Source organism: Gammaproteobacteria bacterium, assembly GCA_040183005.1.
Classification (GTDB): domain Bacteria; phylum Pseudomonadota; class Gammaproteobacteria.
In genome coordinates this window covers 1-56,249 of record JAMPIW010000004.1, presented here as the reverse complement: position 1 = coordinate 56,249, position 56,249 = coordinate 1, and the positions used below count along the sequence as shown (strand labels likewise).

Here is a 56,249-nt window from a genome sequence, read left to right as displayed (position 1 = left end):
AGCTGCCACGGGCCAAGCAGAAGTTTGTTTTGTAATGGAGATGCTAGCAGCCTGTCGGACTTAGGGGATCGTAGCGGGAGAGCGAGGACAATTTTCCGCTATTTTGAGGAAAATAGCTGGCACTATTCGACAAAAAATGGCGGAAAAGTGGGCCGCTCTCCCACTTTCGCAGTAGATTCGACCTAAGTCCGACAGGCTGCTGGATACCGTGATTCAACAAGCGTCGTGAGGAGAGATCATCATGCAAACCGTTAAACAGATCATCCAGGACGTCGTCGATCACCTGCCCGAGCAGGCCACTTTTGACGATGCTATGCACGCCCTCTATGTGCGCCAGAAGCTGGAGCGTTCGCTCCAGGCGGCTGAAGAGGGCAAGATCACCTCGCAGGAGGAGATGGAAAAGCGATACTTGAACCATGCGCGTTGAGTGGTCTGAATAACGCGCGCGACGATCTCGATGACATCGTGCATTACATCAGCCGCGACTCGGCGTTTTATGCTCAGCGTTTCGGTGAAAAGGTCGTGCTCGCTACCCGGCGGCTCGGGGACTTCTCGGAAAGCGGGCGCATGATTCCAGAGGCCGAGGACAAAACTCTGCGGGAAATTATCGTGCAAGGCTATCGCGTGATGTACCGTCTGGAGCCGAACCGCGTATTGATCCTCGCCGTCATGCACGGCAGCCGCGATGTCGCGGGGCGGGAGAAGAAGCCGTGGGAGGATGGATAGAAGTGCGGTGGATGGGTAAAGCGTAAGGAATTGATCGAATGGATGATCATCAAGTATGAATCGTGGCGCCGGAACAAGGCCGCCGTTTAACGCACAGAGGTAAGCTATGGAACAGATCGTTAATTTACATATTGAACACTTGCCGGAAGGCGTCTACCTGGCGACATCCGATGACATTCCGGGCTTGGTGGCTCAAGGGCGCACCGTGACCGAGACCTTGGAAATCGCCCGCGATGTGGCCAAGAAACTTCTGGAAGCGCAAGCCGAGCGCCAAGGCGCCGTCCACCTCAAAGAAACCGAGGACTCTTTCGATTACCCGCTGGTGGTGAGCGGCTAATGGGACGACTGGCAGGCTTTCGTTACCGCGAGATCGTCAAGCGGTTAAAACAGTTGGGGTTTGAGTTCGACCGCCAGGCGGCGGGTAGCCATGAAATCTGGTTCAACCCACACACCAACTGCTACACGACCATTCCCAATCATCCCGGCGATATGCCGGAAGGGACGCTCCGGGCCATTCTCAAGCAGGCGGGGGTTGAGACGGAGGAGTTTTTGAGCAAGTAGCCCGGATGAAGCAGAGCGCAATCCGGGGAACAACCACCCAACATCAGCATCCAATCCAATAGCCGTATTGCCCCGACGCGAGGTTCCCCGGTACCTCGCTCAGATCACACCCGCCTCCGAGCGCATCCTTTCGAAATAGATCTTGTCTTCCTCGCTTAAAGTTAACCTCTGAAATCCGGGCCACTTGAATTTTTCCCCAAGCGCCCGTTCCCATACCACTCTGAAGTAGTTTGGATCGAGTTCGTGTGTCGAAAAACTTAATCCACGATGTATGAATGACCGTGCAATCCAAAGGTCGCATAAAATTTCATAACCTGCCGGAGTGAGGCCATCAGCACGTTCGTCATCCCACACAAGACAATTCTTTATGTGATCATACGACGGCTTTAGACTTGGCTTATAAGTGAGCAATTCGATTAACCGCAAATCTTCGCCCACAAATAATGATTCAGAACTCATAGTGCTCTATTTCGTATCGATAACAAGATTTAGTTTTCCTCGAACAACCTCAAACCTGTATCCGGTCGGAGTGATCCCAAGGGACTCCAACGCTCTGGTTCCAGCGGGGTTCCCCGGATTGTCATCCGGGCTACCTCGCTACCTCGCTCGTCGATGCGTTCGATCAACAACCGCGATGCACGATCCAACAACGTCACCGTGAAAAAATAACTCCCTCCAGGAATGAAGTTGCGACCATACAGTGGCAATCCAAATTCATGGGGACAATTCGAACCCATTATCCCGTGTTTCGCAAAAACGCTCAACCCAGGCTACTTGCTACTTGCTACTTCAAAAACTCCTTATTCTTGATGGCCCCGTTGCTCGGATCGATCTCACATCGGTAAGACGAGAATGAGTTTGCGATTAGCGGCATGGCAGAACTAAGTCGGTAGTAATAATCAGAAGTCTCCGGCATCTCTGCCTCCCATAACGTTGCACCTGTCTTCGTAACGGCGATAAGATTTCTAATGGCTGGCGCTCCTTGCCTCCGCATTATTTTGTAGTTTGGATCCAAAAGATACGAGTCTGGATCAAGCAATACAAAAACCTTATCTCCTTGCTCAATTGCATCAAGCACAGACCAGGGCATTTGAACTGATTGGGCATCAATCAGTAACGTCTTACCTTGAAAAGACACGCTCATGGTAGAGGCCTCCCCGGCCCAAAGTTCTGACGCGGAATTTCATCAAGCAACTTGAACTGCTCAGCACCTCCGCGCATCCGACCCCATTCAGGCATCGGAATGGCGCGTGATCGTTCCAAGAGCGTCCCATTAGGAACGAGCACCTCTTGAATCATCGTAGCCTTATTGCCTGGTGGTAAAGCAAGAGCAAGTAGCCCGGATGAAGCAGAGCGCAATCCGGGGAACAACCACCCAACATCAGCATCCAATCCAATAGCCGTATTGCCCCGACGCGGGGTTCCCCGGATTGTCATCCGGGCTACCTCGCTCGTCAATGCATTCGATCAACAACCGCGATGCACGATCCAGCAGCGTCACCGTGAAAAAATAACTTCCTCCAGGAATGAAGTTGCGGCGATAGGCGACCATTACAGTGGCAATCCAAATTCATGGGGACAATTCGAAACCATTATCCCCGGGTTTCGCAAAAACGCTCAACCCAGGCTACTTGCTCAAACCCCATTGGACAATGCTTACGCTGGCTACTCGCTATGTGGGCCAGTTAAAATAACAAGTAAAGCTAGCCGCCATATAACGACTATAGCCACTACTTTTATCAAAAAAAATGCGAATACAATTAAAAATTCGGCTTCCTTTACCTCAAAACGAATGTATTGACTAAACCAGAATGCAATTGGTATTTCTATGACACCAATTAAAATATCAATATAGATTTTATTACGCGGCGCGCTCAAAAACCAAGTGCAACATTTTTAGGGGATAATGTTGCATGGGAAAAAACTACGATCAATTGAGTATTGAAGAGCGGGCAATGATACAAACGCAACTGGAGATGGGGGTCAAACCTGCCGCAATTGCCAAGTCCATAACCCGGTCAGCCTCTACCGTCTCACGTGAACTTCGGCGCAATGGCTGGAGCCGCCCGAAAACGCCTCGCGGCCCTGGACGACCGGCTGTGGCGGGAGGCTATCGTGCCGAGGCAGCCCACAAACGTGCGCATGGCTGCACGATCAAGCCGCGTGTTGAGGGTCGCCTGCGACTGGGAACCACGCTGTGGGATTCAGTCATGCGCCACCTGAAAGCAGGCTACTCACCGGAGCAGATTGCTGGCACACTGGCGCTTGTGCATCCAGATACCCCTACCTTGCAGGTTTCCCATGAGACCATCTACACCGCCATCTACGCCATGCCGCGTGGCGAACTGCACACGGAAGTGATTGGCTGGTTGCGTTTCGGCCATGCCAAGCGCCGTCCCCGTGCGCGTGGCGAAGACCGGCGCGGACGGATTCCTGACATGGTCAGCATTCATGACCGTCCGCCTGAGATTGAAGAGCGGTTGATCCCGGGCCACTGGGAGGGTGACTTCATCAAGGGCGCGCATAATCGCTCATCTGTCGGTACGCTGGTGGAACGGACCACGCTGTTCACGGTACTGGCAAAAATGGAAAATGCCACTGCTGAGGCGACGTTGACCGGCTTCAGTCATGTGCTCAACCGCATTGATGCGCAAAAGCGCCTCTCGTTGACGTACGATCAAGGCAGGGAAATGGCGGCACACCAACGGCTGACAGAAACCACAGGGGTGAAAGTATATTTTGCCGATCCACACAGCCCCTGGCAGCGCGGCATCAACGAGAATACCAATGGTCTGTTGCGGCAGTACCTGCCCAAGGGGAGTGACTTGAGTGGTTTCACGCAGGAGGAGCTGGATGCGATTGCCTGGCAACTCAATACCCGACCACGCAAGTCACTGGGCTTCAAATGCCCAGCCGAGTTGTTTACACCAGACTCTTTCGATTTCAGGCAGCATCACGCTGCGCTTTTTGCACTTGGTCATTGAAACCGCCCGCTTATAGTAATGAAAAATCTTAAAAACAAAAAAGATAGTAAGCCAAGAAATGATTATCCCTGGAAAAAAAATCACTACAATCATGCCGACGGCTTCTTGTTCAAGAATGCCGAATAAACCAAACAGCAAAACAATAAAAAAATAAAGCGCGGACGCTATCAACAACCCATTAGCATATGGAACCCTCATGGCTTAAAAGCCGGAAAATATTTCGCCGGAACCGGGTTATTAATTTCCGGGAAATATATATTATATTTCTCAAGAGGCGGCGGAGACCACTCGAAACCCGCAACTCGCGGTATAGCGGAAAGAAAGGAGTTAGAGTTCCATCCGCTTAGACCAAGAGATGAAGGGGTGAATCGTATAAAATCATAAGGCGCACGCTCATTATAAGATTCATACGCGGCGATAAATCTCTTTGCGGCTTCTGTGTCAGTCACATTTTTTGGGGGAATAAAGACGTCATAAATTGCATTTTTACTTGGGGTATCCGTATCTCGAAATAGACCGCTCCTCAACACATTAAATCCAGAAAATTCTGGCCCAGCACTTATAACCAGATAGCAAGTAGCCCGGATGAAGCAGAGCGCAATCCGGGGAACAACCACCCAACATCAGCATCCAATCCAATAGCCGTATTGCCCCGACGCGGGGTTCCCCGGATTGTCATCCGGGCTACCTCGCTCGTCAATGCATTCGATCAACAACCGCGATGCACGATCCAGCAGCGTCACCGTGAAAAAATAACTTCCTCCAGGAATGAAGTTGCGGCGATAGGCGACCATTACAGTGGCAATCCAAATTCATGGGGACAATTCGAAACCATTATCCCCGGGTTTCGCAAAAACGCTCAACCCAGGCTACTTGCTACTTGCTGGATCATACACCCGCGCGTTCATGTGGATCAAACCCAGGCCGTCGAGGTGTTCGTGCCCGGTATAGCCGTGGTGGGTGGTTGCGCCTGTAATGGGCGCTGTGGCGTCGAGCCAGTTGCCTTGGCGGCGTTTGCCCCAGGCGTCGTAGCTGAGGCGCTCCACTAACGCGCCGGTTTCGTTGGTGATGGCATCCACCGAGCCGAGGTGGTCTTTGTGCAGGTATCTTGTGCTGCTGGTGTTGTCGCTCCGCGTGGTGTAGAGGGCGATGGGGGTGTTGCCGGCGTAGAGGTAATGGCGGTGTTCGATGAGGCCGCTGGCTTTGGTAGTCTTCTCAAAGTGGATGCCGTCGTCCCAGCGCGGGTTGAGGTAGACGGTGGTTTCGCCGCCTGCCACCTGGGTGGCGCGGGCGTGGTCGGCGTCGTAGGTGAAGGTGGACGTCGCTGTGCCTTGGGTGATGGCGCTGGGGAGGTTGAAGGAGGTGTAGGCGAAGCTACGGCCGCCGCCGGTACGCAGGTTGCCGTTGGCGTCGTAACTGTAGCTGCCGATCAACGCACCGGCTTTTTTGATACTGGTGACGGCGTGGGGACCGGCGGGGGTGGTTTCGCCGTAGAGATATTGATCCCCCATGTCGGATTTGGCGGTGATGTTGCCGTCCGCCGAATAGGCATAGCTCTTGGACGCGGGGCCGGTGACGCTGGTGAGGCGGTTGAGTTCGTCGTAACCGAAGCTTTCGGTGAGGCTCTGGACGTTGTCCTTGCGCGAGGTGAGGTTGCCGGTGGCGTCGTAGGCATAGCAAGTAGCCCGGATGAAGCAGAGCGCAATCCGGGGAACAACCACCCAACATCAGCATCCAATCCAATAGCCGTATTACCCCGACGCGGGGTTCCCCGGATTGTCATCCGGGCTACCTCGCTTCGCAAGCTCAGCGCCAACCTACCAGCCCAACTTACCGCGTTAACGATAACCCTTCCAGTCAATGGGAACATCTTGCCAAACCGTGCCTGTGAGAATATCTCGCAACTTTTGGTCGCAGATCTCCATGAAATCATGGCAGAACCGCTCGATGAATAGGCTTTCGGAGAGTCCGGGATTATTGAGTGTTGAGAATTCAATCGCATTAGCCTTTCCATTAACAGCCAACCAATCCTCAACAGAAAATCGCTTACCACTGTTGGCGACTATAAAGACAACTATCGCAGCTGGGCGGCCACGCTGAGCGCGGAGGTAGGAGACTTCAACCTGTCTTCCGGCCGTTTCAGAATCGTACGTTAATAATAAACTGTCGCCAGCCAGCTTTGAGGTTTCCATACAAACTTGTGGCCCTTTGAAACCTAGGCCTTGCATGAAATGAAGGCCTACATCGAACACAGTAAGGGCGTTTGAGTAATCCATCGCTATTTCCCACCCGAGAAAATAGTTTGCTTCTCCATTGTGTAAAACGGACTGAAGCTATACATGCTTGGGTATCCAAGATCAATAACCGTGTATCCTTCGGTTTTGATCTTTGCCGCCCACAGTTTGTTTTCTTGATACATTTGAGTTTGAAACAACTCTTGATTTGTGAGCCGCCTGCCTCCGGCGGTTAGCTGAGCAAACTCACGCTGAGCCGCATCTGAGACTAAACTACCGTCAAAAATATCAACATTGTAACCCTGATTTCGCAGTGCTTCGGCATAGCCACGAACCCCCTTGGTCTCGGCATTGCCCATTGTCCTGCCAATCACTGCCACTTTGTCGTTGGCACCAGACAGAACTCGCTCTGCTTTGATTCCATAGGCCTCAAAGGCTGCGAGTTCGGATGCTCCCCTTGCAACACCGCTCGCAAATGTTCCCGCCCTAATCGGCATCAGGAGCCAAAGCTCCGGCGTTAAGCGCTCTATCGATCTATCAAATTGCGGCCCGCAGCATCCAATTGATACGCGATTTACGTTTGATCCTGTAAAGAAGTCGATTATCGATGCAACTACGCTGAAACTTGTCTGTGGTGTGGCGCAAGTACCTCGCTGTGAACAGTTGGAAACATATCCGGTTTCCTGGCCGGAAAGATCAACCATTGAGGTTGGATTGCCGTCCGCATACCCATAAAGATTCAATCCCCCCTCAAACCCAATCGGATCCGCCTGGAGGAAGCGTCCAATAGCCGGATCATACACCCGCGCATTCATGTGGATCAAACCCAGGCCGTCGAGGTGTTCGTGGCCGGTGTAGCCGTGGTGGGTGGTTGCGGCTGCGATGGGCGCGGTGGCGTAGAGGTAATGGCGGTGTTCGATGAGGCCGCTGGCTTTGGTGGTTTTTTCGTAATGAATGCCGTCGCCCCAGCGCGGGTTGAGGTAGACGGTGGTTTCGCCGCCTGCCACCTAGGTAGCACAGGCGGTTTCATCGGCGCAGCGGCATCACAGCGCCCATAAAACCTCAGGGCACGCGGTTACATCACGGTAAATGGCATCAAGCTGGGCGCGGCTGGTGGCCTGGATGGTGACGGTGACGGAGAGGTATTTGCCGCTTTTGCTGGTGCGGCTGTATACGGCGCTCTCGCCAAGATCCGGCGCGTGACGCCGGATAATCTCAATCACCGACGCTTCAAATACAGGGCTTGCAAGCCCCATTGCCTTGATGGGGAATTCGGTTGGAAACGTGAGCGGGGATTCTTGCTCGCTGTTCATGTGGGAAATATCTCGTTTTAAGTATGGTTTCAGAAGTGTCCGGCAATTTCGCAAAGACGGCTATATAACATGATGATGTTGAATAGGAAAGTGTGTGTTTAGGGGTGTCACCGACTTGAACGTGAATTTTTTGGGAAACTGGGGCTTTCCCCCCAGGAGTTTCCGTCATGTATTCAGGCCAGTTGGTGTTCGCACAACTCATGGAGCATTTGCCCCTTCACACATTCCGTCGCTGCGTGCAGCGCTACCCTTCCAAATATCCCACCAAGACTTTTTCGCATCTCGATCAATTTCTCTGCATGGCGTTCGCGCAGCTGACTTACCGCGAAAGCCTGCGCGACATCGAAACCTGTCTGCGCGCCCACCAAGCCAAGCTCTATCACTTGGGCATACGAGGCAACATCGCCAAGAGCACGCTGGCCGATGCCAACGAGCAACGCGACTGTCGCATCTACGCGGATTTCGCGATGAGCTTAATCCAGACCGCCAGAAAGCTTTACGCCAGCGACAGCTTTGCGGTCGAACTGGAACAGACGGTCTACGCACTCGATACCACGACCATCGACCTGTGCTTGAGCGTCTTTCCGTGGGCACGCTTCCGCTCCACCAAAGCTGCCGTCAAGATGCATACGCTGCTCGACCTGCGCGGCAACATTCCAACCTTCATCCACATCAGCGATGGCAAGATGCACGAGGTCAATGTGCTCGATATCCTGATACCCGAAGCCGGCAGCTTTTACATCATGGATCGTGGCTTCACCGACTTCGCTCGCTGGTTCACCCTGCATCAAGCACAGGCGTTCTTTGTCATCCGTGGCAAATCCAATCTGCTCTTTCGTCGCGTCTACTCTCGCACCGTGGACAAGTCCACTGGACTGCGCTGCGACCAGACCATTGCATTGACTGCTCGCAAGGCCAGCAAGGATTACCCGCAGCACCTGCGACGCATCAAGTTCTACGATGCCGAACACGACAGGTTTCTGGTCTTTCTGACCAACAACTTCGACCTGCCTGCGCTGACCATCGCTCAGCTTTATCGTTGCCGCTGGCAGGTCGAGCTATTCTTCAAGTGGATCAAACAGCATCTTCGAATCAAGCGGTTCTATGGCACCACCGAGAATGCAGTCAAGACGCAAATATGGATCGCCATCGCGGTTTACGTCGTGGTCGCCATCGTGAAAAAGCGGCTCAATACCGAGGCTTCGCTTTACACAATCCTACAGATTTTGAGCCTGACTCTTTTCGAGAAAACGCCACTCGATCAATTACTTAAAAATGCGGAGACGCAAATGAGCATGCAGAAAGACAATAACCAATTGAATCTATTCAATTAAATTACCGGACACTTCTGGTATGGTTTGTTGGGTTACGGCTTCGCCTAACCCAACCTACACATCTTCTTTAAACCTAAAAACGGCGATTCACCGCGGAGCGCACAGAGAACGCAGAGGAAAAACAAGATCTTGGCAAGGTGTACCGAGTCACCCGCTGGGTGGGTGTTCTTGTTACGCTAACCCCCCTGAATTTCTTTGCGTCCTCTGCGTTCTCCGCGGTTCAATAGCTTTTTTAGGTTAAAAAGAGGGGGCTTCTTACGCTCCGCCTGCGCGCACGGCCCGTTTATAGTCCTGATACAGCGCGTACATTTTATGAAACAGCGGCCCAGGCTTGCCGTTGCCCACCGGTTTGCCGTCGAGCGTGGTGATGGGTACGACCTCGCGGGTGGAGGAGGTCTGCCACAGCTCCTGGGCGGTGCGCACTTCGTGCTCGGTGATTTCGCGCACCTGGTGGGGGATGCCATGCGCGGCAGCGAGTTCCAGGATCACGTCGTAGGTGATGCCGGGCAGCATGAGGTGGGTTTTGGGTGGTGCGAGCAGGGTGTTGTTGGCCACCACGAAGATGTTGCTGGCCGCCCCCTCGGTGAGAAACCCGTCGCGCAGCAGAAGCGTTTCCGCTGCTCCGGCGTCGATGGCCAGTTGGCGCAGCAGCACGTTGGGCAGCAGCGCAATGGCCTTGATGTCGCAGCGCAGCCAGCGGTTGTCCAGTGCGCTGACTGCCGCGACGCCAGTGGCACGCAGCGCTTCAGGCGGGGTGGCCAGCGGGCTACTCATCATGAAGATGGTAGGGGGCACATTCACCGGAAAAGCATGGTCGCGCTTGGCTACGCCGCGTGTGATCTGCAGGTAAAGGTACTGGTCTTCGCCCTCACTGCGTGCGATCAGCTGTTCAAACAAATCCGCCCATGCTGCATCGGTGTGCGGATTTATCAGGCGGATGCCGTCGAGGCTGTGCTGCAAGCGCCGCAGGTGTTCCGGGAGCCGGAACGGGCGGCGCGAGTAGACGGGGATCACCTCATAAACCCCATCGCCGAAGATGAAACCACGATCCAGCACCGGCACGTAGGCTTGCTCGATGGGCATGAACTTGCCGTTGAGATAAACGGTTTGGATTTGATCAGTCATGATGCAGTCCCGATTATTTAACGAGGAGTAAAATCCAGTCGACAAAACGCCGCCACACCCCACCTTCCTCGATGCCCTGCAGGGCAACCAGTGGTTGCTTGCTGATCACCTTGCCATCAAGGGCGATAGAAACTGTGCCATAGGGCTGGCCCTTTTTAACCGGCGCAGTGATCAACGGCGTGACACTCATTGAGGCGGTCAGTTTTTTGTACTGGCCACGCGGGATGGTGAGATAGAGATCCTTGTTTAATCCCAATGGCAGGTTTTCGGTCGCGCCTTTCCAGGCACGCACCGTGGTGAGCGGTTTGTTTGCTGCGTAAACGCGGTGGGTTTCATAGAAGCGGAAACCGTAATTGAGCAGGGTCTGGCTTTCACGGGCGCGGGCGTTTTCGCTCTCTGTGCCCAGCACCACGGAGATCAGGCGCATATTGTCACGCAATGCGGAGGATACCAGACAGAATCCAGCGCTCTCGGTATGGCCAGTCTTCATGCCATCCACCGTGGGGTCGCGGTACAACAACAGGTTGCGGTTGTGCTGGGTGATGCCGTTGAAGGTGAATTCACGTAGCGAGTACCACTTGTAATATTCCGGGAAGTCACGGATCACAACGCGCGCCAGTGTCGCCAGATCGCGCGCCGTGGTGTAGTGCTGCGGATCGGGCAGGCCGGTGCTATTCACGAAGTGGGTATTGGTCATGCCCAGTTTTTGCGCGCGCTGGTTCATCATCGCGGCGAACACCGGCTCGGTGCCCGCCACCTGCTCGGCAAGCGCCACCGTGGCGTCATTGCCGGACTGCACGATCATGCCCTTGATCAGGTTCTCCACAGCGATTTGCGTGCCCACCTGGGCGAAGGTGCGCGACCCTTCGGTGCGCCATGCCGCTTCGCTGATGGTAACCATATCGCTGAGCTTGATCTTGCCGGAACGCAGCTCATCGAACACCAGGTAGGCGGTCATTAGCTTGGTGAGACTGGCCGGTTCCATGCGCAGATCGGCGTTCAACGCCGCCAGCACGCTGCCGCTCTGGAAGTCCTGCAGGATATAGCCGCGCGCGGCGATCTGGGGAGCGGGCGGAACCTGCGCCTGTGCGGTGATCCCGATGGCACTAAGCGTCAACAGCAGGGCGGCTATTAACAGGCGGCCACGCGATAGTGGAAGGTGAAGCAGTTGCCCGGATGCGGAGAGACGGGAAAGACGGAGATGAAACATATTATTCACAGCGGGTACTTCCTCTAGGGCTTGCGTCGATGAAAAAGATGGAACAGCGGTACGGCATGGGCTACATGGAGATGGTGTGCGTATTGTAGCGCTTAACGGCTGCCTGAAAAACCCCATCCCCTTGGCAGCGCATGTATGAAATAATACTTTATTGGCATTCCCGTTGTTATCTGACCAAGCACAGAAAATCATGAGCCTAAAAATTATCGCGCCTGTGGCCCTGCACTTGATGGCCTGCGCTGCCGCTGCCAGCGCCGCTGAGCCCACTCCCTCCGAGATCGTGCAGCATTGTTATTACAAATACGCTGGCGATGACCAGCGCTCGCAGCTGCGCATCACCCTCAACGATCCCGTCGGCAAAAAGATCAGCAACGAGTTCACGCGCCTGTGGAAAGACTACAAGGGGCAGAATGGCCTCGTTGACAAGACGATTCTCTATATGACTTACCCACCTGACAGCCGCGGCCTCAATTTCATGCGCTGGTCTTACGTCTCGGAAAGCAAGGTGCCGGATCAGTGGGTCTACCTGCCCGAGCTCAGAATGGCGCGGCGTATCTCCCAGCGCGACCCCGAGAACATGGATTGGGGCTATACCGACGAGGACCTGCGTATTCGGACTCTGGATGAAGACGCCCACCGCTACCTGGGCACCATCAGCCAGGAAAGCCAGCAATACTACTTGGTGGAGAGCACCCCCAAAGGCAACTCCTCATACAGCAGACGCGTTAGCTGGTTCAGCAAGACACTGGATTGGGAAGATTGCGTGGAAAGCCGCGTCGACTACTACGACAAACAGAACACCCTGATCAAGAAGCAGACTGTGCGGTGGCAGAAGATCAAAGGCGCCTGGGCGTGGAAAACCGCCGTGGCACAGAACATGCTAAGCAAGGCCACGGTTGTTTACGACATGGAGCAGGTGGAGGTCAACGTCGGCCTGAAAGACGACGACTTTAATCAGCGGGCGCTCAGGCAAGAGGGCGCGCGGTGACGATCAACCGCGCGCCATTTTGAAGCCTGTTGAATTTATTTAACCTTTGCCAGATACCCACCGAAAATTTCCGCGCCCATCGCCATTTTTTTGGAAATGTCATCGGCAGCCTTCTTGGCGGCCTCAAGATTGACGGGCTTGCCAACCTGGATTACGCCCACCATGCCGATCATTTTATGCAGGTCGCACTCGTATAAATAAACCCCTTCTTTATTCAGGGTCACAGAGAGACCCGTGCTGACCTTGCCTTTCCAGCTATTGGCGCCCTCCGGAACGTGAAGGGAAATAACATTATGACCTGGATCTTTTGCTACAAATGTGACCGTATCTCCAACATTTACTTTGATATAGCCCGGCTCGAACAACATCACGCCATCGTCACCACCGTTTGACATCTGAACCTTGTGTTCTTCAGCAAAAGCGGCTGACGATACAGACAAACCCATAATCAATACCAATTTTCCTATACTGCTACGCATCATGTTTTCTCCTGATGATTAATCGCTAACAACCTGACTTTCCCGAATCCCCAGATCAACGAGTTTGGCTGCCATCTGGTCGGTCTCTTCCACGCTGGCCAGTGGGCCGATGCGCACGCGATAGATGGTGTTTTGCGCTTTTTTGCTGGGGGAAATTTTTATATTGCCGGATACTTGCTCCTGCAGGCGCGAACGCAGTTGTTCGGCCTTGCCGCGCTCAGCAAATGCACCGGCTTGCAGGTAGAGTTTTGTGTCCCGCGCGCCTGTGGGAGATGGCTCACTGCTGAGTTGGTCGGCCATTTGCGCGGAGGGTGGTGAGCCGGGTGTAATGGCGCGGATTTCGACGGCCCCGGTGCTGGTAATGCCAAGCTTTTGCGCGGCGGCGTAGGACAGGTCGATGATGCGGCCTTCGTGAAACGGCCCACGGTCATTCACCTTTACGACCAGTTTACGGCCGTTCTTGATGTTGGTGACCTCGACATAGGTGGGCAGGGGCAAGGTCTTGTGGGCGGCGGTCATGCTGTACATGTCATACGGTTCGCCGCTGGAGGTGCGGCGACCGTGGAACTTGGTGCCATACCACGAGGCAAGGCCGCGTTCCACATGGCCTTCGCTGCTGGCCATGGGGCGGTAACTTGTGCCGGCCACCGTGTAAATTGCCGGGTTGCCGAACTTGCTGCGCGGCTCCTCGCGCGGCACGATATCGGGGATGGACGCGATGTCCACCGCACCGCGCGGCGGCGCGCCATCTTTGTCTGGCGTCGGTATCACGCCGCCTCTCGGTCCGCTTGCCCGGTCAGGCACGGTGCCGCAGGCGCTCAAGAAAACCGATATTGCAAGAGGCAACAGCAGTGGGCGGATATTCATGCCGGTCAATCCTTGGCGTTGACTGTCAGAAGCGACACACTATTGTCACTCACCCGCCGTGCATTGCGCAATGCACGGATTTCCTGGCTGAGCTGATATACCGCCATTGCATACAAGGGGCTGCGGTTGTAACGGGTGATGGCATAAAAATTCTGCAGGCCGACCCAGTACTCCGGTCCGTTCTCTGTCTGGAATTCCAGCAGGGCGCCAGGTTGATCATCGGGGAGGGTATCTGCAATGGTGACGCCGTTTTCCTTGAGCTTGCTCAGGCTGGCACTGGGTTTCATATTCCCGGTCAGCAGCGCCTTGAAATTCTCGCCATCGACCTTCGCCCGGCTCGCTACGGGCTGATCAGGCTGCCAGCCGTTGGCGAAAAAATAATATCCAACACTGCCGATCACGTCTGCCACATTGTTCCACAGGTCACGCGAACCATCGGCGTCAAAGTCCACCGCAAACCTGCGAAAGCTGCTGGGCATGAATTGCGGCATGCCCATTGCGCCGGCATAGGAGCCTTGGGGAACGAGAGGGTCAAGCTTCTCTTCGCGCGCCATCAGCAGAAAATTTTCCAGTTCGCCAAGAAAGAATTTGCTGCGCGGCGGATAATCGAACCCTAGCGTACTGAGCGCATCCAGCACGCGGTAGGAGCCGGTACGCTTACCATAGCCTGTCTCCACGCCAATGATAGCGGTGATGATTTCGGGTGGTACGCCGTAGGCGGTCTGCGCACGCGCCAGAAGGTCGGCGTGTTTGTCCCAGAACTCCACGCCGCCCCGGATGCGCGCTTCGTTGAGGAATATTTGCCGGTATTGAAACCATGGCTTGGCCTCGGCGGGCTTGGTAATGGCGGCGATGATCTCTGGGCGTGTTTCGGCCTGGCTGAGCAGCACGGTCAGTTCGTCGCGGTTGAATTGGTTGCGGATGACCATGTCGTCAACAAACTGGCGCACTTCGGGACGCAATGCAATGCCATCGGCCAGGGCGGGCTGAATGGGCACGAACAGCAGTGCTGCCAAGAACGCAAGAGACCGTACCTTTGCGTGCGTGAAACTGATGTTGTTGATCATGTTGGTACCAGTTTGCGATGAGTGTGGATGGACATCAGGATACCGAACCCGGCCATCACCGTCACCATTGATGTTCCGCCATAGCTGATCAGCGGCAGGGGAACGCCCACCACCGGCAGCAGTGCGGTGACCATGCCGATGTTGACGAAGATATATACGGAGAACGTCAGGATCAGGCTACCCGCGAGCAGGCGAGTGAAGGTGTCGTGCGCCTGGGAGGCGATATACAGTCCGCGCATGACGATGAACAGATAGATCGCCAGTACCACCAGAATACCGATCAGGCCGAACTCCTCGCTCAGCACGGCGAAGATGAAGTCGGTGGAGCGCTCGGGAATAAAGTCGAGGTAGGACTGCGTGCCGTTCAGCCAGCCCTTGCCGTACAGGCCGCCGGAGCCGATGGCGATTTTCGACTGAATGATGTGATAGCCGGTGCCCAGCGGGTCGCTCTCCGGGTCAAGGAAGGTGAGCACGCGCTGCCGCTGATAGTCGTGCATCAGCGACCAGGCGATGGGGATGAATGCCGCCACCAGCGCCCCGACCGCGATGATATAACGCCAGCGCACGCCGCCCAGAAAAATCACAAACACCCCCGAGCAGGCAATCAGCAACGACGTACCCAAATCAGGCTGTTTGGCGATGAGCAGCGTGGGCGTTATCGCCAGCACACCGGCGATAATCAGCTTTAGCGGGCGAGGGGGTAGCGGGCTGTTCGCCAGATACCAGGCGACCATCGCGGGTACGGCGATACGCATCATTTCGGAGGGTTGAAAGCGGAATGCGCCAAGCTCCAGCCAGCGCCGCGCACCCTTGCCGATGTCGCCCACCAATAATACCGCCACCAGCAGCAGGATTCCCGCACCGAACAACCATGGCGCCCAGCGCTGCAAGTGCTGCGGGTGAACCTGGGCAAGCACCAGCATCACGGTAAAGGCAAGCGCGAGCCGCATCACCTGGCGCGTCAGCACCTCCAGGCTTTGTCCGCCCGCGCTGTACAGCACCACCAACCCCGCTGCCGAGAGCAGCAGCAGGCCACACAGCAGCGGTATATCAACATGGATACGCTGCAATAAGCGGAACAAAAAACCCTGTTCCTTGGGCCGTGCATAGACGGGGATGGCTTTTTGGTTCATAGGCGTCGGGGGTCAGGCATAGTAAGCGAGCTCCACGTCCAAGCTGTAAGTTCCTGTGTGGGCATTCCAACTTCACTCATCTTGAGTAATCCCCTGAGAGGCCTCCGGTGCGGCGGGAGAAGACGTTGGTCCGATCTTTTTTGCCCCATCAACGGGAGCAACACCACCAGGCTTGGTCTCGGCCTCTGGAGCCTTGGCTGCCGATTCCATGCCGAGCAAATCCTTCAGGTAATAGTCCATCGCTATGCGTGCCACCGGCGCTGCCGTGCTGCTGCCGTGCCCACCGTTTTCCACGATCACGCCCATGGCGATCTGCGGGGCTTCGGCGGGGGCGAAGGCCACGAACAGTGCGTGGTCGCGCAATCGCTCCGGGGTTTGGCTTTCGTTGTATTTTGCGCCCTGTTTAATCCCTGCCACCTGTGCCGTACCCGTTTTGCCGGCAATTTTATAGGTGGCGGTACGCCCTATACTGGCATAAGCCGTGCCGCGTGCTCCATGCACAACGCTCACCATGGCGTTGACGGCGGTGCGCCAGTTTTCCTCGTTGACCACAGGCACCCGCACGTTCATCTGCGGCTTTTGCTCGGTGATGGTGGCACTGCCGGGTTCTTGAATCGCATGCAGCATATGCGGCTTCATTTGCACGCCCTGATTGGCCATCGTGGCGGTGATTGTTGCCAGTTGCAAGGGGGTGGTCAGCACATAACCCTGTCCGATACCCGCAATCAGGGTTTCACCGCCATACCAAGGCTGATTATATCTTTTGCGCTTCCAGGCCGACGAAGGCATTGCACCCGCCATCTCGCCGGGGAGGTCGATGCCGGTTTTGTGGCCCAGGCCAAAACGTGTCATGAACTCGGCCATATTGTCTATGCCCAGCTTGAGTGCCAGCGTATAGAAATACACGTCGCAGGACTGCTCGACGGCATGTTCGAGATTGATAACGCCATGCCCCTCTTTTTTCCAGTCGCGGTATTGGTGGGCGACGCCCGGAAGCTGAAAATGGCCGCGACAAGTAACCGTGTCATCGGCCGACACCTTATTGTATTCCAGGCCCGCCAAGGCATAAAAAGGCTTGACCGTGGAGCCGGGTGGATATTGGCCCTGCAGGGCGCGGTTGATCATGGGCTTGTCCAGCGAGGTTTGCAGGGCCTTGTAATCCTCCGAGGAAATGCCGTTGACGAACAGGTTGGGGTCATAGCCCGGCGTACTGGCAAAGGCCAGCACCTCGCCGGTTTTGGGTTCGATCGCCACCACAGCGCCGCGCCGGTCGCCAAGTACGCCCTCAATCGCCGCCTGGAGCCTGATATCTATCGTCAAATAAAGATTCTTGCCCGCGGTGGGTGGGGTGCGCCCCAGCACACGCAGGGCGCGCCCCCGTGCGGTGGTCTCGACCTGCTCAACGCCGACGGTGCCGTGCAGTATATCCTCGTAGGTCTTTTCAACACCCAGCTTGCCCATGTGCGTGGTGCCGCTGTAATTGGTGTCGAGATTTTTCAGTTCAGCCTCGTTGATGCGCCCCACATAGCCGATGGCATGCACGGCAAGACTGCCCAGCGGGTACTCGCGCGTCATACGCGCCACCACCTCCACGCCCGGAAAGCGGTAACGGTTGACGGCCAGGCGCGCCATTTCTTCCTCGGTCAGATTAAAGCGCAACGGGGCGGCCTCGAAACGGCGTTTCTGGGCGATCTCCCGGCGAAAGCGCTTGAGGTCGCGTTCGCTGAGTGCGACCAGCTCACCCAATTCGCGCAGCGTGGTCTCCATATCGCCAGCTTCGTCCGGGGTGATTTCCAGGCTGAAGGAGGGTGAGTTTTGTGCCAGCACAATGCCGTTGCGATCATAGATGATGCCGCGCGGCGGAGGGATAGGCACAAGAGTGACGCGGTTCTCCTGCGATAGCGTGGTGTAATGCGCGTGATTTATGATCTGGAGAAAAACCAGCCGCGCGATGACCACCCCCGTCAACACCAGAATGACAACGATAGCCACGATCACGCGAGTATTGAACATCTCGCTTTCGTGGAAATAATCTTTAAGGTGGGTCTTGGTCATATGAAAATCATGCAGGGAAGGCGCCCCTGCATTTCTACGATGTCTCGCTGCGGCTGCGCAGGATGGAGGACAGCAAGGGCCACAACAGCATGCTGCTCAATGCCGACGACCAGTACAGCCAGGTGTCTGGCGACCGCCCGAGGATGCCCATAATCCACAGCGTCAGTAATTTGTATAGGACAATCAGCATCAGCACGATCAGGAGTTGCTGCCAGAGTGGGTAGGCACGTATGCGTTGATGGAATTTGACAACGAAATAGGCAATAAGTGTCATGCCCAGCGCATGCTGGCCGAGCAGCACCCCCTGCACGGCATCGAGCATCATTCCCAGCAACCAGGCCACACCCACGCCGACGCGCTGGGGTTGCGCCAAACACCAATAAGTGACCGCCAGCGCCACCCATTCGGGACGAAACGCCTCGATTTCTGTCGGCAAGGGAATGATGGTCAGGGCAAAGGCGGCGAACAGGGTCATTAAAATGAACCAGCCGTTGACGGGGGATTGTGTTCGATCCATGGTGCCGATCACTCAATGATGTCCGAGGGCGATTGCGGGGATACGGGTGCCGCTGGTTTTGGGAGCGGCGCTGTTGGTGCAGGCGCCACCGCCGCAGGAGGTGAAACAGCAGGAGCAGGTTTAATAATTGCCCCTGCCGGCGTCTCCGGTTTGGCTGGCGTGATTTGCGCCGCAGAGGGTGTGGGCGTGGCTTGGGGCTGTTTTTCCTGTTCAGCGCCCACCGGTTTCTGAACAACCGCCCCCCCTGGCGTCTGCCCCCCGGCCTGTGGCCACACCAGCAATACCTCCCGGTTATGTTCGAGACGCGCGCTGGGCATGGCCCTCACCTGGATAAAATACTGTCCCTGCTGTTGTTTCACGAGTGTGACCGTCGCGACCGGATAATTGGGCGGGAAACGCCCATCCAGGCCAGAGGTAACAAGTAAATCGCCCCGCTTGATATCGGTATTGCTGGGCAGATTCTGCAAATCGAGCAACCCTGCCGCACCCATACCGGCTGCTATGGTGCGCAGGCCGGTACGCGTAACCATCACCGGCAGGGCGTGGGTGGTGTCGGTAATCAGCATAGCGGTGCTGGACAGCGGGCCAACTTTAATGACCTGCCCCATCACGCCACGGGCGTCTATCAACGGCTGCCCCTCATAGACACCATCGCGGCTACCCTTGTCGATCACAACCTTGCGTGCGTATGGGTCAATATCCACCGCCAGCAACTCCGCTGCCAGCACATGTTCGCTCACCTTGGGGGAGGCGCCCAGCAGTTCGCGAAGGCGCATGTTTTCCATCTCCAGCGCCGCCATCTTCTGCACCTGCGCCTTGAGCAGGAGGTCTTGTGCGTGCAGGCGGGTATTTTCCGCCATCAGGGATTTGCGCGTGGTAAAGTTGTCCTGCAACCATCCCCCCGCAGACACCGGTAGGTTGACGACATAGTAGAGCGGATAAATCACCGCCGACAATGCCGTCCGCACACTTTCCAGATAATTCTGGCGGTGATCCACCGTCATCATGATCAGCGAGGCAAACACAAACACAACCAGACGGGTGGCTAGAGAGGGGCCTCGTAAAAATAAGGGTTTTATGGCGTGCCTCTTGTCAGGTAATGGCTCGCAGGGAAGCCCCCTGTGTGGATGCCCTGTCCGGGCAACTCCGGGGACAACCCCTACGCCTTATTGTTCCGATGCAAACACATCCATGCCGCCACCTTCGTCGATCATCTCCAGCGCGCGTCCGCCGCCACGTGCGACGCAGGTCAGCGGATCTTCGGCAATCACCACCGGCAGGCCGGTTTCTTCCATCAACAGACGATCCAGATCACGCAGCAGCGCCCCGCCGCCGGTGAGCACCATGCCGCGCTCGGCAATGTCTGAGCCCAGATCCGGCGGTGTCTGCTCCAGCGCGGTACGCACTGCGCCGACGATACCCGCCAACGGCTCCTGCAATGCTTCCAGGATCTCGTTGCTGTTGAGCGTAAAGCTGCGCGGCACACCTTCGGAAAGATTGCGCCCCTTGACCTCTATCTCGCGGATCTCCTTACCTGGATAGGCGGAACCGATCTCGATCTTGATGCGCTCCGCGGTGGATTCGCCGATCAAAGTACCGTAGTTGCGGCGCACGTAGTTGATAATCGCGTCATCCAGCCGGTCGCCGCCGATGCGCACCGAGGCCGCATAGACAATGCCGTTGAGAGATATGATGGCCACCTCGGTGGTGCCGCCGCCGATATCCAGCACCATCGAACCGCTCGCCTCACCCACCGGCATGCCCGCACCAATCGCGGCCGCCATCGGCTCTTCGATGAGATAAACCTCGCGCGCACCCGCACCGGCGGCGGATTCCTTGATGGCGCGCCGCTCCACCTGGGTCGAGCCGCACGGCACGCAGATCAGCACGCGCGGGCTAGGACGGAAGAAGCGGGCCTCATGCACCTTGTGGATAAAATGCTGCAACATCTTTTCAGTCACCGTGAAGTCGGCGATCACACCGTCCTTCAAAGGGCGAATGGCGGTAATGTTGCCCGGCGTGCGGCCAATCATCAATTTGGCCTCGGCGCCGACCGCAGCGATAGTCTTGGGGCTGCCCGGCCCGCGATCCTGACGAATCGCAACCACTGAAGGCTCGTTTAATACGATTCCCTGGCCGCGCACATAAATGAGAGTGTTAGCGGTTCCAAGGTCTATCGAAAGGTCGCTGGAGAACAGTCCGCGTAGGCGCTTAAACATAGGTATGGTTCATTCCATGATGGAGTTGAAGAGAGGCTGGCGAGATACATGCAACAATAACGCCATAATTTATCAACCGGGAGGGTTTTGAGCAAGCCGGTAAGTGTGGTAAGTTTCGCACTTACACTGTAGAACCGCAATGCGGAGAAAGTTTTTATGGCCCTGAACAAATCCGACGTAGAAAAAATCGCGCACTTGGCGCGGCTGGAAATCAACGAGGCGGACATCCCACACTACGCCAATAATTTGACGAACATCCTCAGCTTCGTTGAGCAAATGAGCGCCATAGACACCGCCGGCGTCGAACCCATGGCGCACCCGCTGGCCGCCAGCCAGCGCCTGCGCCCCGACATCGTCACCGAAACCAACCAGCGCGAACTGTTCCAGTCCATCGCGCCACAGGTCGAAGCGGGGCTGTATCTGGTGCCTAAGGTGATTGAATAACAAATGGTTACAGGTCATAGCCGTAATCCGCCACCCTGAATTGGAAAGTTATGTTGCACAATAAAACCATCGCCGAATTATCCGCCGACCTGCATGCAGGTAAATATTCCAGTGAAGATCTGACGCGCGCCTTTCTTGCGCGCATCGAGCAGTTCAACCCACAGCTTAACGCCCTCGTCACCGTGACCGCCGAACAGGCCCTTGCCGAGGCGCGTGTCGCCGACGCACGACTGAAGGCCGGTACTGCCGGGCCGCTCACCGGCATTCCGCTCGTGCAGAAGGACATCTTCTGTACCAAGGGTGTCAAGACCAGTTGTGGTTCCAGGATGCTGGACAACTTCATTGCCCCCTACGACGCTACCACCGTTATCAAGCTGAAAGACGCGGGCATGGTGATGGTGGGTAAGGCCAATATGGATGAGTTCGCCATGGGATCAAGCAACGAGACGAGCTTCTACGGTCCAGTGAAGAATCCGTGGGATACCGCCGCTGTGCCCGGTGGCTCCAGCGGTGGCTCTGCCGCAGCGGTCGCGGCGCGCCTGGCGCCGGTAGCCACTGGCACCGACACCGGTGGCTCGATCCGTCAGCCCGCCGCGCTGTGCGGCATCACCGGAATCAAGCCCACCTATGGGCGGGTGTCGCGTTACGGCATGATCGCATTTGCCTCCAGTCTCGATCAGGGCGGGCCGATGGCGCGCACCGCCGAGGATTGCGCGCTGGTGCTCGAGGCAATGGCCGGATTCGACGAGCGTGATTCCACCAGCGTGGACATGCCGGTGCCGGACTATCGCGCCACGCTCAATGACTCGATACAGGGCTTGAAAATCGGCCTGCCCAAAGAGTATTTCGGCGAAGGTCTTGATGCTCAGGTCGCGCAAGTGATTGACAACGCCATCAAGCAATACCGCGCGCTGGGCGCGGAGGTGGTGGAGATCAGCCTGCCCAATACCCAGCTTGCCGTGCCTACCTATTATGTGGTCGCGCCCGCCGAATGCTCGTCTAATCTGTCGCGTTTCGACGGCGTGCGCTTCGGCTACCGTTGCGAAAATCCGCATGACCTGCTCGATCTCTACAAACGCTCGCGTGGCGAAGGCTTTGGCCCCGAGGTCAAACGCCGCATCATGATCGGCACCTACGCGCTATCCGCCGGTTACTACGATGCTTACTACATCAAAGCCCAGCAGTTGCGGCGCCTGATCAGCGATGACTTCATACAGGCCTTCAAGCAGGTGGACGTGATCATGGGCCCCACCTCGCCGACGGTGGCGTTTAATATCGGCGAAAAGGTCGCCGATCCGGTCACCATGTATCTGTCAGACATCTATACCATCGCCGTCAACCTCGCCGGCCTACCCGGCATGTCCATCCCGGCGGGATTTGTCGGCAAGCGCCCGGTGGGCTTGCAGCTCATCGGCAATTATTTCGCCGAGGCACGCCTGCTCAACGTCGCGCATAAATATCAGCAGGCGACGGACTGGCACGGTCGCGTGCCACAGGGGTTTGAATAAAAATATGAAGGTTGGGCTGAGGCATGAAGCCCAACGCTGTTTCGTAAAATGCTGGACTTCGCAATCGCTCAGTCCAGCCTGTGCTGAGATTACATTGAGGAATGAGAATGGAATGGGAAGTAGTCATCGGTCTTGAGATCCACGCCCAGCTTGCCACCAAGACCAAGATTTTCTCCGGCGCCGCCACCGCCTATGGCGCGGCGCCCAATACGCAGGCCTGCGCGGTGGATTTGGGCTTGCCCGGCGTGCTGCCGGTGTTGAACGGTGAAGTGACGCGCATGGCGGTCAAATTCGGTCTGGCGACCGGCGCCAAAATAGCGCCGCGCTCGGTGTTCGCACGCAAGAATTATTTCTATCCCGACCTGCCCAAGGGCTATCAAATCAGTCAATACGAGCTGCCTATCGTCGGCCAGGGCTCGATTCAAATTGAACTCGACGATGGCGTCACCAAAACCATCGGCATCACCCGCGCCCACCTGGAAGAAGACGCCGGCAAGTCGCTGCACGAAGACTTTCACGGCCTGACCGGCATTGACCTCAACCGCGCCGGCACACCACTGCTGGAGATTGTCTCCGAGCCGGATATGCGTTCGGCCAAAGAGGCCGTGGCCTACATGAAAAAGATCCACTCGCTGGTACGCTACCTGGAAATCTGCGACGGCAATATGCAGGAAGGCTCGTTCCGCTGTGACGCCAACGTGTCGGTGCGTCCCAAGGGGCGTGAAAAATTCGGCACCCGCGCCGAGATCAAGAACATCAACTCCTTCCGATTCGTGGAAAAGGCCATCAATTACGAAGTGGAGCGGCAGATCGAGCTGCTCGAAAGCGGCGGCACAGTAGTTCAGGAGACCCGCCTGTACGATGCCGACAAGGACGAAACCCGCTCCATGCGCAGCAAGGAAGAGGCCTTCGATTACCGCTATTTTCCCGATCCCGACCTGCTGCCTCTGGATGTGGATGATGCATTCATCGCAGAGGTGCGCCGTACCTTGCCCGAGCTGCCGGACGAAAAGCGTGAACGTTTCGTTTATGAATACGGGCTGACGCCCTATGACGCCAGCGTCCTCACAGCCAGCCGCGAACTGGCGGATTTTTTCGAGGCGGTCGAGAAAGCCTCTGATGGCGAGGCCAAGCAATCCGCCAATTGGGTAATGGGCGACCTCTCCGCCTCCCTCAACAAGGCAAATCTGGAAATCGCCAACAGCCCCGTCACCGCGCAAATGCTAGGCGGCATGATCCAGCGTATCGCCGACGACACCATCTCCGGCAAAATCGCCAAGGAAGTGTTCGAAGCGATGTGGAATGGCGAGGGCGATGCCGATGCCATCATCGAGAAGAAGGGACTCAAGCAGGTCACCGACACCGGCGCCATCGAGCAGGCCATCGACGCGGTGATCGCGGGCAATCCCAAGCAGCTTGAACAATACCGCAGCGGCCAGGAAAAGCTGTTTGGCTTCTTCGTCGGCCAGGTAATGAAAGCCACCCAAGGCAAGGCCAACCCGGCGCTACTTAATGATCTGCTAAAGAAAAAGCTTTCTTCCTGAGCAAGCACCGCGTGCCGGTAAGCGTCGGCACGCGGTCATCCTTTTCCATCAGGGGCACTCAAGACCCTGCCAGCAACTTCTCTACCGCCGTGACAGCCGCGCGCCGTATCGGGCGCCCATCGGTTGGGCTGCGCGGTGCCTGGCGAATGCCGTCCACGGGGAACACCACCAGCTCAATCGCTACATCCTGGGCCACAAAACGGTAGATGGGATAACTGGCCGGGCTGCCATCCATCAAGGTCAGGTGCTTGTCCGCCAGCTCATGGGGGATGTGTTTGTGGCCCAGAAATAATCCCACTTCCTCGGGGACATCCGTGAACACATGCAGATTGACGCCGCTATGTTCGGCGGCGGTACCGTGCAACACCGGGCCGACGAGGCGCGGATTGAATTGCTCCACAAAGCGCATCGCCTGCACAGCGGTTTGGCGCAACTGCTTGAGTTTGGCGGGCTGCGTATCGGACTTGAATAGACGCAAGTACTCCTCCAGCGCCTGCTCGATCTCGTCATTGCGCGGCAGGTTACGCGTGTCGGCGGCGCCGAGGCGGGTGGCCGCCTTGCGCTTGGCCGCGCCGTAATCGTCGACACCTTCTTCGGCCATGATGCGCGCGGCTTCCATGGCGAGACGCTGGCGCATGCGCTTATCGGTGGCGCTGCTGGCGCGAGAAATCATCAGAACAATTGCTCAGGCGCGGCTGCGCCGCCTTCCGCACCGCCATCAAGTACCGCAGGTTGGGCTTCACCCTCGGCGGGCACAGCATTTTCAGGGAAAGTCTCAAAAATCGCGTTCGGATCGTTCGCGCCGGCAAGCAATCCCGTGGCGGGATTGATGCGCACCGACACCAGGCCGGGAGGCTGTTCGATAGGACGTTCCGGCACACCATTAAGCGCCACCGTCATGAAGCTCATCCACATCGGCAACGCGGCAGAGCCACCTGTTTCTTGTGCGCCCATCGGCGTGGGGGTATCGAATCCCAACCAGCTAACCGCCACGATGCCGGGATTATATCCGGCGAACCACGTATCGCGTTGTTCGTTGGTAGTGCCGGTCTTGCCCGCCAGATCCTGACGGCCAAGCTGCATCGCGCGCTTGGCGGTGCCGCGACGGATCACGTCTTGCATCATAGAGGTCATGAGGTAGACATTCTGCGCTGAAATGACACGTGGCGCGGCAGTGGCATCCGTGCAGGTGGGACACACCCTGGCGGGCTTGGCCTGCATCAATACCGCGCCATTTATGTCCTCGATGCGTTCGATGTAGTATGGCTGCACGCGGTAACCGCCATTGGCAAATACGGTGTAGGCACGGGCCAGGTCGAGCGGCGTGACGCTCATGCTGCCCAGCGCCAGCGACAGGTTGCGCGGCCAGTTCTGGGTCTGAAAGCCGAAACGGGAAACATGATTGAGCGCGGTTTCAAGGCCCACCGCCTGTAGCAAGCGTATCGAGACCAGGTTGCGTGAGAGCACCAGCGCCTCGCGCAAGCGCATGGGGCCGAGAAATTCCTCGTTATAGTTTTGCGGGCGCCAGGCATTGGGATCAGTGGCATCACCAAACATCAGCGGGGCGTCATTGATCAGGCTGGCGGGGGTGTAGCCATGCTCCAGCGCGGCAGAGTAGAGGAACGGTTTAAAGCTGGAGCCGGGCTGACGAGAGGCTTGCGTGACGCGGTTGAATTTGCTTCGGGCGAAATCAAAGCCACCCGCCAGAGAGACTATCGCGCCATCATCCGGCTTGATCGCAACCATCGCCCCTTCAACCTTGGGGAGCTGCGCCAACCGCCATTGACCGCCCTGCACGGATTGCAGGCGCACCACATCACCTGTACGGAACATCGCCGCGCTGCCGGCTGACGCTGCCACAGCCCGGGGCGAAGCACGGTAACCCTGCGCCCAAGACAAACCAGCCCAAGGTATCTGAACCTTGCTGCCATCGGCCAGTGCGACCGAAATAGCTTGCGGTTGCACGCCGATCACCACGCCTGGCGGCAAGCCACCCATGGTCGACAAACCCTCCAGCGCCTTGCGCCACTCCTGCGGCCCCGCCGATGCACTTAAATTAACGTGGCGCTCTGGCCCACGATAACCATGCCGCCCATCATAGGCCAGCACGGCGCTGCGCAACGCCGTAGTCGCAGCACGCTGAAGGCGGGAGTCCAGCGTGGTGTAAACCCTCATGCCGGAGGTGTATGCTGCCTCGCCATAGCGTTCAACCACCACAGCACGCGCCATTTCAGCGATATCCGGCGCCTCAACTTCAGGTATCAACGCGTGCAAAAACGACCGGTCCGGCTCGGCGAGAGATGCTTGAAATACGTCATCAGTAATGTTGCCCAACTCGTGCAAGCGCCGTAGCACGTAGTTCCTCCGCTCCAAAGCACGAGCCGGGGCGATGATAGGATTGAATCGAGAAGGCGCCTTGGGCAAGCCGGCGAGCATCGCCATCTGCGCCACGCTGAGGTGCTTGAGATCCGTGCCGTAATAGACCTGCGCGGCGGCGCCAAGGCCGTAGGCACGATTGCCCAGATAGATTTTGTTCAGATAAAGCTCAAGAATTTCTTCCTTGGTCAGCTCACGGTCAATCTTCATCGCCAGCATTATTTCACTGATTTTGCGCGAATAGGTCTTTTCCGAGCTTAGGAAGAAGTTGCGCGCCACCTGCATGGTGATGGTACTGCCGCCCTGCCCTTTTTCACCGGTGGTGAGCAGATACCACGAGGCACGCAGCAGCCCCTGGTAATCAACACCGTGGTGCTGGAAGTAGCGGTCATCCTCCGCCGCCAGCACGGCCTTGACCATGAGGTCAGGCACCTCGGCATATTTCAGCGGGATACGTTTCATCTCGCCAAACTCGCCGATCAGTTTGCCGTCATGGGTATACACCCGCAGTGGCACTTGCAGGCGCACATCCTTGAGGTGCTCGGTGGAGGGGAGCTTGGGCGCAAGGTAGGAGTAGATTCCTCCGGCAGCCAGACCGCTCACGGCAAACAGGCCCAACAACACCAGTAACACGATACGCAATTTTTTAAAGAAATCGTTCATTGAACTCAAGGAAGGGAAATCGGGTGCCGATAAGGCATGTAAGAGGATGAGGCGTAATTATAAAGCCTTTAACGGTGTTAGACCAACACCCCTTGTAACTTTACTCGTAATTTCAGGGATTAAACACGGAAATGCTGAAATTTCCCGGAAGAAAATCGCCAACCCTACTCGGGCTCGATATCAGCTCTACATCGGTCAAGGTACTGGAGTTAAGCCAAAGTGGCACGCGCTATCGCGTCGAAAGCTACGCGGTTGTACCCTTGCCACCCAATGCCGTAGTTGAAAAAAGCGTTGCCGATGTCGAAGCTGTCGGCGCCGCCATCAGTCGCGTGGTCAAACGCGCGGGAGTCCGCTGCAAAAACGTGGCTATCGCGGTTGCCGGTTCGGCGGTGATCACAAAAATCATCTCCATGCCCGCCTCCCTCTCGGAGGACGAGATTGCCAGCCAAATCGAGGTGGAGGCCGACCAGTACATCCCCTACCCGCTGGAAGAGGTCAATCTCGACTTCGTAGTGCTGGGTCCCTCGGAGAAAAAACCCGACACCGTGGATGTGTTGCTTGCCGCATCGCGCAGCGAAAATGTTGAAGTGCGCGTGACGGCAGCCGAACTGGGTGGGCTTACAACCAAGGTGGTGGATATAGAATCCTACGCCCTGGAAGCAGCGATTGCCCTGCTCGGACAACAGCTTCCCGATGCCGGGATTGGCAAAACCATTGCCGTGGTTGACGTGGGCGCCACCATGACCACCCTTACCGTGCTATACAACGCCAGAATTATCTATACACGGGAGCAGGTGTTCGGCGGCAAACAACTGACTGACGAGATTCAGCAACGTTACGGCCTGTCCTACGAAGAAGCCGGCCTTGCGAAGAAGCAGGGCGGATTGCCTGACGACTATATTCCCGATGTTCTGACGCCATTCAAGGAAGCCATGGTGCAACAGGTCAGCCGTTCCTTGCAGTTCTTCTTTTCTTCCAGCCATTACAACAGCGTGGATCACGTGGTGCTCGCTGGCGGCTGCGCGGCGATACCCGGATTGGATGAGATGATCGAGGACAAGATAGGCACCACTACCTCCGTCGCCAATCCATTCATAAACATGACATTAGCCTCAAAGGTCAATGCTCAGGCGCTCAGCAGTGACGCACCGGCGCTGATGATCGCCTGCGGTCTTGCAATGAGGAGCTTTGACCAATGACCCGCATAAATCTACTGCCTTGGCGCGAAATGGCGCGCAAGGAAAGCAAACGGCAATTCATCTCGATTGGAATTGGCGCAGTACTGCTGATGGGGCTGGTGATTTTTTACGCCCACATACATATGTCCGGCATGATTGACAATCAAAACTCCAGGAACACATTCCTGGAGGAAGAAACGGTGCGTATCGACAATCAGATCAAAGAAATAAAAAATCTGGAGACAGAAAAAAACAATCTTCTTGCTCGCATGAATGTCATTCAACAATTACAAGCCCGGCGCTCTCAAATTGTCCACATCTTTGATGAAATCGAAAAGACGTTGCCTGCGGGAGTTTATTTGACAGGTATGAAACAGGAGAAAGGAGATCTCGTTTTAAATGGCGTGGCGGAATCAAACGGCGACGTCTCTTCCTTTATGCGCAACCTTGAGGCATCCGACTGGTTTGAGTCCCCTTGGCTGGAAGTCATCCAATCCATCAACAAGTCACCTGACAAGACCGCCGAAAAAACCAAAGAAACGCGCTACAACAATCAGTTCACTCTTCACGTCAAGCAGACCGGCAGTAATGAGGGTGACAAAGAAGAAAAGGACAAAAAAGACAAGGAGAACAAAAAGAAATGAAAATCTCCGACTTGAGTCAACTGGACTTCAACAATGTTGGCAAGTGGCCCCTGCCCACCAAGGTGGCGGCGATAGCGATTGTGTGCGTCGTCGTGCTTGCCGCTGGCTTTTGGTTTGATACGCAGGAACAGATCAAAGTGCTGGGACAAGCCGAGGAAAAAGAAAAGGAATTAAAAAGTGTCTTCGAGCAAAAACAAAACAAGGCCGCCAATCTTGATGTTTACCGGAAGCAACTGGTGGACATCAAAAAATCCTTCGGCACCATGCTGCGCCAGTTGCCCGGAAAAACAGAGGTGGAAGGTCTGATAGACGACGTATCACAGAAAGGGATCAATAGCGGACTGCAATTTGATCTTTTCAAGCCAGAACAGGAATCCCCCGTTGAGTTTTATGCGGAATTGCCGATAAAAATCAGGGTAGCGGGAAACTACAATGAATTTGGCGATTTCGTGAGCGGGGTCGCCGCCTTGCCTCGTATCGTCACGCTGCACGACATATCCATAACTCCCTTATCGGGAAACAAAGACAGCAAAGACAAAAAAGATCTGAAGGGCTCATTGGTTATGGAAGCAACCGCAAAAACCTATCGCTACCTCGAGGAGGAATCGAAGTGAGCTACGCAAGGCTGCGCAACCGCACGGCTGCATTAACAATGACCGCCTTTTTGTTGGCGGCATGCAGCACCGATCATGTCGAGGATTTGCGCCAATATGTTGCGCAGGTCAAGGCCAAGCACAAAGGCCCCATAGAAAAGATGCCCAAAATCGAGCCATTCGTTCCCTATGAGTACCAGGCAAACGACCGGCGCGACCCCTTTGGCCCAACATCGGCAAAAGCTGTCCCAGGAGCCGCCTCCAGCGCTCCCGCCGTCGAGCTTGATAGCACACGCCGCAAAGAGCCGCTTGAAGGATTTCCGCTAGACGCGCTGAAAATGACGGGGACACTGGAGCGTGGCGGCGAAAGATGGGTGATCATCAAGGCTTCCGACGGGAATGTTTATTGGGTAAAGCGCGGCAACTATATTGGCCAGAATAACGGGAAAATCACCCAGATCACCGATACCAAAACCGAGTTCATTGAAGTAGTGCCTGACGGGATGGGGGGTTGGCAGGAAAATTCAACATCTCTGGTAATGGCCGAATAACCCCCTACAGGGAGTAACAGAAATGATTCAGGAATCAAAAATGGTTAATACCTTCAAAACACCCATCGGCGCACCGAGGCACACCAGGATATCTATCCGCACCGCCGGAATGAATATCCTCATGGGTCTTTTCTTGATCCATGGCGCCGCCACTGCCGCCGACACACGTCCGGCACCGTCCACTTCGATGAACGCAGTGAGCTTTTCATCGCTACCGGGAAATCAGGTGCAGATCAAATTCGCACTTTCCTCTCCCGTCACGCAACCGCTTAGCTTTAGCACAGATAATCCGGCGCGCATAGCTTTTGATTTTCCTGACACTGCCAACAAGATCAGTCCAAAAAATCAGCCTGTCGGACTGGGCATGGTCAAAAGCATCAACACCGTTGAAGTCAATGGACGTACCCGTGCGGTACTTAACCTTGTCAAGATGGCGCCTTATGAAACCCGCACTGAGGGCAGCAACTTCTATGTAACATTAAAAGAAGACAACGCAAATCCGGCAATGGCAAACGCCGCCCAGGGCGCCACTGGAGCGACCTCCTCAGCACCAGCTCATGACATAAGCAAGATTGATTTCCAGCGCGGCCCCAAAGGCGAAGGCCGCGTAATAGCGAACCTGTCTGACCCTGCCACCGTAGTAGACGTGCGTAAAGAGGGCGGAAAAATCATCGTCGATTTTTCGAATACGCGTTTACCGCCAAATCTTGAACAACGCCTTGATGTAACGGATTTCGCCACGCCTGTGCAAAATATCGAAACTTCGGCGCAGGGCAGAAACGTGCGGATGGTTATCTCCGCAGCGGGAAATTATGATCACATTGCCTATCAAGCCGATACACGATTCACCATCGAGGTAAAAGGCATCTCCAAAGAAGAGCAAGACATCAAGGAAAAGCAACAGCCTACCTACAAAGGTGAAAGACTCTCGCTCAACTTCCAGAACATTGAGGTGCGCGCAGTCCTGCAAATTATCGCCGACTTTACCAAGCTGAATATGGTCACCAGCGATACTGTCACCGGCAATCTGACATTGCGGCTGCAAAACGTACCTTGGGACCAGGCGTTGGATATCGTACTCAAAAGCAAGGGCCTGGCAATGCGTCAAACGGGCAATGTGATTCTCGTAGCGCCCAGCGAGGAAGTTTCGGCGCGTGAAAAACAGGAGCTGGAATCCAAGAAACAGATAGAGGAGCTGGAACCCCTGCGTTCCGAACTGATTCAGATCAATTACGCCAAGGCGGCAGACCTTGCGAATATCCTGAAATCAAAAGAAAATTCACTTCTTACCAAAGATCGCGGCAACGTTACCATCGACGAACGCACCAACGCCTTGTTGGTGCAGGATGTCGCCGACAAGCTGGCGGAAATCCGCAGGCTTCTTGTCAAGCTGGATGTGCCAATACGCCAAGTGCTGATTGAGGCACGGGTTGTCATCGCCAACGACACCTTCAGCAAGGATCTGGGCGTACGCTTCGGGGCCAGCGGGGTGAAAGCCAATGGCAATAACGGCGTCATCACCACCTCGGGAAGCGCTGCCGGTACGGACACTGTTGTGTCGAGTGCCTTGGGAAACCTGCAGTCGAGCGGCCAGCCCTTCCCCGTAGGTATGCCGTCTCTGCCAAACCGGTTAAACGTAAATTTCCCGGTACTCAATCCCTCGGCAGGCAGGCTGGCGCTCGCCATCCTGGGATCCGATTATCTGCTTGATCTGGAGTTGTCTGCCATGCAAGCCGAAGGGCGCGGCGAGGTTGTATCTAGCCCGCGAGTCATTACCGCCGACCGCAAAGAGGCGACCATCAAGCAGGGTACCCAAATCGCATACATTCGCCCGGGCGGCATAGGTGGTACATCGACCGTGGAGTTCAAGGATGCGCTGCTTAGCCTCAAGGTAAAGCCGCAAATCACCCCGGATAATCATATCATTATGGACCTGCTGGTCACCAAAGACACGGTGGGGCAAATACTCAATGGCGTGCCCAGTATCGACAAAAAGGAAGTCAGTACCCAAGTTCTGATTGCCAATGGCGAAACCGTGGTGCTGGGCGGGGTTTACGAGACAGTGCGCAGCAAGAAAGTCACCGGAATTCCCTTCCTCAGCGAGCTGCCCGGTATTGGCTACTTGTTCAGAAATACCGGAAACGTGGACGACAAGGTCGAGCTGTTGATCTTTGTCACGCCAAAGGTTGTGAATGATGCTGTGAGCGTGCGTTGATCATAGGCTGACCCATATAGAACATGCCAGGGAATAATTGGCGCAACATATTTTATGTGTATTTAAATGAGGATCATGAGGCCACATCTCACGCTTCACGCGTTGAGGATATCGCAGCGACGGGTACGCGTCGAGATCGAAGCCTCGTGACGACCTCATCGCACGCCTTTGCTGATGAACAGCGCAGCACTGCTGAGCAGCGCCAAAGCCATTGCGCTGATGCTCGATGAGAAAACACCATAACCACCTTTGCCAAAGAAGCAGAAATGGCCAAGCACGAGATATGACCCGAATACTACTCTCGATATAGCGCTGATTCATACGCTATTCAGATTACGCCGAAACTCCCCAGGCAGAACGCCCAGTTCGCACCTAAGCGCCTTATTAAATACAACTTCAGACATGTAACCTACCCGCGTGTTGAAATCCTCACCGCAACCGCTGAAAACATGATCAGAATCACCATGCTTCGGCTGGTACTGGGCAAATTACGGTGAAATTATTGTGCGACGGCTTCTAAGCTCTTATCCTTATGTCGCAATCGCGGCATATGCCGGTTCAATCAGCACGCTGGATGATCCCAAGCCCGCGACTTATACTGCCATCAGTCTCTCGGCATTTTTTTGGCTGTCGTGGATAGTTTTTCTTTGGTTCAGGCGGCGTCGCCCGCGTCTTTCTCGAAGCCGCCGCAAAGGGCTGCATCATGATGCATCTAGAGGTGCGCGCCGACTTTGCTGGCTATACGTAAATTTCACAAGGAGTTCCCCATGCTTATCGGCCTTCCCAAAGAGATCAAAGACGACGAAAACCGGGTTGGGATGACGCCCGGCGTGGTGCAAACACTCTCCCGCCGCGGTCACCGCGTTTTAGTGCAAAGAGGCGCGGGTTTGGGGAGCGGCATCATGGATGGCGAATATCATGCCGCGGGTGGCGAAATTGTGCCCAACGCTGCGGCGGCGTGGTCAGCGCAGATGGTTGTGAAGGTGAAGGAGCCGATTGCGTCCGAATACGCCTTTTTGCGCCAGGATCTCACGCTTTTCACCTGCCTGCACCTGGCCGCCAATCGCACGCTGACCGAGCGCATGCTGGCGTCAGGCGTTACCGGCATTGCCTATGAAACCGTGACGACCTCCAACGGTCATCTTCCCCTGCTTGCGCCGATGAGCGAAGTGGCTGGACGCATGGCTACTCAGGTGGGTGCAATCTGCCTTGAGAAGCATATGGGCGGACGTGGTGTACTGCTAGGCGGAGTGCCGGGGGTATCGCCGGGGCAGGTGGCGATTCTGGGCGGTGGCGTGGTGGGCCTCAACGCGGCCAGAATCGCCGTGGGCATGGGTGCGCAGGTAACCATCCTCGACACGCGCCACGAGCGTCTGCAATATCTGGATGACATTTTCATGGGACGGCTGCAGACCCGCACCAGCAACGAGACAAATATCGAAGATGCCGTGTTCCATGCCGACCTGGTGATCGGCGCGGTACTGATCGCCGGCCACCGCGCACCGTGGCTGGTAACGCGCGACATGCTGCAGGGCATGCGCCCCGGCAGTGTGATTGTGGATGTCTCGGTCGACCAGGGCGGCTGCGTGGAAACCACCCATCCCACCACCCATCATGATCCCACGTATATCGTCGACGGCGTGGTGCATTACTGCGTTGCCAACATGCCGGGTGCGGTGCCGCGCACCAGCACGTTTGCGCTGGTCAATCAGACTTTGCCTTACATCATTGCGCTGGCGGACATCGGCTTGAGCGCCTTACGCGGCGACGCAGCCTTGCGCGCGGGGCTCAATACCCATGCTGGCGCACTAACCTGTCGTGGCGTAGCGGAGAGCTTGGGGATGCCTTATACAGAGGTGGAGACGGCACTCAAAGTGTAAAAATGCCGCCACACCTTGTCACAGAGGCAACGGCATCATCCCCTGCGTCGAGATGGCTACCTTGCCTCCCGGGCCGGGACTGCCGAAGAAGCGCAGGGCCTGTTCCAGGTCGGGGCGTCCGGGGTCGCGCAGGGACAGGTTGCCGGTGAATTGATAAGCGCCATCGGGCTTGAGGCGCAACAGACCTTCGGCGCGCAGCGGGCTGCCGGGGCTGTCCTTGAGCACGCCTTTAATCTCCTGGCCGCTGGTCTCCAGCGTCATTACGAAATTGCCCAGCGCGGTTTTGGGCGACATCAGGCCGGCGTTGCTCCAAGTGAGCGTGCCATTTACCGTAGACAATTTTTTGTCCGCAAACGCGACCTCCGCCAGGGCGATGTTCAGCGTGCCGTCCAGGCCGGTGCCGCTGATATTCAGCATGTTTTCCAGCGCTGTTGCGGGCAGGCGGGTTTCAATGTCGCGCAGGTAGATGCCACCGCCCAGCGTGCGCCCGGCGACAGCCTGTGTGTGGCGGCCCGCCTCGTCAAAGTCCAGGGCAACTTCAGTGTGCCCCAGCAGCAGCGCCCATGGATGAACATGCCAACTCACCGCCTGAAATTGTCGCGCACCTGCTACCGCCAGCGCCGCTTTTCCTGACCATGCCGTACCCTCAAGTTCATAAAGCTGGAGCGGGGCGATTCGCTCCTTGAGCAGCGCATAGGCGCGCGCGGCGGGCATTGTGATCAGCAGAAATGCCAGATAGATCAGCAGCGCGAATGCGGCATAGCGCCAGGCGCGAGCTATAAAAGCAAAAGCGCGCACTGCACCCAGTTGAAACCCGCTAAAGCGGAAGGATTTCATTTTATCCGCCACCTTCCAGCTCTACGCGGGCGTTGACCGAACCAGCGCTGCCGTCTTGATGGTCGATGCTGATGCTGGTGATGCGCACGCCGTAGCTATTTTGCAGATCACCCAGCCACAGCAGCACATCGTCAAAGATGGCCTGCTCAAACCAGACGCGCACGATGCTGGTACCTTCCGGCTCAATGCGCTTGAGTACCGCGCCCAGCCGGTCTTTGCGGGCTGCCTGATCCACCACTGCGAGCAGCGACTGCCCGCCCATGCCTGCCCTCATGCTCGCCGGCACCTGGGTCATCCGCAGGCGTTGCGCTTCCAGAGCGGCGTTTTGCATCCACTGCTTGAGCGCCCGCTGTTCCTGGACGGTCTGCTCCAGCCGTGCGGCGCGCGTGCTGAACGGCTGCCACAGCAGGACATAGGCCAGAATCAGGATAAGCAGTGCGCCGCCGAGGATCAGGGCGTTGCGCTCGCGCGGATCGAGGCTTGCGAACCATGCCTTCATGATGCCTTACCCTTGATCTGGAGCAGTGCTTCCACCCTGCCGTCGCGGCTGGCAGCGGACTGGATGTCGACATTCAATCCGCGTTGCGTTGTCAGTCGCTGCTTGAGCTTGTCCAGGCTTTGCAGATCAGCGATGAGCAGGGCGAGGTCGATTTTTCCTTCGTTATAGCTGATGCGCTGCACTTCCACACTGGGGGTTTCCTTGAGGCCTGGGCCGATATCGGCGAGCAGCCCCATGAAACCAGCCTCATCCGCGCCACCACCCCGCAACTCCTTCAGACGCTCCTCCATCTGCACGCGCGCATTGACCACCTTGCGCGCATCAGGGAAGGTTTGCAGATAAACCTGCTCGATTTGTTGCGCCAGGACTTGCCGCTCGCTGTTGAGGCGCATGTAGTCAGTCACCATCATGCTGCCCTGGATAAGCAGCAATACCGCCGCCAGGGCGGCTACAGGCCGCCAAGGCCGCCATAGCTTGCCCAGTTGCTCGCGGCGGCTGTATGCGCCCTGCAGCATGTTGAGGGCGTCTGGCTCGTCATAACCACGGCAGAGTATGGCGAAGACGGGTTCACCAACGGTTTCGGTGTCGACAGTCACGTCCAAGTCATACGACAGTTCGGATGGGCTGTTTTCCGACTGCGCAGGAGCGGCCAGCGGGTGAATAATGCGGATCCGTTCAGGCCGTGCGTCACCCGCCTCATTCAACGCCAGCCGCAGCAGCGTGTCGAGATTGTCGCCATCGGCCACGAAGCCGGCCTGACGCGCGGTGCGCACCAGCGCCCTGTCCCCGTCCATGAGTACCGTCCATGTCCCGCTGGCCCAAGGCAGCGCCAGGATATCCGGCACGACGGCATCCGGCTCGATGCCGGCCTGTCGCAGGCGTTCCAGCCACGCGTCGAGTTGCGTCTTGACCGCCACCGCAGCACTGATACGTCCGTCGTCGCGGCGCTCGCCCAGCGCGAAGTGCAGGTTATCGACATCGCTGGCCAGTTGTTCTTCCAGCGCATAAGGCACGGCACTGGCGATTTTCTGGCGGTTGCCGCCCGGCACGGCAGCGCTGGTCAGCAGCACCTCCGCGCCCGGCACCAGCAGGATGACACGGCAGGCTGCCGCAGCGGCGGCGATGTCCGGCAGGGGATCGTGATGCACAGCGAGATCATGCCTGGCCGATTCGTCCATACGTAGCCAGTCCACCTCGTCCGGGCTGGATGGATTAAAGCGTATAAATAATTTCACGCGCATCAATATGCCCCTTGTCCACGCATGACCACTTGCGTCTTACCATCCGTCGTGCGTGAGATCAAGCTGAACAGCCGCGCCTGGCCACGCCCGTATTGAGCGGCGGCGTCAATCAGAAAATAGCTGCTCGCCACCGCAAAACCTGCCTGCTGGATGTTACGGCTTTTCACCATCGGGCTATCCAGGAATTTTTGTATGTCAGGATACCCTTTCAGGCCGCGATCCTGCACCATGCCATCGGCATCGGCCTTGGATATATTGTCCGCCAGCGTCATCAGTACCTCGGCCTTTGCAGTATTAATGTTGATATCGGTACGCACCGGCAAGGCGCAGACAAACGGTGTCAGACGCGTCACGGCCTCGGCGGTAAACCCCTTGATCAGCCGTAGCTCGCTGACGCTGGACAGCGGCGCATTGGCAGCCCGGTAGGGCGGGGCGCGCAACAGATAGTCGTTGTCCTCGGCGCCGTCCAGCGATACCTTCTCGCTGTCGGGATCAATCCAGTCCACGATGGGCTGTGCCAGCGCCGGATCGAGCTGCAACGCCCGCAACAGGCGTTGGAAACGCGCTATATCCGGCGCGCCTGGCTTACCGTCAGCACTGACCAGATTGTTGAGATTGAAGCGCCCCTGCATATCCTCTATCCGTCCCGCGACCTTGCCGCCCTCCACATCCAGCGGCGGCAGCACCGTCGCCCAGGTTTCACCCAGGTTGTCCGATGTGTTGTCACGCCGGTCTTGCGCCAGTATGCCCAGCGCCCAGCTTTCCACCCCCAGCGCGAACAGGTAAGCCTGGTCACCCTCCAGCACATTGGCGCTGCGGCGGATGTCGAGCTGCTGGCGCGTAGCCATGCTCACCGCAATCACCACGACGATGGCGGTCACCAGCATCGCAGTGATCAGTGCGACACCTGATTGAGATCTCATGCTGCGCATCACCGCACCACACCCGCCGGTGCGGCCGGGGCCGCTGCAATAGCGCCCGGCACGCGGAACAGACGAGGAATGCGCCCCCAACCCTCGACATCAACACTGACCTCAATAGCACGCGGCAGCATCACTTGCGAGCTGTTGTCGGTGGTGGCGAGCGGCCATTGCAGTTGCCATTTCATTTGCGGATCGAGAAAACGCATCTCGAAACCCTTCACCTTGTCGAGCAGCACTGTCTCCTGCGGACGGTCTCCCGGCCCGCGGTCAAGCATCGTCCAGGCCACGCGCAGCAGCTTTCCATCACGCACCAAATAGCCTGCACGTTGTAGGGTGCTGCGCGCCCGCCCTGCCGGATTATTCCAGCCTGTGCGGGTAAATTCCAGCGCGCCGTTGCCATTGCTTGTAGCGCCCCTCATGGCCGGCTGAGGACCGCCCGCGTCGTCGCGGATGCGCCGCGCGGTGGCCTGCTCGGCGTCTCTTGCCATCAGCACAAAGGCGGTTTGCAGCCCGGCCAGGCGCGCCGCCTGTTCTTCAACGCGATTGCGTGTATCGAGTACACTGCGCAGTCCGCCATAGACCAGCGCCGACACCACCGCGAAGATCGCCAGCGCCACTACCAGCTCGATCAGCGTAAAGCCTTGCCGTGCTTTTCTCACAGCGGACGCCCGGCATAGGCCACCAGGCGGGCCAGGGATTGGCCGCCATCCTGGCGGGTGCGCACCTCCACATCGAGGCGCCGCACATTGGCGTCGGCAGTGCCCGCCACCGTCATACTCCAATACCAGGCGCGCTCGGCGAGCATCGCCTCGCCCTTGGTAACGCCAGTGTCCGGGAATATCCCGCCCGTCTGCACTTCCGCCACCTTGTTCATCGCCACCCAGTGCGCCAAAGTGCGGTCACGCAAATGGGCGGCATTACTGACATTGGCGCTGATGCCGTTAATCACTGCCGCCAGGCTGATCGCCAGCACCGCGAGGGCCACCAGCACTTCAATCAGGGTAAAGCCGCGCTGGGTGCGGTTACCTTTTAGCCGCATTTGCCGTTTCACTCATTTCAACTTTACCGCCAACATCGCCTTTAAGCTGATAACTCCCGCCACTGGCCTTGTTCTGCAAGGTGATCTGAAAAGGTGTTACTTCCCCGCTCGACAGGAGATAGATACGGGGCTGGGATGCGGATTTATCCGCATCGGTTTTGCCTAGCGCCACCGCTTCACCTTCGACGTTTATATTGAGGCGCACCTCATCAGGCAGCCGCCGCGCACGCAACGTATCATCGCCGGTAATACGACGCCATTGATCCTTGTCGAAAACCACAAACTCATAACCACCCGGCGTAAATTGCACGGCCAGCTCACGCGATTGCATCACCGCCTCCTGCGCCGCCAGTGTAATCAGCCCCGCCAGTCGCCGGCTCTCTTCCTCAACAACACGGTCCGTGCTCCGCCCTATGGACAGGCTGGCGAAACTCAGGATGATGCCGATGATCACGATCACCACCAGAATTTCCAGGAGGGTGAAACCGTTACCTCGCGGCTTTTTGATGCTCCAGCTTCTACTTTTCCCGATTTTATTCAAGATTCCAATTGCCGATATCCGCGTCCGTGCCTTCACCGCCCGGCTGGCCGTCGGCTCCCAGGGTGAAAACGTCGATCTCGCCGCGAGTGCCGGGGCGCAGGTATTGATACGGTTTGCCCCATGGATCGTTCGGCAGGCGGTCGATGTACCCCCCCGTTTTCCAGTTTTTCACGTCAGGCGGCTTCTTCACCAGCGCCTCCAGGCCTTGGTCGGTGGTGGGGTAGTTGAAGTTGTCCAGTTTGTAGAGATTCAATGAGCTTACCAGGGTGCGGATGTCCTGCTTGGCCTTGATGACGCGCGCCTCGTCAGGGCGGCCCATCAGGCGCGGCACCACCAGCGCCGCAAGAATGCCGAGAATGACCACCACGATCATTACTTCGATGAGCGTGAAGCCGCGTTGGTTGCGCTTTGGATTTCGTATAGCAAATTTCATAACTGTTCCTGTGTTATTTCACTAATTGGTTCAAATCAAAAATCGGCAGCAGGATGGCGAGCACAATCACCAGCACCATGCCACCCATGCCAAGAATCAGCAACGGCTCGAACAGCCCCAGGATGGCGGCCAGCAAGGTTTCTATTTCACGCTCCTGGCTCACCGCAGCACGATCCAGCATCTGTTCCAGTTTGCCGCTGGTCTCGCCGCTGGCGACGAGGTGGATGGCAATCGGCGGAAAATAGCCACTGCGTTCCAGCGATTTGTGCAGGTTCGCGCCCTCGCGCACACGCCTCGATGCCTCTTCGACCGCCGCGCGCATCACCAGGTTCGACATCACCTGCGCAGAGATGCGCATCGCCTCGATCACCGGCACGCCACTGGCGGTGAGAATACTGAAAGTACGCATGAAGCGCGCCGTGTTCATGCTGCGCACCAGACGCGCGATCAACGGCAGCGACAATAGCAACTGATGAAAGCGCAGCTTGGGACCGGGGCGGCGCAACAGGCTGCCAGTCATCACGCCCAGAACTGCCAATATTACCAGCAACAGCACGCCATAATCGCGTATAAAACCGCTCACTGCAATCAGTAGCCGCGTCAATATCGGCAATTGCTGGCCAGTATTTTCGAACACCTGCACCACCTGCGGCACTACAAAGGCGAGCAGCGCCGTCACCACCAGAATCGCCACGCCCGTCACCACCACCGGATAAATCAGCGCCAGCATGATCTTTTGCCGCAACGCCTGGCGCGTCTCAGTGTAGTCGGCGAGCCGTTCCAGCACCACTTCAAGATGGCCGGACTGCTCGCCTGCCGATACGGTAGCGCTGAATAGATCGGAGAAGATGTGCGGAAAGTCGCGTAGCGCAGTAGCCAGTGTATGGCCTTCCATCACCCGGGCGCGCACCCCCATCAGCATATTGCGCAGACGCGGCTTTTCGGTCTGCTGCGACACCACCTGTAACGCTTCTTCGATGGGCAGGCCGGAGCGTACCAGCGTGGCGAACTGGCGTGTAATCAGCGCCAGGTCAGTGGCAGAAATGCCGCGCTGGAATGACAGGCGCGAGGCGGCGCGGTGTTTCTCACTGCTGCGCACCTCGGCCACGGCAAGCGGCGCCAGACCCTGCTCGCGCAACTGCTGACGCACCTGACGCGGCGTATCACCCTCCAGCACACCCTTGCGCTCGCGGCCCAAGGCATCCAACGCTGTAAATTCAAATGCGGCCATCAATATTTAACCTTATCGGTGTACGGTGAGGCTGGCGGTGGTGGAAATGCCGACTACGCCCTCATTGCACACCCCCGCGATTTCGGACGAATCACCGTTCTCCATCACGTAGTGTATGGACACGATGGCGGTCGTCGGAAAATGGACGTGCTGCAACTGACTGCTGGATTCATAAAGGACATTGCCCAGCGGCATCGCGACCAACTCTAGATGGGGAAAGATACGCTCGAATTCAGCCGTGGGCAATGCGGCGAGAAGATGGTTTTGATTGGGACTCTGCGGGCTATCCATAAGCGGTCTCCGAATGATCGCCTAGGCGGCATAAACATGACGAATAGTATACACGCCATTCCCCTTAGGCGTGTTGCCGCACATAGCATGCAAGCAACGCATTTCCCGGTGATTATCCGCTTTGGGTATCCAATATAGCTTGATATGAACCCAAATAATCCATTATCTGCGTGATTCTCGCATAGACGAAAATGGCGCGGCTGATCATGGCACTAGCTATGATTTTCAGTTAGAATTAAGTTTGGACATCCCCTGCGGTGCCCGTGCTGGGCTGGGTCATTTCTTGAGCCTATTTTAGGACCCCGGGAACTTGTTTGCTTGATGTTGGTGTGCATGCCCGCCTCCGAGCGGGACGCCTGATGCATCGCACAGGTACCCACTTGAACCTTTGGTTCAAGAACGAAGGCTCATAACGTCACAGGCGGAGGATGTCCTCCTTTACTTCAACTCATTGCGGTGGCCGCTTTGAACCCCACCCCATCTTCTGCTTCTACCCCGCTCCGACCCGAGATACGCAAGCAGATGCGCGCCAGGCGCGCCGCGCTCAGCGCCACGGAGCGTGATGCTGCGGCATTTCAGGTGGCACACCGGGTCACCCGCTTCAAGATTTTTCAGCGCAGCCGCCACATCGCCTGCTATCTTCCCCAGAACGGCGAGCTTGATCCCACGCCATTAATGCGGCGCGCCTGGGCCATGGGCAAGATCTGTTACCTGCCGGTGCTGAACACCCTGCACGCCAACCGGCTGTGGTTTGTACCGTATGTTGAAGGCGACCCGCTCATTCCCAATCGTTTTGGCATTCCCGAGCCGCGCCTGTCTATCCGCAACCGAACGCCCGCCTGCGCGCTGGATCTTGTTCTCACGCCGCTGGTTGCCTTCGATGAACATGGCAACCGTCTCGGCATGGGCGGCGGTTTTTATGATCAAACTTTTTCATTTCTCAGGCGACGCCATCACTGGCGCAAGCCCCGCCTGCTGGGTATTGCCTACGACTTTCAACGGGTGGTCAAGCTGCAGAGCTGCGAGTGGGACGTGCCGCTTTATGCGGTAGCTACCGAGACCGGACTATACCTTCCTACGTAAAGAGAAAAGACATGAACTACTGGCTCATGAAATCTGAACCCGACGCATTCAGCCTGGATATGCTTAAAGACAGGCCGCAACAAACCGAGCACTGGGACGGCGTGCGCAATTATCAGGCACGCAATATGTTGCGTGACCAGATGAAGCTGGGAGACCAGGCATTTTTCTATCACTCCAACTGCAAGACGCCCGGCATCGTGGGCATTGCGGAAATCGTCAGGGAAGGCTACCCCGACTTCACGGCCTTCGACCCCAACGATCCGCATTATGATCCGAAGAGCAATCCGGCGCGTCCGCAGTGGTATATGGTGGATGTGCGTTATGCGCTTTCCTTCAGTCGCGTTATCAGTCTCGGCGAACTCAAAGAGCATGCCGCACTGCATAATATGCCGCTGCTGCAGCGCGGCTGCCGGCTCTCTGTTATGCCTGTAAGCGCGCAAGATTGGGATTATATTTTGAAATTGGAATGAATTCGTTCACAAAAACTAAAGTGATTTGACTGAAAGTACGATATATGTAGCGTTAGCACTTTAGAAGTTCGTGCAAACTTGTTTATACTTAGCTCCGTACATTTATGTACATCCAACATGGAGGAAGCAAGATGGCCGTAAAAAAAGCCGCAGTAAAAAAGAAAGCAGCGCCCGCCAAAAAAGCAGCGCCCGCAAAAAAGAAGGTGGCGCCTGCCAAGAAGGCGGCTCCTGTAAAGAAAGCAGCGCCAGCTAAAAAGGCAGTTCCTGCAAAGAAAGCAGCACCTGCTAAAAAGGCCGTAGTCAAAAAGGCAGCCGTCAAGAAGGCAGCCCCAGCCAAGAAAGCAGCGCCCAAGAAGAAAGCTGCACCCAAGAAGAAGTAGCTCTGGGTTCAGTCGACAAATAAAAAGGCCCGCTTTTGCGGGCCTTTTTATTTGTCGGAGAGCTGATTAACTAAGAAATAACTTATACGCAGGATTGCTGGTTTCGTCCTGGTGCTCGTAGCCCACCTCCGCGAGAAAAGACTTAAAGCTGGGCATCTCTTCAGGAGGCACTTGAACACCCACCAATACCCGCCCATACGCCGCGCCGTGATTGCGGTAATGAAACATGCTGATGTTCCAGCGACACCCCATCTTGTTGAGAAACCGCAGCAGGGCACCAGGCCGCTCCGGGAATTCGAAACGGTAAATGACTTCGTGCTCCACAGCGGGGGGGTGTCCGCCCACCATGTAACGCACATGCAGCTTCGCCACTTCGTTATCCGTCATGTCGGTAACAGGATAACCTTGCGCCCGCAGCTGCTCGATGATGTCGCTCTTCTCCGCTTCGCCATGGCCCAGCTTTATGCCCGCAAACACGTGGGCCTGGCCGGGGTCGGAATAACGATAGTTGAATTCAGTGATGCTGCGCTCGCCGAGGGATTCGCAGAACTGCCGGAAGCTGCCGGGACGTTCAGGGATCGTCACTGCGATGATCGCCTCGTGGTGTTCACCCACTTCGGCGCGTTCTGCGATGTGGCGCAGCCGATCAAAATTCATATTGGCACCACTGTCGATGGCCACCATATTCTGGTTCACCAATCTCTCTCTCGCCACATACTTTTTGAGCCCTGCCACAGCCAGCGCACCGGCGGGTTCGGCGATGGAACGGGTATCGTCAAAGATATCCTTGATCGCGGCGCAGATCTCATCGGTACTAACGAGGATGATTTCGTCGACGCACTGACGTGCAATGCGGAAGGTCTCGGCGCCTGCCTGACGCACTGCCACACCGTCGGCGAAGATCCCGACATGGTCCAGCGTCACGCGTTCGCCGGTGCGCAGCGCGTGGTACATGCTTGCCGCATCCTCCGGCTCGACGCCAATGATCTTGATCTCCGGCCAGAGGTATTTCACATATGCGGATACCCCGGCAATCAGCCCGCCGCCGCCCACCGGGATGAAAATGGCGTGCAACGGATCGGTGTGCTGGCGCAGGATCTCCACGCCGATGGTACCTTGCCCTGCGATGACATCAGGATCGTCGTAAGGGTGTATAAACACCATACCATTATCCTCGGCAAGCTGCGCCGCATGCTGGTAGGCTTCGTCATACGTGTCGCCATGCAGCGCAATAGTCGCACCCAGGCTGCGCACCGAGGCCACCTTGATATCCGGGGTGGTGCGTGGCATGACGATCAACGCCGGAATGCCCAGCTTGAGCGCCGCCAGCGCTACCCCTTGGGCGTGATTGCCCGCCGAGGCGGTGATCACGCCGTTTTGCGCCGCGCCCGGTGGCAGATTGACGATCTTGTTGTATGCGCCGCGCAGCTTGAAGGAAAACACCGGCTGTAGATCCTCGCGCTTGAGCATTACCCGGTTACCCAGTCGCTGCGACAGTGTGCGCATCAAATCCAGCGGCGTTTCCTGCGCCACATCGTAGACGCGCGCGGTGAGAATTTTTTCAATATAATTTTTCATGGCTATAACTTATCACTTGATGTTATGCACCGTCCACGAAAAGCACGAAAGGCACTAAAATTCATCCCGGATTGTCCATTAGGCGAAATAGGGCGCACAGCGCCGTTCGTGGCGAGCTTGTCGAACCATGAACGGCGCTTCGACAGGCTCAGGGCTAATGGACAATCTGGGTTCATAGCACAATCCATTCGGCTATTGCTTTCGGATAGCACCGGAGAAGAGCAGGACATCAAGAAAACCATAGCCCACTTTTTCGTGCCTTTCGTGTTTTTCGTGGATCGTGAAAAACTTTAATGAAGTGCGCCTATGATTTCAACTCGCCCCACAAAGCGAATCGCGGGGAAGCGCCGTTGCAGGGTTTTACTGTAAAAATCTGTCATCTGTACCCCGTCGCTGTAGCGGACGCGGGCATTGACCGCGTATCCACCCTTGGCAGCGGCTAGCCATTCCTCGCCATAGGGCGAGGTCACTCTTAGATAAGTGTACATCGCGGTGTCAATCACCTCTGATATCACACCTTCGTTGGGCAGCGAGATGACGGCGGCGGGCGCAGATGTCGCCGTGCTTTGGCGTTGGTTATTGGCCTCCTCCGTGCCGCGAAAACCGATGTCGCCCGCATCGTTGAAGGTGGCGTAAGAAGCAGTGTTGTAATAGCCGCTCGCGTTGGTGCCGCCGAGCAGGTAAACCCAGTCCTTGTACACCACGACGCCGGCGTCGGCGCGGGTTGCCGGTAGCGGCGTGGTGGCCTGCCAAGGTTGCAGCGCGCCGTCCGCACTGACGCTGGTTTTTTCGATGCTATCGAGATAGACAAGATTGTTGATGCCGCCTATCGCATATACATGAGTGCCGTGGGTGATAGCCGAGAGGCCGTAGCGTCCGGTCGCCAAAGGGGGGGATTGCCGCCATTGCAGTGGTGCCCCGCCAGTGTTCAATGCGGCCCATTCCACCTCAGGCTGGCCAGTGGCCTGGTTTAGCGCATGACCGCCGATGGCGAACATGGCGTTACTGGTCTGCGCCACGGCATGCACGTAACGCGGCAGGGTAAGATGCTGCGGCTCCAGCGTCCACGGACCGAGACTGCCGTCGGGCAGGATCTCCGCGCGCTCCACCGTATCCAGCAATGTTCCACTATAACCACCCAGCGCATAAATATAGCGCCCCGCAACTGCCAGCTTGGCGCAGCGGCGAGGATAGACCAGCACGTGTTTTTCCTTCTTCCAGGGGCCGAGTCCACCCTTAGGCAAGATGCGCGCACGCTCGACGGAGCGCAGCAGATGGCTGCCGTTAGGGCCATTACCACCGCCTACGGCATAGACAAAACCGTTATGCGACACCGCCGAAAAGAAGCCGCGCTCTTCTATCAGGCGCGGGGCGCTGCGCCACGGGGCAAGAGAACCGTCCGGCTGTATGCGGGCGTATTCGGCGGAAAATAAAAAACGCCTGCCATCAATACCGCCGATTGCATAGATCACTCCATTGGCCTCAATCGTTGCGGCACCTGCCCGTGGGGTAGTGAGCGGCGCAGTATCCTGCCAGCCGGGGACCCAGGTTTGTTGCGAAGGAGCTTGCGTTGCGGCGGCGGCAAGAGGCATTGCCATGCTGAACAGGATGGCTTTGAATAGGTTTTTCATTTCAGGAATTTTCAGACAACGCCGCCTCCAATGCCTGCAGTGCCTCCAGCGGCGCGCCGCACGCCAGGCCATCGCAGACATAAACAACAAGGCCGTTGCGAGGTTTGCGTTGCGCGAGAACGCCCCGCAAGCCAGTCGCATCTGAAGGAATGGCGAGGATAAACCGGCGCGGGGCGTAGTCCTTCACACATATCGCCTGCCATTCAGGCATTGCATCCAATGCGCCGCGCAGGACGATGGTTTGCGGCGGGTGCAGGTATTCCTCCGCAGCCAGTAGTAGTGCGTTGTGTGCGTAGGGGATTTCAGTCACGGTAGGCCAGGCGGCCTTCAGGGTACGCACGGCGGCATCGAGATAACGGGGCTCGCCGAGCAGATGGCCCAGCCGTCCCAGCACAAACGCGGCGATGCCATTGCCGGAGGGCAGGGCATCATCACCCAGCGGTTTGGGGCGGTGGATGAGTATCTCATGGTCGTCGGCGGTGAAGAAAAAGCCGCCCTGCTTTTTATCTTCGAAGTGCGTGAGCACCGCGTCGGCGAGTGCGATGGCAAAGGTTAGATCGCCATCGCGCCAACGTGCCTGAAGCAGTTCGAGAATGCCGTCGATCAGGAAGACGTAATCATCCAGATAAGCCGGAAGCGTTGCCCGGCCATCTTTATAATTCGCCAATAACCGGCCATCGCGCCACAAGTGTGCCTGGATAAAATCAAGCGCGTGTTGTGCCGAGTCGATATGGCCGGGCTGATTCAAGTGACGGCCAGCCGCGGCCATGCCTTTGATCATCAGGCCGTTCCAGGCAGTGAGGATCTTTTCGTCGCATCCGGGGTGGATGCGTTTTTGACGCGCGGCAAACAGTGTGGCGCGCGCGGTATCGAGCAGCGTGGCGGCTTGTGTCTCGCTCATGGAGAACTCGCCCGCCAATGTGCTGATGTCCTGATAGACATGCAGGTGCCACAAACCTTCGAAATTGGCGGGTTGATCGAGGCCGAAGCGGCGAGCGAAGAGAGGGTATTCGTCTGCATCGAGCAGCGCTTTGACCTCCTCCCGGTCCCACGCATAAAACTTGCCTTCGTGTCCTTCGGAGTCGGCATCCAGCGTCGAGTAATAACCACCTTGCGGTGATTGCATCTCGCGCATCACCCAGGCAGCGGTTTCCTCCGCGACGCGTTTGAACAACGGCTCGCGCGTGACCAGCCATGCCTCGCTATACAGCGCAAGCAGCGGCCCATTGTCATACAGCATTTTCTCAAAGTGCGGGATCATCCACAGCTCGTCCACCGAATAACGGCAGAAGCCGCCGCCGAGCTGGTCGTACAGGCCGCCCTGTGCCATCCGGGTGAGCGTGAAGCGGGCCATGGACAACGCCTTGTCGTCCGCCCGGCCGGTGGCGGCCCAGTGGCGTAGCAGACGCTCAATATGGGTGGGATGGGGAAACTTGGGCGCACGGCCAAAACCGCCGTAGTGGGCATCGAAGCTCTGCTCAAGTTGGCGGCGCGCAATGTCCAGTGCCGCGGTATTGATTTCTCCACCACCCATCGGCGCCATGCTCTCCAGGGCATTTATCAGAGACGCATTTTGCTGCCGGACCTCCTCCGGGTGTTCGCGGTAAAACGCCTCAATGCGTTGCAACAGATCTTTGAATCCCGGCAGGCCATAGCGCGGCTCTCTGGGGAAATAGGTGCCGGCAAAAAATGGCGCGTGATCATCCGGGGTAAGAATCACGGTGAGTGGCCAGCCACCGCCGCGCTGTGTCAGCAACTGGTGCGCGGTCTGGTAGATCTTGTCGAGGTCGGGGCGCTCCTCGCGGTCCACCTTGATGTTCACGAATAGCGCGTTCATAACCTGGGCGGTTGCTTCGTCTTCAAACGATTCGTGCGCCATCACGTGACACCAATGGCACGCGGAATAACCAATCGAAAGCAGAATCGGCTTGTTCTCGCGCCGCGCCTTGTCCAGCACCTCCTGGCTCCACGGATACCATTCCACTGGATTGTGTGCGTGCTGGAGTAGATAGGGGCTGGTTTCTGTGATCAGGTGATTGGTGGGGGTGCTGGTAACCATGTTTGAAGAGTTTTTCCGGTGTTGTCAACGATTTTCCTATCAAATATTGATCTATATCAAAGCCCACAGCAAGAGAATGTGCGATGAATTCAAGATAACCTTCCGGCATGGATGTTGATTCACGGTACCGGCGCAAGCGAAGAAAATCACTGAATAGCGAAAGGAGGCGTGCCAACAACCAAGGCACCTTTCGCACAGTTACCACCGTAAAGGTGGCAAACACCCGACTGGCGTTGGCGGCGGAAGTGATGCCGGGCAACGAGACAGCGCCGCTGCACAGCATGCCCGGGATTTGGACCTGGCTGGACATTGCCCCATTCACGGGGATTCATTGCCGAAGGCGGAGCGTCCCACCTTGCTACGCGGTGACATTGCCTATGGCAACGAAGCGGTGCTGCGTGAGACCCACGACCAGCCTTGCCTGACCAAGCTGCGCTTGACGATGAACGTGAAGGGTCTTATCAAGAAGCGCGCCTTCGATATTCGCGCTGGATTTTTTTGTAAAAAGATGATGAGGGACGCCGCCATCGCTGGCGTGATGTGGCTTCGAGACATATATCGCGCCCAAGATGAATGCTGCGCAACGTACCGGATTGCTGCAACGGTAGTTGGGCGAAAAGGCAGCTTACAGCTCTATCTGCTTTCCATTGACAAGAGCGGTGTCGATCTTGTTGCTCAGCAGCTTTATCCGGTTGGTGATCGACTGGGCATAATCATCCTTATGGGATTTGCCCAGCAACAGCTCGTGAGCGATGTTCAGTGCCGCCATCACGGCCACGCGATCCGCACCGATCACCTTGCCGGTATCGCGTATTTCTTTCATCTTGTCGTTCAAGTAGCGCGCCGAGGCGAGCAATTCGTCACGCTCGTCCTCCGGACATGCCACGCGGTATTCCTTATCCAGCACACGAACGTCTACCGCTACGATGTCAGCACTCATGCGTCATATTCCATGGACTTGAAGCGCATGATCATGGATTCCACCCGCGTGCTGGCCAGCTCGGTTTTTTTTGCCAGTTCGGCGCGCTCCGCGGCCAGTTTGACGTTCTGGCTGCGCAGCAGGGTGTTTTCTTCTTTCAGGCGCTCGCAGGCCTGAATCAGCTCTTCAATACGAAATTCGAGGCTGCGCAGATCCTGCTCTATGGCACGGGTTGAATTGTCGGATTTCACGGGTTTCATGGTCATTAATGGTAGAACTGCTATTTAACAGGGTCAAGGCAGGTGTTTCGATACTGCCGGTACGATGATAGCATAGCGTATAACAATACGGAGCCACCTCATGTCTGCTGATATTCAACCCACCGATTTCGATCAAATCAATGAAGTGCTGCATCGTGTCGGATCCTCGGTCGATGCCGCCGAATGCCACGGCCTGCTCAGCGGCTTGCTCTGCGCCCAGGATACGGTGGACAGCGCCGCATGGATATCCTATGTATTGGGCGGCACGCCGGATACAGAGGTTGCCTTGACGGAAGAAGGGAGATCTCTGTTGAGCGCGTTGCTCGGGCGGGTGCTCGACCAACTGAATGATTCTGACTATGGTTTTGAGCCATTATTGCCTGACGATGACCAACCCCTCGCCTTGCGCACCGCTGCACTGGCCGAATGGTGCCAGAGTTTTCTGCTCGGGTTGAGCATGGGTGGTCTCAAAAACCTGGAACAGATACCCGAAGCCAGCGCCGAGATCATCAACGACATGACCGAGATCACCCACATCGACGCCGATGACGGCGACGCCTCTGCCGAAGACGAAGACGCCTTTATCGAAATCGTTGAATACGTCCGCATGGGCGTGTTGCTGATCCGCGAAGAACTGCGCGCTATAAAACAGCCGCGCCCAGACGATGTCATCGTACATTAAGAGTCTATCCATGAACACCAAAGAATTCGCACAACGCCGCGCACGCCTGATGCGCACTATCGGCCATGGCGGGGTTGCCATACTGCCCGCCGCGCCCCACGCGCTGCGCAACCGTGACAGTGAATATTCGTACCGTCCCGACAGCGACTTTTATTATCTGACGGGCTTTTCCGAGCCGGAGGCGGTAGCGGTGCTGGTGCCGGGGCGCAAAGAAGGCGAATATATCCTGTTCTGCCGTGAGCGTGACCCAAAGATGGAGGTATGGACTGGCTCCCGTGCGGGTCAGGAAGGTGCGCGCACGGCGTATGGCGCCGATGAATCATTTCCCATCGGCGATATCGACAAGGTGCTGCCCGGCCTGCTGGAAAACCGGCGGCGGGCCTTTTATGCAATGGGCCAGCGGCAAGCCTTCGATCAACAGGTTATGGCATGGGTGAATCAGGTGCGCCACAAGGCGCGTACCGGCGTGCATGCCCCGGCGGAATTTGTCGCGTTGGAAGAGCCGCTGCACGAGATGCGCCTGTTCAAGAGCAAGACCGAGATTACCGCTATGCGTTACGCGGCCAAGGTATCGACAGCAGCCCACCGCCGCGCCATGCAGACCTGCCGTGCGGGCATGATGGAATACCAGGTTGAGGCCGAACTGCTGCATGAGTTTGTGCGCGAGGGTTGCCGGTTTCCAGCCTATAACTCCATCGTGGGCGGCGGCGGCAATGCTTGCACACTGCACTACACGGACAACAACGCCAGCCTCAACGACGGCGACCTGCTGTTGATCGACGCGGGCGCGGAATTCGATTGTTACGCTGCCGATATCACACGCACCTTTCCGGTCAATGGCCGTTTCAGCGCCGAACAAAAGGCGGTCTACGAAATTGTGTTGGCTGCCCAGCTCGCCGCCATCGACAAGGTGCGGCCCGGCAACCACTGGAACGAACCGCACGAGGCTGCGGTGCGCGTGCTGACCGAAGGGCTGGTGGAACTGGGCCTGCTCAAAGGCAAGCCCAAGCAGCTCATCAAAGACGAAGCCCACCGAAAATTTTACATGCACCGCACCGGCCACTGGTTGGGCATGGATGTGCATGACGTAGGCGCGTATAAAGTGGACGGCAACTGGCGCAGGCTGGAAGCGGGCATGGTGCTGACCGTCGAGCCGGGCCTGTACATCCCGGCAGGAAGCAAGGGTGTGCCGAAAAAATGGTGGAACATCGGCATTCGCATCGAGGATGACGTGCTGGTAACAAAGGACGGACACGAAGTGCTTACCGCTGCCGCGCCCAAGTCGGTTGCGGACATTGAAGCCCTCATGGCTCAAGCGCCGGGCTGATCATCATGTCCGCACCCATAGATTACGACATCCTGATCATCGGCGGCGGCATGGTGGGTGCGAGCCTTGCATGCGCGCTGGGCAACACCGCGTTGCGCATCGGCATCATTGAGGCCGTGCCGTTTAACGCATCCGCGCAGGCACAGCCCAGCTACGATGACCGCACCCTGGCGCTCGCCTACGGATCACGGCGCATCTTCGAGGGCATGGGGCTGTGGGCTACGTTGGCGGGCGCTACCACCCCCATCAAAAAGATCCATGTCTCCGACCGTGGCCATTTCGGTGTCACGCATATCGACTGCGCCGATGAAGGTGTCGAGGCGCTGGGTTATGTCGTGGTGAGCCGAACGCTTGGCCAAACACTCATGCAAGCGCTCCACGCCCTCCCTCATGTCGAGCTGATCTGCCCGGCGCAACTGACCAACATCACCACCCGTGCCGATCACGCACAGGTGATCGTGGATCAAAACGGCGAGCAGCGCACCCTCACCGCGCGCCTGGTTGTGGCGGCGGACGGCGGCAAATCGGCGGTGCGTGAACAGCTCAAGATTCCCACCCGCACCTGGGATTACCACCAGACCGCCATCATCACCAACATCACGCCGCAGCACCCGCACAACAACATCGCCTACGAGCGCTTCACCTCCACCGGCCCCATCGCCATGCTGCCGATGAGCGACAACCGTTGCGCCGTGGTGTGGACGGTCGCCAGCGACCAGGCCGACACCGTCATGAGGCTGACCGACGAGGCCTTCCTCGCGGGATTACAACATGCCTTCGGCCACCGTCTGGGCAGATTGCAAAAAACCGGCATGCGCCACGCCTACCCACTGGTATTGACCCGCGCGCTCGAACACGTGCGCCCGCAGCTGGCTGTGATTGGCAATGCCGCCCACACCCTGCACCCCATCGCAGGTCAAGGCTTCAATCTCGGCCTGCGCGACGCCGCCGCGCTTGCCCAAGTCATTGTCGAGGCGCAGCGCGCCGGTTACGACATTGGCAACCTCGATGTACTCAACCACTATGCGGACTGGCGCCGCGCTGACCAGATGCGCGCCATTGCCTTCACCGACAGCCTGGTACGCATTTTCACCAACCCGCTTGCACCGTTTGCGCTGGGGCGCAACCTCGGATTGCTGGCAGTGGATTTGCTGCCACCGCTAAAACATCTGCTGGCGCGCCAGACCATGGGTTTAGTGGGTAAATTGCCGAGATTGGCGAGGGGGCTGGGGTTGTAGGAAGCCCAGCCTGATTTCATCCTAAAAACGGCAGTTGACTGCTTCTTTGGGCGGTTAGCAATATGTTTTAAATAGGCTTTATCATGCACTGCAGACTCACCTGTTTGGTCGGTCCGCTACGGGGTAGATTGCACGATTTTCAGTGCGCAGTACAACAGGGCGTGTGCGCAAGTGCACTCCCTGTTTCCATTTTAGTGTAAGAACCTGTTTCGAGGCATGGCATTACAAAACCGTGGATATTTGTATTACCCTAAGCCGGACGAGCCGGAACCAAAAAGGGGGTCTTCGTGAAATCGAGTGGGTGAAATTTAACATGAAAACCTCCGCAAGCCTTGTGGCATCAGGCAAAATGCATCCTGCACCTGTTGCAGAAAATGGGAGGTTTTTTCAATGGCTATTTCACGCAAACCCAAACGCATTCTCGACGCATACCGATTCCCCTGTTTTCGCCCGCTGGAAAAGATACGCGGCATCTTTGGCGACTCCAAAGCACGGATCATCACGCTCGTTCGGCGCTCAAAAAAACGGCCTGCAACAGTTGCGGCAGAACGCGCTCTGGTTGGTACGACAAGAGGCTTCGACGAGTTCGCGACCTCTCCTGTGGCGACACACGTATCTATCTGGAAATCGAAATTCGACGGGTGCTTTGTCGGCACTGCGGGAAAGTGAAACGCGAACGACTCGACTTTCTCGCCGACAACCCACTCTATACAAAGCGATTTTCTTGGTATGTAGGCAGACGGTGTCGCGCCAGCACGGTGTCGGACATTGCCCGCGAATTGCTTCTGGACTGGCACACCGTCAAGGAACTGGACAAGCAATACATGACCGCGCAACTGGAACGCGCCGGAACGCCAGCACCCAAGGCCATTGGCATCGACGAAATATCGATTCGCAAAGGACATACCTATCGCATTGTAGTCAGCGACTTGATCCGTGGTCGTCCCATCTGGTTTGGCGGTGCCGACCGTTCGGAGGACAGCATGCGACAGTTCTATGACTGGCTGGGAGAGAAGAAATCCAAAGGCATTTGTCTTGCAGTGATGGATATGTGGAAGCCCTTTCGTAACGTAACCAACGAACGCGCCCCGCAGGCGGCCATCCTGTTCGACAAATTCCACATCATGAGCCATCTCGGCGATGCTCTGGATAAAGTCAGAAAGATGGAATATGCACGTCTTCAGGGCAAGGATAGGCGCTACATTAAGGGGCAGAAATACGTACTGCTTTCCAATCACGAAAATATGACACTGGACGGCAGACGTTCTTTGAAGGCTTTGCTGGCAGCGAACAAACGGCTGAACACGGCGTACCTGCTGAAAGAGTCGTTTGGCCAGTTGTGGGATTACAGGAGCGAAGCATGGGCGCGGCGTTTCTTCGAGAATTGGAAAACCAGCCTGAAGTGGCAGCGCCTGAAACCTTACGAGAAATTTGCCGAGATGATTGAGCGCCATTGGGATGGGATCGCAGCCTATTGCAAGCCAGAGAATAAAGTTTCACTCGGCTTTGTTGAGGGGCTCAACAATAAGATACGCGTCATCCAACGCCGTGCATATGGTCTGCGCGATGAAGAATATCTGCGACTAAAAATACTCACGTCTATGCTCCCGAGGCTCTAAAAAACATGAAATTTACCCACACGATCACGCGAAGAGCCCAAAAAGGTTAAAGTCCGCGTAGCCCACCTTCCGAGGAGACGCCGATCATGAGACTGCTGACCGAACGTTACCAAGCAGACCTGCTGGGTGTGCTTTCCTGCTATGACCGGATGATTATCACGGGCACATTGCCCGGTGCCTGCTATGCGAGCGGCATGACCAGCTTCCTGTATTCCCGCCATATCAAGATATTTGACTATGCCAAAGTCTTTGCCGACCCTTTGCGCGAGCGCATCCGTAAGCACGCGCATGAACTCGCCAATGCGCAGGGCGTGTCCATAGAGCACGTCAACAAACCACACATCCGCGATGGAGGCCTGTTCCGCCTATGAACCCTGGCATGATAAGAATTCCCATATGACCTTTCTTCGTTCGACCCCCGGTAAATGCTTGCACTATTACTTCTACTTTATCGACGAGGAGGTGGGGCTGTGTTACCTGCGCGTGCCCACCTGGCGCCCCTTCCGTTTGCAGTTTTACTGCAACGGCCATTCGTGACTCGAAACCAAGCTCGCGGAAAATGGCATCGGCTATGCGATGGCCGACAATGCGTGTATCCGCATCGACGATTTTGCCAATGCACAGCCACTATCCGATCAATTCAAGCCCGATGACCTGCACCGCATTCTCGACTGCTACGCCATGATGTGCTGCCCGGTGCTCGATGTGTGCGAGCAAAAATACCACTGGAGCTTCATGCAAACCGAGCATTCAACCGATCTGGTCTTCCGTTTCGATGCCATTCTCTCCACGCTCTACGAGAACATCTCCCGGCAGGCGGTCATCGCGGTCAAGGCCGAACACGTGTCCTCTTTCCTCGGCAAGAAGATCACGCCGCAGCTTGCACATGAACTCGGCTCCCGCTTGTCCACCCGCATCGAGGGAACCTGCATCAAACATTGCATGGGCAGCGCCTCCGTCAAAATATACGACAAGTTCAAACGCGTGCTGCGCATTGAAACCACGACCAATGACGTTTCCTTTTTTAAACACCACCGCAAGGTCGAACACCGGGACGGTTCCATAACACGGGAACTCGCTCCTCTCAAGCCTCGCGGCCAGGCGGTCATAGCCGGGGCCGGGCGACCGCACTTCGAACAGACTGGATGGCTGTTGGCACGCGCCTCCACGTCAATCTCCAGCAGCGGCGCCCCAGCGGCCTCTCGCAGCCGCACCGCTGCGTATACAAACGATTTGAACTTCTGAACCCGATTCAGGATAGTCTTGAGTTGCATCCCGCCCTCCCATCTCTGGCTGATGTTTGTTTCGCAACTCCATCTTCTCAGAGATTGGGCGGGATGCCCTGTTTTTATCCGGGGCACTAACGTGCTCCTACCCGAAGAAACCGCGTTAATGGCCCACAGATTTTGCTGAGGAGCCAAAAATTTAAGGTCAAAGTCACCGGCTAAAGCCGGTAGTTTCAACCAAGGGTATGGAAATGAAACTGCCTGCACGGATCGAGAAGACCCAGGGCGGCATTACGGTGAGACTGCGCATAGTGGAATGCAAACC

Annotated in this window: 57 protein-coding genes, 1 other RNA gene and 4 pseudogenes; 27 read left to right on the top strand and 35 right to left on the bottom strand. The window is 56.9% G+C overall.

The annotated features are described in order from the left end of the window. Nucleotides 1–241: 241 nt before the first annotated feature. The 4 genes from M3A44_04415 to M3A44_04400 all read left to right on the top strand — a co-directional run bounded on the left by M3A44_04415 (nt 242) and on the right by M3A44_04400 (nt 1,287). Nucleotides 242–427, top strand: coding sequence for a hypothetical protein (locus tag M3A44_04415; protein ID MEQ6340899.1), 186 nt, complete (start codon nt 242–244; stop codon nt 425–427). Continuing rightward, nucleotides 424–726: a type II toxin-antitoxin system RelE/ParE family toxin gene (locus M3A44_04410; GenBank protein MEQ6340898.1), complete on the top strand. Its 303-nt coding sequence runs from the start codon at nt 424–426 to the stop codon at nt 724–726. Before M3A44_04415 ends, M3A44_04410 begins: the two co-directional genes overlap by 4 nt. A gap of 106 nt (nt 727–832) precedes the next feature. Then, nucleotides 833–1,063 (top strand): DUF1902 domain-containing protein, encoded by a 231-nt coding sequence (locus tag M3A44_04405; protein MEQ6340897.1) that lies wholly within the window; start codon nt 833–835, stop codon nt 1,061–1,063. Next, a complete protein-coding gene (locus M3A44_04400; protein MEQ6340896.1) occupies nt 1,063–1,287 on the top strand; it encodes a type II toxin-antitoxin system HicA family toxin in 225 nt (74 codons plus the stop codon). Before M3A44_04405 ends, M3A44_04400 begins: the two co-directional genes overlap by 1 nt. Nucleotides 1,288–2,071: 784 nt before the next feature. Here M3A44_04400 and M3A44_04395 read toward each other — a convergent pair. Beyond that, complete coding sequence (locus M3A44_04395; protein MEQ6340895.1) at nt 2,072–2,431, bottom strand: hypothetical protein; 360 nt, start codon at nt 2,429–2,431, stop codon at nt 2,072–2,074. Nucleotides 2,432–2,740: 309 nt separating this feature from the next. After that, nucleotides 2,741–2,839 (bottom strand): annotated as a pseudogene (locus M3A44_04390) (transposase). Between the two features lie 361 nt (nt 2,840–3,200). Here M3A44_04390 and M3A44_04385 point away from each other — a divergent pair. Next, entirely contained in the window at nt 3,201–4,271 is a 1,071-nt protein-coding gene (locus tag M3A44_04385) for an IS30 family transposase (GenBank protein MEQ6340894.1), read from the top strand. 695 nt (nt 4,272–4,966) lie between these two features. Here the strand turns inward: M3A44_04385 and M3A44_04380 are convergent. The 5 genes and pseudogenes from M3A44_04380 to M3A44_04360 form a co-directional block, all read right to left on the bottom strand. Continuing rightward, a pseudogene (locus M3A44_04380) lies at nt 4,967–5,065 on the bottom strand (transposase). Nucleotides 5,066–5,140: 75 nt separating this feature from the next. After that, entirely contained in the window at nt 5,141–5,992 is an 852-nt protein-coding gene (locus M3A44_04375; protein ID MEQ6340893.1) for a hypothetical protein, read from the bottom strand. A gap of 117 nt (nt 5,993–6,109) precedes the next feature. Next, nucleotides 6,110–6,547 carry a hypothetical protein gene (locus M3A44_04370; GenBank protein MEQ6340892.1) on the bottom strand — a complete coding sequence of 146 codons (438 nt, stop codon included), beginning with the start codon at nt 6,545–6,547 and terminating at the stop codon, nt 6,110–6,112. Between the two features lie 2 nt (nt 6,548–6,549). Then, nucleotides 6,550–7,512: an RHS repeat-associated core domain-containing protein gene (locus M3A44_04365; GenBank protein ID MEQ6340891.1), complete on the bottom strand. Its 963-nt coding sequence runs from the start codon at nt 7,510–7,512 to the stop codon at nt 6,550–6,552. A gap of 36 nt (nt 7,513–7,548) precedes the next feature. Beyond that, nucleotides 7,549–7,818, bottom strand: coding sequence for a DUF493 domain-containing protein (locus M3A44_04360; protein ID MEQ6340890.1), 270 nt, complete (start codon nt 7,816–7,818; stop codon nt 7,549–7,551). 167 nt (nt 7,819–7,985) lie between these two features. Between M3A44_04360 and M3A44_04355 the strand changes: the two genes are divergently transcribed. Continuing rightward, nucleotides 7,986–9,152 carry an IS4 family transposase gene (locus tag M3A44_04355; GenBank protein MEQ6340889.1) on the top strand — a complete coding sequence of 389 codons (1,167 nt, stop codon included), beginning with the start codon at nt 7,986–7,988 and terminating at the stop codon, nt 9,150–9,152. A gap of 255 nt (nt 9,153–9,407) precedes the next feature. On the opposite strand, the gene M3A44_04350 is transcribed toward M3A44_04355, so the two are convergent. Both M3A44_04350 and M3A44_04345 read right to left on the bottom strand, forming a co-directional pair. Beyond that, a complete protein-coding gene (locus tag M3A44_04350) occupies nt 9,408–10,277 on the bottom strand; it encodes a D-amino acid aminotransferase (protein ID MEQ6340888.1) in 870 nt (289 codons plus the stop codon). A 13-nt stretch (nt 10,278–10,290) separates the two neighbouring features. Beyond that, nucleotides 10,291–11,487, bottom strand: a complete 1,197-nt coding sequence (locus M3A44_04345; protein ID MEQ6340887.1) for a D-alanyl-D-alanine carboxypeptidase — start codon at nt 11,485–11,487, stop codon at nt 10,291–10,293. 199 nt (nt 11,488–11,686) lie between these two features. Between M3A44_04345 and M3A44_04340 the strand changes: the two genes are divergently transcribed. Further along, nucleotides 11,687–12,484, top strand: coding sequence for an outer membrane lipoprotein-sorting protein (locus M3A44_04340; GenBank protein MEQ6340886.1), 798 nt, complete (start codon nt 11,687–11,689; stop codon nt 12,482–12,484). 35 nt (nt 12,485–12,519) lie between these two features. Here the strand turns inward: M3A44_04340 and M3A44_04335 are convergent, their stop codons facing one another. The 9 genes and pseudogenes from M3A44_04335 to M3A44_04295 all read right to left on the bottom strand — a co-directional run bounded on the left by M3A44_04335 (nt 12,520) and on the right by M3A44_04295 (nt 20,821). Then, nucleotides 12,520–12,966, bottom strand: a complete 447-nt coding sequence (locus tag M3A44_04335) for a pseudoazurin (protein ID MEQ6340885.1) — start codon at nt 12,964–12,966, stop codon at nt 12,520–12,522. A gap of 15 nt (nt 12,967–12,981) precedes the next feature. Then, nucleotides 12,982–13,263 (bottom strand): SPOR domain-containing protein, encoded by a 282-nt coding sequence (locus M3A44_04330; GenBank protein MEQ6340884.1) that lies wholly within the window; start codon nt 13,261–13,263, stop codon nt 12,982–12,984. A 60-nt stretch (nt 13,264–13,323) separates the two neighbouring features. Beyond that, a pseudogene (locus M3A44_04325) lies at nt 13,324–13,659 on the bottom strand (septal ring lytic transglycosylase RlpA family protein). Nucleotides 13,660–13,835: 176 nt separating this feature from the next. Next, the gene (mltB, locus tag M3A44_04320; protein MEQ6340883.1) at nt 13,836–14,897 is read right to left on the bottom strand and encodes a lytic murein transglycosylase B; all 1,062 of its coding nucleotides are present in this window, start codon (nt 14,895–14,897) and stop codon (nt 13,836–13,838) included. Beyond that, nucleotides 14,894–16,030, bottom strand: a complete 1,137-nt coding sequence (rodA, locus tag M3A44_04315) for a rod shape-determining protein RodA (protein MEQ6340882.1) — start codon at nt 16,028–16,030, stop codon at nt 14,894–14,896. Before rodA ends, mltB begins: the two co-directional genes overlap by 4 nt. 72 nt (nt 16,031–16,102) lie before the next feature. After that, complete coding sequence (gene mrdA, locus M3A44_04310; protein MEQ6340881.1) at nt 16,103–18,085, bottom strand: penicillin-binding protein 2; 1,983 nt, start codon at nt 18,083–18,085, stop codon at nt 16,103–16,105. A 34-nt stretch (nt 18,086–18,119) separates the two neighbouring features. Continuing rightward, entirely contained in the window at nt 18,120–18,602 is a 483-nt protein-coding gene (gene mreD / locus M3A44_04305) for a rod shape-determining protein MreD (GenBank protein MEQ6340880.1), read from the bottom strand. A gap of 8 nt (nt 18,603–18,610) precedes the next feature. After that, nucleotides 18,611–19,627, bottom strand: coding sequence for a rod shape-determining protein MreC (gene mreC / locus M3A44_04300; protein MEQ6340879.1), 1,017 nt, complete (start codon nt 19,625–19,627; stop codon nt 18,611–18,613). A 141-nt stretch (nt 19,628–19,768) separates the two neighbouring features. Further along, on the bottom strand, nt 19,769–20,821 hold the full coding sequence (locus M3A44_04295; protein MEQ6340878.1) for a rod shape-determining protein: 1,053 nt from the start codon (nt 20,819–20,821) through the stop codon (nt 19,769–19,771). Nucleotides 20,822–20,977: 156 nt separating this feature from the next. Between M3A44_04295 and gatC the strand changes: the two genes are divergently transcribed. From gatC to gatB, 3 genes are all read left to right on the top strand, one after another. Beyond that, nucleotides 20,978–21,265 (top strand): Asp-tRNA(Asn)/Glu-tRNA(Gln) amidotransferase subunit GatC, encoded by a 288-nt coding sequence (gene gatC / locus M3A44_04290; GenBank protein ID MEQ6340877.1) that lies wholly within the window; start codon nt 20,978–20,980, stop codon nt 21,263–21,265. Nucleotides 21,266–21,318: 53 nt separating this feature from the next. Continuing rightward, nucleotides 21,319–22,773: an Asp-tRNA(Asn)/Glu-tRNA(Gln) amidotransferase subunit GatA gene (gene gatA, locus M3A44_04285; GenBank protein MEQ6340876.1), complete on the top strand. Its 1,455-nt coding sequence runs from the start codon at nt 21,319–21,321 to the stop codon at nt 22,771–22,773. Between the two features lie 107 nt (nt 22,774–22,880). After that, nucleotides 22,881–24,317 carry an Asp-tRNA(Asn)/Glu-tRNA(Gln) amidotransferase subunit GatB gene (gene gatB, locus M3A44_04280; protein MEQ6340875.1) on the top strand — a complete coding sequence of 479 codons (1,437 nt, stop codon included), beginning with the start codon at nt 22,881–22,883 and terminating at the stop codon, nt 24,315–24,317. Nucleotides 24,318–24,375: 58 nt separating this feature from the next. On the opposite strand, the gene M3A44_04275 is transcribed toward gatB, so the two are convergent. Then, complete coding sequence (locus M3A44_04275; GenBank protein ID MEQ6340874.1) at nt 24,376–24,990, bottom strand: hypothetical protein; 615 nt, start codon at nt 24,988–24,990, stop codon at nt 24,376–24,378. Then, nucleotides 24,990–27,356 (bottom strand): penicillin-binding protein 1A, encoded by a 2,367-nt coding sequence (locus M3A44_04270; protein MEQ6340873.1) that lies wholly within the window; start codon nt 27,354–27,356, stop codon nt 24,990–24,992. The genes M3A44_04275 and M3A44_04270 overlap by 1 nt, the downstream gene beginning before the upstream one ends. 131 nt (nt 27,357–27,487) lie before the next feature. Between M3A44_04270 and M3A44_04265 the strand changes: the two genes are divergently transcribed. The 6 genes from M3A44_04265 (at nt 27,488) to ald (ending at nt 34,417) form a co-directional block, all read left to right on the top strand. After that, entirely contained in the window at nt 27,488–28,555 is a 1,068-nt protein-coding gene (locus M3A44_04265; GenBank protein MEQ6340872.1) for a pilus assembly protein PilM, read from the top strand. Between the two features lie 29 nt (nt 28,556–28,584). Continuing rightward, nucleotides 28,585–29,178 carry a PilN domain-containing protein gene (locus tag M3A44_04260; GenBank protein ID MEQ6340871.1) on the top strand — a complete coding sequence of 198 codons (594 nt, stop codon included), beginning with the start codon at nt 28,585–28,587 and terminating at the stop codon, nt 29,176–29,178. Then, entirely contained in the window at nt 29,175–29,792 is a 618-nt protein-coding gene (locus M3A44_04255) for a type 4a pilus biogenesis protein PilO (protein ID MEQ6340870.1), read from the top strand. Before M3A44_04260 ends, M3A44_04255 begins: the two co-directional genes overlap by 4 nt. Next, complete coding sequence (locus M3A44_04250; GenBank protein ID MEQ6340869.1) at nt 29,789–30,322, top strand: pilus assembly protein PilP; 534 nt, start codon at nt 29,789–29,791, stop codon at nt 30,320–30,322. The genes M3A44_04255 and M3A44_04250 overlap by 4 nt, the downstream gene beginning before the upstream one ends. A gap of 22 nt (nt 30,323–30,344) precedes the next feature. Next, nucleotides 30,345–32,537, top strand: a complete 2,193-nt coding sequence (locus M3A44_04245; GenBank protein ID MEQ6340868.1) for a type IV pilus secretin PilQ — start codon at nt 30,345–30,347, stop codon at nt 32,535–32,537. Nucleotides 32,538–33,304: 767 nt separating this feature from the next. Then, nucleotides 33,305–34,417, top strand: a complete 1,113-nt coding sequence (gene ald / locus M3A44_04240; GenBank protein ID MEQ6340867.1) for an alanine dehydrogenase — start codon at nt 33,305–33,307, stop codon at nt 34,415–34,417. A gap of 18 nt (nt 34,418–34,435) precedes the next feature. On the opposite strand, the gene M3A44_04235 is transcribed toward ald, so the two are convergent. The 10 genes and pseudogenes from M3A44_04235 to M3A44_04190 all read right to left on the bottom strand — a co-directional run bounded on the left by M3A44_04235 (nt 34,436) and on the right by M3A44_04190 (nt 41,452). Beyond that, nucleotides 34,436–35,254 carry a type II secretion system protein N gene (locus M3A44_04235; protein MEQ6340866.1) on the bottom strand — a complete coding sequence of 273 codons (819 nt, stop codon included), beginning with the start codon at nt 35,252–35,254 and terminating at the stop codon, nt 34,436–34,438. Between the two features lies 1 nt (nt 35,255). Further along, nucleotides 35,256–35,753 (bottom strand): type II secretion system protein M, encoded by a 498-nt coding sequence (locus M3A44_04230; GenBank protein MEQ6340865.1) that lies wholly within the window; start codon nt 35,751–35,753, stop codon nt 35,256–35,258. Further along, nucleotides 35,750–36,994, bottom strand: a complete 1,245-nt coding sequence (gspL, locus tag M3A44_04225; protein MEQ6340864.1) for a type II secretion system protein GspL — start codon at nt 36,992–36,994, stop codon at nt 35,750–35,752. Before gspL ends, M3A44_04230 begins: the two co-directional genes overlap by 4 nt. Beyond that, on the bottom strand, nt 36,994–37,917 hold the full coding sequence (gene gspK, locus M3A44_04220; GenBank protein MEQ6340863.1) for a type II secretion system minor pseudopilin GspK: 924 nt from the start codon (nt 37,915–37,917) through the stop codon (nt 36,994–36,996). The genes gspL and gspK overlap by 1 nt, the downstream gene beginning before the upstream one ends. 8 nt (nt 37,918–37,925) lie before the next feature. After that, on the bottom strand, nt 37,926–38,576 hold the full coding sequence (gene gspJ, locus M3A44_04215; GenBank protein MEQ6340862.1) for a type II secretion system minor pseudopilin GspJ: 651 nt from the start codon (nt 38,574–38,576) through the stop codon (nt 37,926–37,928). Further along, nucleotides 38,573–38,956, bottom strand: coding sequence for a type II secretion system minor pseudopilin GspI (gene gspI, locus M3A44_04210; protein ID MEQ6340861.1), 384 nt, complete (start codon nt 38,954–38,956; stop codon nt 38,573–38,575). Before gspI ends, gspJ begins: the two co-directional genes overlap by 4 nt. Continuing rightward, nucleotides 38,940–39,497 (bottom strand): type II secretion system minor pseudopilin GspH, encoded by a 558-nt coding sequence (gene gspH / locus M3A44_04205; GenBank protein ID MEQ6340860.1) that lies wholly within the window; start codon nt 39,495–39,497, stop codon nt 38,940–38,942. Before gspH ends, gspI begins: the two co-directional genes overlap by 17 nt. Beyond that, nucleotides 39,490–39,930, bottom strand: a complete 441-nt coding sequence (gspG, locus tag M3A44_04200; protein MEQ6340859.1) for a type II secretion system major pseudopilin GspG — start codon at nt 39,928–39,930, stop codon at nt 39,490–39,492. Before gspG ends, gspH begins: the two co-directional genes overlap by 8 nt. 13 nt (nt 39,931–39,943) lie before the next feature. Continuing rightward, complete coding sequence (gspF, locus tag M3A44_04195) at nt 39,944–41,161, bottom strand: type II secretion system inner membrane protein GspF (GenBank protein MEQ6340858.1); 1,218 nt, start codon at nt 41,159–41,161, stop codon at nt 39,944–39,946. Nucleotides 41,162–41,203: 42 nt separating this feature from the next. Beyond that, nucleotides 41,204–41,452: pseudogene (locus M3A44_04190) on the bottom strand (Crp/Fnr family transcriptional regulator). Between the two features lie 246 nt (nt 41,453–41,698). Here M3A44_04190 and ssrS point away from each other — a divergent pair. The 4 genes from ssrS (at nt 41,699) to M3A44_04170 (ending at nt 43,385) form a co-directional block, all read left to right on the top strand. Then, nucleotides 41,699–41,884: non-coding RNA, 6S RNA (ssrS, locus tag M3A44_04185), on the top strand. A gap of 33 nt (nt 41,885–41,917) precedes the next feature. After that, a complete protein-coding gene (locus M3A44_04180; protein MEQ6340857.1) occupies nt 41,918–42,535 on the top strand; it encodes a 5-formyltetrahydrofolate cyclo-ligase in 618 nt (205 codons plus the stop codon). An 11-nt stretch (nt 42,536–42,546) separates the two neighbouring features. Continuing rightward, complete coding sequence (locus M3A44_04175; protein MEQ6340856.1) at nt 42,547–43,005, top strand: EVE domain-containing protein; 459 nt, start codon at nt 42,547–42,549, stop codon at nt 43,003–43,005. A gap of 131 nt (nt 43,006–43,136) precedes the next feature. Beyond that, entirely contained in the window at nt 43,137–43,385 is a 249-nt protein-coding gene (locus M3A44_04170) for a hypothetical protein (GenBank protein ID MEQ6340855.1), read from the top strand. Between the two features lie 66 nt (nt 43,386–43,451). Here the strand turns inward: M3A44_04170 and ilvA are convergent, their stop codons facing one another. The 5 genes from ilvA to M3A44_04145 all read right to left on the bottom strand — a co-directional run bounded on the left by ilvA (nt 43,452) and on the right by M3A44_04145 (nt 49,832). Then, on the bottom strand, nt 43,452–44,963 hold the full coding sequence (gene ilvA / locus M3A44_04165) for a threonine ammonia-lyase, biosynthetic (GenBank protein ID MEQ6340854.1): 1,512 nt from the start codon (nt 44,961–44,963) through the stop codon (nt 43,452–43,454). Between the two features lie 290 nt (nt 44,964–45,253). Beyond that, on the bottom strand, nt 45,254–46,594 hold the full coding sequence (locus M3A44_04160) for a hypothetical protein (GenBank protein ID MEQ6340853.1): 1,341 nt from the start codon (nt 46,592–46,594) through the stop codon (nt 45,254–45,256). 1 nt (nt 46,595) lies between these two features. Continuing rightward, the gene (locus M3A44_04155) at nt 46,596–48,653 is read right to left on the bottom strand and encodes a thioredoxin domain-containing protein (protein ID MEQ6340852.1); all 2,058 of its coding nucleotides are present in this window, start codon (nt 48,651–48,653) and stop codon (nt 46,596–46,598) included. Between the two features lie 625 nt (nt 48,654–49,278). Beyond that, nucleotides 49,279–49,593 (bottom strand): cell division protein ZapA, encoded by a 315-nt coding sequence (locus tag M3A44_04150; protein MEQ6340851.1) that lies wholly within the window; start codon nt 49,591–49,593, stop codon nt 49,279–49,281. Then, nucleotides 49,590–49,832: a TIGR02449 family protein gene (locus M3A44_04145; protein MEQ6340850.1), complete on the bottom strand. Its 243-nt coding sequence runs from the start codon at nt 49,830–49,832 to the stop codon at nt 49,590–49,592. Before M3A44_04145 ends, M3A44_04150 begins: the two co-directional genes overlap by 4 nt. A gap of 100 nt (nt 49,833–49,932) precedes the next feature. Between M3A44_04145 and M3A44_04140 the strand changes: the two genes are divergently transcribed. The 7 genes from M3A44_04140 (at nt 49,933) to M3A44_04110 (ending at nt 55,943) form a co-directional block, all read left to right on the top strand. Next, nucleotides 49,933–50,514 carry a UPF0149 family protein gene (locus M3A44_04140; GenBank protein MEQ6340849.1) on the top strand — a complete coding sequence of 194 codons (582 nt, stop codon included), beginning with the start codon at nt 49,933–49,935 and terminating at the stop codon, nt 50,512–50,514. A gap of 10 nt (nt 50,515–50,524) precedes the next feature. Then, nucleotides 50,525–51,841, top strand: coding sequence for a Xaa-Pro aminopeptidase (pepP, locus tag M3A44_04135; GenBank protein MEQ6340848.1), 1,317 nt, complete (start codon nt 50,525–50,527; stop codon nt 51,839–51,841). A 5-nt stretch (nt 51,842–51,846) separates the two neighbouring features. After that, complete coding sequence (ubiH, locus tag M3A44_04130; GenBank protein MEQ6340847.1) at nt 51,847–53,079, top strand: 2-octaprenyl-6-methoxyphenyl hydroxylase; 1,233 nt, start codon at nt 51,847–51,849, stop codon at nt 53,077–53,079. Between the two features lie 332 nt (nt 53,080–53,411). After that, a complete protein-coding gene (locus M3A44_04125; GenBank protein ID MEQ6340846.1) occupies nt 53,412–54,698 on the top strand; it encodes an ISL3 family transposase in 1,287 nt (428 codons plus the stop codon). An 86-nt stretch (nt 54,699–54,784) separates the two neighbouring features. Beyond that, a complete protein-coding gene (locus M3A44_04120; GenBank protein ID MEQ6340845.1) occupies nt 54,785–55,069 on the top strand; it encodes a hypothetical protein in 285 nt (94 codons plus the stop codon). A 25-nt stretch (nt 55,070–55,094) separates the two neighbouring features. Next, nucleotides 55,095–55,235 carry a hypothetical protein gene (locus M3A44_04115; GenBank protein ID MEQ6340844.1) on the top strand — a complete coding sequence of 47 codons (141 nt, stop codon included), beginning with the start codon at nt 55,095–55,097 and terminating at the stop codon, nt 55,233–55,235. A 39-nt stretch (nt 55,236–55,274) separates the two neighbouring features. Next, nucleotides 55,275–55,943 carry a hypothetical protein gene (locus M3A44_04110; GenBank protein ID MEQ6340843.1) on the top strand — a complete coding sequence of 223 codons (669 nt, stop codon included), beginning with the start codon at nt 55,275–55,277 and terminating at the stop codon, nt 55,941–55,943. Nucleotides 55,944–56,249 lie beyond the last annotated feature (306 nt).

Excerpts from the sequence above, each read along its gene's own strand:
- M3A44_04345 (MEQ6340887.1), bottom strand. The coding sequence starts at position 11,487 with ATGTTTCATCTCCGTCTTTCCCGTCTCTCCGCATCCGGGCAACTGCTT.
- M3A44_04115 (MEQ6340844.1), top strand. The coding sequence starts at position 55,095 with ATGACCTTTCTTCGTTCGACCCCCGGTAAATGCTTGCACTATTACTTC.
- M3A44_04370 (MEQ6340892.1), bottom strand. The coding sequence starts at position 6,547 with ATGGATTACTCAAACGCCCTTACTGTGTTCGATGTAGGCCTTCATTTC.
- gspL (MEQ6340864.1), bottom strand. The coding sequence starts at position 36,994 with ATGCGCGTGAAATTATTTATACGCTTTAATCCATCCAGCCCGGACGAG.
- M3A44_04260 (MEQ6340871.1), top strand. The coding sequence starts at position 28,585 with ATGGCGCGCAAGGAAAGCAAACGGCAATTCATCTCGATTGGAATTGGC.
- M3A44_04245 (MEQ6340868.1), top strand. The coding sequence starts at position 30,345 with ATGATTCAGGAATCAAAAATGGTTAATACCTTCAAAACACCCATCGGC.
- gatB (MEQ6340875.1), top strand. The coding sequence starts at position 22,881 with ATGGAATGGGAAGTAGTCATCGGTCTTGAGATCCACGCCCAGCTTGCC.
- gspF (MEQ6340858.1), bottom strand. The coding sequence starts at position 41,161 with ATGGCCGCATTTGAATTTACAGCGTTGGATGCCTTGGGCCGCGAGCGC.
- M3A44_04340 (MEQ6340886.1), top strand. The coding sequence starts at position 11,687 with ATGAGCCTAAAAATTATCGCGCCTGTGGCCCTGCACTTGATGGCCTGC.
- M3A44_04395 (MEQ6340895.1), bottom strand. The coding sequence starts at position 2,431 with ATGAGCGTGTCTTTTCAAGGTAAGACGTTACTGATTGATGCCCAATCA.
- pepP (MEQ6340848.1), top strand. The coding sequence starts at position 50,525 with ATGAACACCAAAGAATTCGCACAACGCCGCGCACGCCTGATGCGCACT.
- M3A44_04235 (MEQ6340866.1), bottom strand. The coding sequence starts at position 35,254 with ATGAAATCCTTCCGCTTTAGCGGGTTTCAACTGGGTGCAGTGCGCGCT.
- M3A44_04120 (MEQ6340845.1), top strand. The coding sequence starts at position 54,785 with ATGAGACTGCTGACCGAACGTTACCAAGCAGACCTGCTGGGTGTGCTT.
- M3A44_04270 (MEQ6340873.1), bottom strand. The coding sequence starts at position 27,356 with ATGAACGATTTCTTTAAAAAATTGCGTATCGTGTTACTGGTGTTGTTG.
- M3A44_04170 (MEQ6340855.1), top strand. The coding sequence starts at position 43,137 with ATGGCCGTAAAAAAAGCCGCAGTAAAAAAGAAAGCAGCGCCCGCCAAA.
- M3A44_04110 (MEQ6340843.1), top strand. The coding sequence starts at position 55,275 with ATGGCCGACAATGCGTGTATCCGCATCGACGATTTTGCCAATGCACAG.
- gspI (MEQ6340861.1), bottom strand. The coding sequence starts at position 38,956 with ATGCGGCTAAAAGGTAACCGCACCCAGCGCGGCTTTACCCTGATTGAA.
- M3A44_04175 (MEQ6340856.1), top strand. The coding sequence starts at position 42,547 with ATGAACTACTGGCTCATGAAATCTGAACCCGACGCATTCAGCCTGGAT.
- M3A44_04415 (MEQ6340899.1), top strand. The coding sequence starts at position 242 with ATGCAAACCGTTAAACAGATCATCCAGGACGTCGTCGATCACCTGCCC.
- M3A44_04265 (MEQ6340872.1), top strand. The coding sequence starts at position 27,488 with ATGCTGAAATTTCCCGGAAGAAAATCGCCAACCCTACTCGGGCTCGAT.
- gspG (MEQ6340859.1), bottom strand. The coding sequence starts at position 39,930 with ATGAAATTTGCTATACGAAATCCAAAGCGCAACCAACGCGGCTTCACG.
- gatC (MEQ6340877.1), top strand. The coding sequence starts at position 20,978 with ATGGCCCTGAACAAATCCGACGTAGAAAAAATCGCGCACTTGGCGCGG.
- M3A44_04295 (MEQ6340878.1), bottom strand. The coding sequence starts at position 20,821 with ATGTTTAAGCGCCTACGCGGACTGTTCTCCAGCGACCTTTCGATAGAC.
- M3A44_04275 (MEQ6340874.1), bottom strand. The coding sequence starts at position 24,990 with ATGATTTCTCGCGCCAGCAGCGCCACCGATAAGCGCATGCGCCAGCGT.
- ilvA (MEQ6340854.1), bottom strand. The coding sequence starts at position 44,963 with ATGAAAAATTATATTGAAAAAATTCTCACCGCGCGCGTCTACGATGTG.
- M3A44_04400 (MEQ6340896.1), top strand. The coding sequence starts at position 1,063 with ATGGGACGACTGGCAGGCTTTCGTTACCGCGAGATCGTCAAGCGGTTA.
- M3A44_04385 (MEQ6340894.1), top strand. The coding sequence starts at position 3,201 with ATGGGAAAAAACTACGATCAATTGAGTATTGAAGAGCGGGCAATGATA.
- M3A44_04335 (MEQ6340885.1), bottom strand. The coding sequence starts at position 12,966 with ATGATGCGTAGCAGTATAGGAAAATTGGTATTGATTATGGGTTTGTCT.
- rodA (MEQ6340882.1), bottom strand. The coding sequence starts at position 16,030 with ATGAACCAAAAAGCCATCCCCGTCTATGCACGGCCCAAGGAACAGGGT.
- M3A44_04405 (MEQ6340897.1), top strand. The coding sequence starts at position 833 with ATGGAACAGATCGTTAATTTACATATTGAACACTTGCCGGAAGGCGTC.
- M3A44_04150 (MEQ6340851.1), bottom strand. The coding sequence starts at position 49,593 with ATGAGTGCTGACATCGTAGCGGTAGACGTTCGTGTGCTGGATAAGGAA.
- M3A44_04140 (MEQ6340849.1), top strand. The coding sequence starts at position 49,933 with ATGTCTGCTGATATTCAACCCACCGATTTCGATCAAATCAATGAAGTG.
- M3A44_04350 (MEQ6340888.1), bottom strand. The coding sequence starts at position 10,277 with ATGACTGATCAAATCCAAACCGTTTATCTCAACGGCAAGTTCATGCCC.
- mreD (MEQ6340880.1), bottom strand. The coding sequence starts at position 18,602 with ATGGATCGAACACAATCCCCCGTCAACGGCTGGTTCATTTTAATGACC.
- gspK (MEQ6340863.1), bottom strand. The coding sequence starts at position 37,917 with ATGAGATCTCAATCAGGTGTCGCACTGATCACTGCGATGCTGGTGACC.
- M3A44_04255 (MEQ6340870.1), top strand. The coding sequence starts at position 29,175 with ATGAAAATCTCCGACTTGAGTCAACTGGACTTCAACAATGTTGGCAAG.
- mrdA (MEQ6340881.1), bottom strand. The coding sequence starts at position 18,085 with ATGACCAAGACCCACCTTAAAGATTATTTCCACGAAAGCGAGATGTTC.
- M3A44_04360 (MEQ6340890.1), bottom strand. The coding sequence starts at position 7,818 with ATGAACAGCGAGCAAGAATCCCCGCTCACGTTTCCAACCGAATTCCCC.
- M3A44_04155 (MEQ6340852.1), bottom strand. The coding sequence starts at position 48,653 with ATGGTTACCAGCACCCCCACCAATCACCTGATCACAGAAACCAGCCCC.
- M3A44_04355 (MEQ6340889.1), top strand. The coding sequence starts at position 7,986 with ATGTATTCAGGCCAGTTGGTGTTCGCACAACTCATGGAGCATTTGCCC.
- M3A44_04145 (MEQ6340850.1), bottom strand. The coding sequence starts at position 49,832 with ATGAAACCCGTGAAATCCGACAATTCAACCCGTGCCATAGAGCAGGAT.
- M3A44_04230 (MEQ6340865.1), bottom strand. The coding sequence starts at position 35,753 with ATGAAGGCATGGTTCGCAAGCCTCGATCCGCGCGAGCGCAACGCCCTG.
- M3A44_04160 (MEQ6340853.1), bottom strand. The coding sequence starts at position 46,594 with ATGAAAAACCTATTCAAAGCCATCCTGTTCAGCATGGCAATGCCTCTT.
- mltB (MEQ6340883.1), bottom strand. The coding sequence starts at position 14,897 with ATGATCAACAACATCAGTTTCACGCACGCAAAGGTACGGTCTCTTGCG.
- ald (MEQ6340867.1), top strand. The coding sequence starts at position 33,305 with ATGCTTATCGGCCTTCCCAAAGAGATCAAAGACGACGAAAACCGGGTT.
- ubiH (MEQ6340847.1), top strand. The coding sequence starts at position 51,847 with ATGTCCGCACCCATAGATTACGACATCCTGATCATCGGCGGCGGCATG.
- M3A44_04330 (MEQ6340884.1), bottom strand. The coding sequence starts at position 13,263 with ATGGCCGACCAACTCAGCAGTGAGCCATCTCCCACAGGCGCGCGGGAC.